Raw genomic sequence first — 57,671 nt, 5'->3', positions numbered from 1 at the left:
GATTCGGGATGTATTGCCAGCAGGCGTACTGAATGTCGTTACAGGATTTGGTACGGAAGCCGGTAAGCCATTGGCGCAATCTTCAAGAGTGGGAAAAGTAGCCTTTACAGGAGAAAGTACTACCGGTAAATTGATCATGCAATATGCTTCCGAGAACCTGAATCCGGTCACCATGGAGCTGGGAGGTAAATCACCCAATATCTTTATGAAGAGCGTGATGGATGAGGATGATGAGTTCTTGGATAGATGTATAGAAGGTGCTGTTCTCTTTGCCTTTAATCAGGGCGAAGTTTGTACTTGTCCATCCAGAATCTTGGTGCATGAGGATATAGCAGACAAGTTCCTGGAGAAAGTTGTAGAAAGAACCAAGCAAATTAAAGTGGGACATCCGCTGGATAAAGAAACGATGGTGGGGGCACAGGCTTCCAAAGAGCAATTCGAGAAGATTTTATCTTATCTCAAGATTGGAAAAGAAGAAGGTGCTCAAGTATTGGCAGGAGGAAGTGCTTGCAAACTGAACACAGGTCTGGAAAATGGCTATTATATTGAACCGACTATTTTTAAAGGTAAAAATAGTATGAGAGTTTTTCAGGAAGAGATCTTCGGGCCAGTAACTTCTGTGACGACTTTCAAAACGATGGAAGAGGCAATTGCCATTGCTAACGATACGGAATACGGACTAGGAGCCGGCTTGTGGACAAGAGATACCCACGAAGCTTATCAGGTAGCCCGTAAAGTAGAAGCAGGAAGAGTATGGGTAAACAACTATCATTCTTATCCTGCACACGCTCCATTTGGAGGATATAAGAAATCTGGTTTTGGACGTGAAAATCACTTGATGATGCTGGATCATTACCGCAGAAACAAAAATATCCTGATCTCTTATGACAAAAAGAAACTAGGATTATTCTAGAGACTATCGCATAAACACACACGTCAGAGCTTAGATAAGCTCATCACTTGCTTTAAATGTGATTAAGGGTACTCCATTGTTGGGGTATCCTTTTTTATTGGTGGGGGGAAGTCAAAGAGCGCTTTGCTCGTGCCTCGCAGAAGCTGAACTCTTTGACTAGGAGTAGGAGGGGAGAGCTAATCATAAATTATCTAACTTCTTCTACCTCCGGAAGCTTATATGAACCATTCAATACGCTTTCTCCGGGACGATACACACGCATAAGGAAGTTCCAACCGTCTGTAATGTCCAAACGATTCTTTACGTCATCCGAGCAGTTTGTCGCAGATCCAAAGTGTACTGTAAACGTACCGTCATCGTTTTTAATAGTGTTGGTTTCATTAAGAATACAGTTCTCATTTTGCATCTTACCGTCTTTTCCATAGACTGTAATGGACCAAAAAGCGTTATTTTCAGGTATTTTATACGTTGCTTTATAACATTTATCTCCTGAAAGATTTCCACCATCGTAATTAATGTAGGTAGCTTCTTTGTTAGGGAAAAGTCCCCAGGCTCCAGCCACAGCTAAACGTCTACTTTTTTCATCAACTTCTTCTTTAGTACCAGACCATTCATCTGGATACTTATCATATTTGGCAAACTCCGAATTATATTCGTCATGTAGCGTTTTGAGCGAAGCTTGATCCCAATTAGGTGCTTTAAAAGGTTCCGAAGAGCTAGCTTTAATCTCAAATTGCTCCTGTAATTTATTGACCATTTCGAGCTCTTCTGAATCATCAGGGTCTAAAATTTGAATGCGAATAACTGCAAAAAGATAGCGGGTATCTTCTGGCAAATTATATGTACCTGCCTTATGGTAAATATCAGGAACATACATGTCATTGTCAGTCAACATTACAGACATGTAGCGATTGTCTGGCATCTTAGGAACGGTAAGTGTCGCCCCTCCTTTGGTATCAATTAAACCACCAGAGTAGACACAGTCTCGGTTCATACGGACAACTCCTTGATTGTCGAGAGGAGTCAATTTCTTGTAATGAAAGAAGGTGTTGATCGGAGCTAGCTTTGCATAATAGGTAAAGGTTTGATCCGTTTCTGCTCTCGCATAATTCTCGGGAGTTACCTCCATAGCTTCTTCCTCGCTACCTCTACTGTTACTTTCAGTATCTTGCTTTTGGGAGGTAGGACCACAAGCAATGATACATAACAATAGAAATGGAAGTGTCCAAAATGTTCTTTTCATAATTTTAAAGGTTAATAAATATTCTCAAATAAAACTTTGAATAGATATGAATGGTTCCTTTTTGATAAAAACAAAAAAGGCAGCAGAACCAAAGTCCCACTGCCTTTCAATATAATCTGATTAAGTAAAGCTCAACTCATCGAAGATGAAACTCAACGAGCGAAGCGCACTCAACTTCTCAACACTATTAAGCCTTCTCGATCTTCACATTAACCTTCAACTTATCAAGATCTACCTCAATACCTCCAGCAACTTCAGGTTGAACTACCAAGTCAGTCATCTGAGTTTCTTCGATGATATAATCACCATAGCTCGCTAAAGCAGAAGTGATCACACCATCACCATCTTCAATGGCTACCTTGATCTTATCCTGAATCTCTAGCCCCATATCCTTACGAAGGTTCTGGATCTTATTCACCAACTCACGAGCAAGACCTTCTTGTGTCAGCTCTTCTGTCAAGTTGATATCCAAGGCTACGGTGATGCCTGAGTCTTTAGCGATAGACCATCCTGGGATATCATCCGATTCGATGATTACATCCTCCAATGTTAGGTTAACCGCTTCTCCATTCACTTCAAAGCTAAGGGCCTGTGCCTGCTCAAAGCCAGCAATACCATCTTGGTCCAGGCTGTTGATATGTGCCGCAATACCTTTCATCAATTTACCGAACTTCTTACCCAATACTGGGAAGTTAGGCTTGATCTTCTTGACGAACATTCCTTTGTTTTCCTCTGTCAGGAACTCAATTTCCTTAATGTTCACCTCAGATTTGATGATGCTTTCTACGTGACGGATTTGCTCCGTTACTTTCGCATTCACATCTGGAATAAGGATACGTTGCAATGGCTGTCTTACTTTCAACATTTCTTTCTTACGGATTGCGTGTGTAAGGGATGAAATGTTTTGAGCCAATGCCATTTGCTCTTCCAGGTCTTTGTTGATCACTGCCTCGTTCGCTTCAGGGAAGTAAGCCGTGTGTACAGATACTGCAGTATCTTTCTTCGTTACCGCATTCAAATCTGTAAACAGACGATCCGCAAAGAATGGAGCGATTGGCGCCATCAGCTTAGAAATAGTTTCTAAACAAGTATATAGCGTCTGGTAAGCGGCCATTTTATCCGTACCATATTCTCCTTTCCAGAAGCGCTTACGGTTCAAACGAACGTACCAGTTAGACAGATCATCCATGGTGAACGACTGAATCGCACGTGCCGCTTTCGTTGGTTCCAGATTGTCGAATGCCTCATCTACTTCCTTGATCAAAGTATTCAACTTAGAAATAATCCAACGATCACTTTCTGTACGCTCTTCCATTGGAATATCCGCTTCCGCATACGTGAAGTTGTCCAGGTTAGCGTAAAGTGTGAAGAAAGAATACGTATTGTAAAGGGTTCCGAAGAACTTACGCTTCGTTTCCTGCAAGCCATCAATCGCAAACTTCAGGTTGTCCCAAGGGTTGGCATTCTCAATCATGTACCAGCGAGTAGCATCAGCACCGTGCTCGTTCATGGTCTCGAATGGGTTTACCACGTTTCCTTTACTCTTGGACATTTTCTCTCCTTTCGAATCCAATACCAGTCCATTGGAGATTACGCTCTTGAAAGCGACATCATCCATAATCATAGCGGCAATGGTATGAAGGGTAAAGAACCACCCTCTCGTTTGGTCTACCCCCTCTGCAATAAAGTTTGCAGGGAATGATTTCTCGAAAATCTCCTTGTTCTCGAATGGATAGTGCCACTGAGCGAAAGGCATCGCACCAGAGTCAAACCATACGTCTACAAGGTCTGTTTCACGGTACATTGGCTTGCCGCTGTCACTCAATAGGATCAAGTCATCCACATAAGGACGGTGCAAATCAATATCGTCTTTCAACTCACCGTTTTCAATATATTTAGGATTGTCAGGCATAACACCTGCCTCAAATGCTTTCTTAACTTCTGCTTTCAGTTCCTCAACAGAGCCAATACATTTTTCCTCTGCCTCGTCTTCTGTACGCCAGATTGGTAGTGGAGTACCCCAGTATCTTGAACGGGAAAGGTTCCAGTCTACCAGATTTTCCAGCCAGTTTCCAAAACGCCCAGTACCCGTACCTGCAGGTTGCCACTTGATGGTTTTGTTCAGTTCCACCAAACGGTCTTTTACTGAAGTCGTTCTGATAAACCATGAATCCAATGGATAGTACAATACCGGTTTGTCAGTTCTCCAGCAGTGAGGATAACTGTGCTCATATTTCTTTACTTCGAAGGCACGGTTCTCTTCTTTCAGCTTGATCGCCAAACGAACATCCATCGGCTTGTAGTCAGCAGCTCCGCTAACGGCATCATCCTCATATTCAGCCTTCACGAATTGTCCACCAAACTCGCCCATTTCTGTGACGTAGCGACCAGTTTTATCAACCAAAGGAACGTCTTTGCCTGTCTCATCTTTTACGGTGATGGCAGGAACACCCGCTTGCTGTGCAACGCGCATATCGTCTGCACCAAAAGTAGGAGCGATATGAACGATACCCGTACCGTCTTCAGTCGTTACATAATCACCAGGGATTACCTTGAAGGCAGCCTCTTTATTTTCTGGCGTTACGTAAGGCAATAGTTGCTCATAGTGGATATCGATCAATTCCTGACCGGTATACTCTCCTACGACCTTGAAAGGAATCACCTTGTCACCGCTTTGATAAGCCTCAAAGTCAGCCGCTTGTTGCTTAGCTGAGAAGTAAGCGTTGACACGGTCTTTAGCCATGATCACAGTGATTGGCTCATGGGTATACTGGTTCCATGTTTTGACCACAGCATACGTGATCTTAGGACCTACCGCCAAGGCAGAGTTGGAAGACAACGTCCATGGCGTAGTCGTCCATGCCAAGAAGAAAACATCTCCTTGAGCATCCTGGAATAGTTTCTCAGAAGCTTCGTTACGAACAACTTTAAGCTGCGCGGTAACAGTAGTATCTTTTACATCTCGGTAACAACCTGGTTGGTTAAGCTCGTGAGAACTCAATCCTGTACCTGCTGCTGGAGAGTAAGGTTGAATGGTATAACCTTTATAAAGTAGCCCCTTGTCATAAAGCTGACGAAGCAACCACCAAAGGGTCTCCATATAGTTTCTGTCAAAAGTGATATAAGGATCATCCAGGTCTACCCAGTAGCCCATTTGCATGGTCAACTCGTCCCATTGCTCCTTAAATTCCATTACCGTTTGTTTACAAGCTTTGTTGTAGTCATCTACGGAGATCTTGGTTCCGATATCTTCCTTGCTGATCCCAAGTTCTTTTTCCACTTTCAGCTCTACCGGAAGGCCATGGGTATCCCAGCCACCTTTACGGTTCACCTGAAAACCTTTTAGGGTTTTGTAGCGGCAGAAAATATCTTTTACCGTACGACCCATCACGTGGTGAATACCAGGAGCACCGTTGGCTGAAGGAGGTCCCTCATAAAAGACAAAAGAAGGCTTGCCTTCTCTGGATTTCACCGACTCTTCAAAGATTTTGTTCGTTTCCCAGTGCTTACGGACTTCTTGATTGACCGCCACCAGATCCAAACCTTTATATTCTTTATAACCCATGTTTAATTGACAAATTTGGAATTTGGACTTTGCTATAGGGTAGACACCCCCAAAAATCGATACGACTGGATGGATTTCCAGACTAAACGCAAAAATAAAAATATTTTTAAATCACTACCTGTAATTGCAGTATTTATTGATTGTTATTGTAAAAATATCAGTTTAATGTAAATGTACTCTCTAAAAATGGGGGGTAATGGAGGGATTTACAGGGATTTTGTGTTCACCATTTACTGGAACAAAACCCAAGGATCGATTGGTGATGCAAATAAAAAAATATGGTGCACTGTGTCTATTCATAGGAATGATTTCTTGTGGTGAATATCAGTATGCAGAGCATAATATTCCTATTGATGAACCCTTTACCCAGCGAGCGGTACGACAAGCAGAAACGCTGGACCGGAGAACCTCCCAATTCCGTGAAGAAAAGAGCTATCCTTTTTATCTCGGAGGAGAGGCTCGTTTTCACGTGCAGGTATATTATCAGAACAGGGATCCTTTAAAAGTGGTAGTCCGTATTGAGGACGGTCAATGGAAACAAGAAGAAGCGACCTATTACCTTACCAATGAAAAGGTTTTTTACATCCATAGTCATGGTGTCTTGCAAGAAGACTCTTTAGAATCGGAAATCTATTTCGAACGCAAGATTTACTATTTGGATGGAGAAGTAGGAAGAGCGGTAGAAAGGAGGGGACAAACTCCAGAATTACTTAAACAAGCAGATTATATTCCCTTCTCAACCGCAGTGATCAAACCGAAGTATACCGATTGGTATCAGTATATGTTGTATGAGAACTATTTACGCTCCGTGAAAGGCAAGGGTAAATTTACCTACAAGCTACAGGGAGTGGAAGAATCTCCAGAAGGGCAACATTTTTTGGTACTAGAGGGAGAGGATGGAGTCAAGGCGCGTTTCAAAATTATGGAGTCGGGCACGGAGTATCGGGCGTTGGAACAGCGTTTGCAGATCTATGAGGGAGAAAAAGTAGAGGTAGATTATATTGAGCAGGAACAACAAGGAACGGTGGAGTATATCTTTAATGAAATCAGCAAACGATAATTCTTTTGTTCATACCGCTACACGGCGTTTGTTAATTGAGCTTCGCTCGTTCATGATGTTTAGTTGAAGTGTAAAAACCCATTATGTGGATTTTATAGAAAAAACAACTAAACATCATGAACGCAATTGCGAAGCAACTGCAATTAAACATCATGAACATATTTTTTTGGACAAAATTGAGATATATTATTGCAGGATGCCCAAGTGATCACTTTCTTGCATTATATCTGTTCTATACTATAAAAAAGGCAGGTGTCCTGCCGTTCATAACAATTAAATAGCATCATGATGAACAATACCAGAAGACCAAGAAGAAACCGTAAATCTGCGGCAATTCGCCATATGGTCTCCGAAACACAGCTGACCGTTAATGACTTCATTTATCCTTTATTTTTGATTGAGGGAGAGAACACCAAAGAAGAGGTGGTCTCTATGCCGGGCATATTTAGGTATACGCTTGATTTGTTGCTGGAAGAAATTCGTGAAGCTATGGATCTAGGGATTATGACTTTTTGTGTATTTCCTAGCTTGCCAGAGAGCAAGAAAGATAAGATGGCCACGGAAAGCACCAATGAGGATGGCTTATACTTGGTAGCTTTAAAGACGATTAAGGAGAAATTTCCAGAAGTGTGCATCATGACCGATGTAGCGATGGATCCTTATAGTTCAGACGGGCATGACGGTATTGTGGAAAATGGAGAGATTCTGAATGATGAAACCCTGGAGGTATTGGCTAAAATGGCCGTGGCTCAAGCAAAGATGGGAGCGGATGTGATTGGTCCTTCGGATATGATGGACGGGAGAGTAGGCTATATTCGTGAAGCCCTTGATCAGGCAGGGTATACCAATGTATCGATCATGTCTTATACGGCTAAGTATGCGAGTGCATTTTATGGTCCTTTCCGCGATGCTTTGGATTCAGCACCTAAGTTTGGAGATAAGAAAACCTATCAGATGGATCCTGCCAATGCGACAGAAGCATTATTGGAAGCAGAACTAGATTATATGGAAGGAGCGGATATGTTGATGGTGAAGCCAGCTTTGGCTTATATGGATATCATCCGTTTGCTAAAAGACAATTTCAATATTCCGATTACAGCCTATAACGTTAGTGGAGAATATGCCATGATCAAGGCAGCTGCCGAAAAAGGATGGCTTGATGGAGAGAAGAGTATGATGGAAATGCTACTGAGTATCAAGAGGGCAGGGGCAGATGCTATTCTGACTTACTTTGCCAAGGATGCAGCAAGAATTCTGAAAAGGTAATTGAAATGGATGCGATACATCGCATCCATTTCGGTTAATTATTTGATTTTATAATTATTCAACTATCTTTAATTAAGTATTTACTGGAAATACTTATCAATCATTAACGTCTTCCTGCAAACACTGCAGTTATCTATCCGTTTAAACTTCAATGAAGAATTAACAATCACCTCACTTTCAATAACTGAAAATTAATCATTGAAAATTGATAATTAAAAAGGCCTTAAAACTAAAACACTTAAATAAAAATGATCTATAAAGACGAATTTCGAAAGTACGCCGTAAAAGGACAGGGAATCACTAGTAGCCTAGTAGATACGTATATGGGAAATGTAGAGAACATGACTCGTACCGTAATTGAAGAAAGAGACCGTAGATTTGCAGAAATCGACGTTTTCTCTCGTTTGATTGCAGACCGTATTATTTTCTTAGGGACTCAGGTAGATGATATGATCTCTAACGTGATTGTAGCTCAGATGCTGTTCTTGGAGTCGTTAGACCCTAAGAAAGATATCTTGATGTATATCAATAGCCCGGGAGGATCTGTTTATGCAGGACTAGGTATTTATGACACTATGCAATATGTGAAGCCCGATGTGAGTACTATTTGTACTGGTTTGGCTGCTTCTATGGGAGCTGTATTATTGTGTGGAGGAGCCGCTGGAAAGCGTTCGGCATTGCCACACTCTCGTGTGATGATCCATCAACCATTGGGAGGAGCGCAAGGACAGGCATCGGATATTGAAATCACAGCTCGTGAAATCCTTAAGTTGAAGGGAGAATTGTACGATATCATTTCTAAGCACTCTGGAGCCCCAGTAGATAAGGTAGAGAAAGATTCAGATAGAGATTACTGGATGAAAGCTTCTGAAGCAAAAGAGTATGGCTTGATTGATGAGGTGTTAACACGATAGTTCAGTAGCTCTCTATCGAATGAAAGAGTACTGTTTTCCAGATCGTTTATTGGATAATACAGTAGTGATACGCCATTGGTGTGTCCGATAATATAGATATAAAAAAGCAGCAAGGGTATACTTTGCTGCTTTCTATCTTAAAATTCGTATATTGAACTTTATCAGGATTATTTTTGTAATTTTGAAGTTATTGTTAATATAAAACGTTTACGGTTACGAATTTAAAAGTATGGAGTGAGCGAGAACTATTGCAATGTTCTCACTGATTGAAAGGACGCTCCTTCATATCTTTTGCTATTAATATAGATGTAGATGAGAAATACATGTTCATTTTGCGGGGCACCTAAGAGTGCCGTGGAGTTGATGGTTTCAGGACAAAATGCCCAAATCTGTAATAATTGTATTGAGCAGGTGCACCAAATCCTGATGGAGGAAAGAAGTGGGAAGGTTGATAAATACAAGAATGTCAACTTGATACCTCCTGCAGAAATGAAAAAACACTTGGACGAATATGTGATTGGGCAGGACAAGGCCAAAAGAGTTTTGTCGGTAGCAGTTTATAATCACTACAAACGTCTGATGCAAAAAGAGTCTGACGATGGGGTTACCATTGAGAAGTCTAATATCCTGATGGCCGGAAATACCGGTACAGGTAAAACGCTTTTAGCCAAAACACTGGCAAAAGCATTAGACGTACCTTTCTGTATTGCCGATGCTACGGTAATTACGGAAGCGGGTTACGTAGGAGAAGACGTTGAGACGATTCTTACACGATTGTTGCAGGCAGCAGATTATGATGTAGAAGCAGCAGAAAGAGGAATCGTATATATTGACGAAATTGATAAAATTGCCCGTAAGTCTGATAACCCATCCATCACTAGAGATGTAAGTGGAGAAGGGGTACAGCAGGCGTTACTGAAATTGTTGGAAGGGTCTATTGTCAACGTACCGCCACAAGGAGGACGTAAGCACCCTGAGCAAAAAATGATTTCAGTAAATACAGAAAACATTCTCTTCATTTGTGGAGGGGCCTTTGATGGTATTGCAGACCTTATTGCCAACCGTTTGAACACTCGTCCAATTGGTTTTGGAGGAGCAGATCACAACAATGCAATTGAAGATAAGGATGAACTACTAGAGTATGTAAATGCACAGGATATTCGCCACTTTGGCTTGATTCCAGAGCTTATTGGACGTCTTCCTGTAATTTCACACCTTCGTCCATTGTCAAGAGAGGCATTAAGAAGCATTCTTACAGAGCCAAAAAATGCTTTGGTAAAACAATACAAGAAATTGTTCGCTATGGAAGAAATAGAACTTTCTTTCACAGAGGATGCGTTAGAATATATCGTAGACAAAGCGGTAGAATATAATTTGGGAGCCAGAGGTCTGAGAAGTATTTGTGAGGCCATTATGCTGGATCCGATGTTTGAACTTCCTTCTATGGAAAGTAACGGGGAGACCAATTTTGTGATTGATGGAGCTTACGCCAAGGAGAAGTTTGAAACGTCTGCCACTGCAAAACGTCTGCATGTCGCTTAATTTGACTATTAACCCTAAACGATAATTAACATATGGATATGATGGAAATGCTTGGCAAACTGAAAGAAGTACAAGCCAAGTTGAAAGAAGCACAGGATAATCTAGTACACATCACGGCAGAAGCAGAGTCTGGTGCCGGTATGGTAAAGGCTGTCGTAAACGGCAAGAAGCAAGTGGTGAAGATTGACGTGGATGAGTCACTTTGCAAACCGGAAGATAAGGAGATGATGCAGGATTTGATTATCGCTGCAATCAATAAAGCAATGGAAGAAGTGGAAGGAAAGGCTCAGGCGGAAATGCAAAAGCATACGCAAGGGATGATGCCTCCAAATATTCCAGGAATGGATTTTGGTTTTTAATCCATAGAGCCAAAGATATAGTATTATATAAGAGAGGCTGTCCCATAACCATGTGACAGCCTCTTTATTTTTGACCTTACTTTTTACATGAGCATGTCTGATATTGCGATAGTTATACTCAACTATAATGGAAGCGTCTTCTTACAACGCTTTCTTCCCAATGTATTAAAGTATTCTCCAGGTGCTGAGGTTATTATTGCTGATAATGCCTCGGATGATGATTCCAAAGTATGGATAGAGGCAAATTACCCTAAGGAGGTACATTGGATTCAATTGAAAGAAAACTATGGGTTTTGTGGAGGATATAACGCTGCCTTGAAGCAGTTAAAGCACAAGTATTTTGTGCTTCTCAACTCTGATGTGGAAGTGTCAGAGGGATGGCTGGAGCCTATGTACAGTCTACTGGAGAAAAATCCACATATAGGAGCTTGTCAGCCCAAGATTAAGATGCAGGCAGATAAACGCTACTTCGAGTATGCTGGAGCTGCAGGAGGGTATATCGATCGATTGGGTTACCCTTTTTGTAGAGGAAGAATTTTTGATGAGGTAGAGCAGGACTTGGGACAGTATGATGATGAAAGGCCGGTGTTTTGGGCTACTGGAGCATGTATGATGATTCGTAGTGCTCTTTATCAGGAGTTAGGAGGCTTGGATGAACGTTTCTTCGCACATATGGAGGAAATAGACCTTTGTTGGCGATTACAGCGGGCAGGGTATGAGGTGTGGTACACCGGAAAAAGTGAAGTATATCACGTGGGTGGAGGGACACTTCCTTATAACAATCCCCGAAAGACCTATTATAACTTTCGGAACAGTTTGATGATGCTTTATAAGAATCAGCCGGCTTCGTCTTTATTGTTGATTATATTCGCTCGTTTGGTGCTCGATGGAGTAGCAGCTCTAAAGTTTGCTTTGGATGGAGAGCCCAAACATATAGGTGCTATTTTAGCGGCCCATTTTTCTTTTTATCGACACATTCCGGGTTTGCAAGCTACTCGAAATGCATTCTCTAAGCATTCCTCAAAGAAGAATAATAAGGTTACCCTTCAGGGCAAATGGAAGGGGCTACTTGTTTTTTCTTTTTTCCTGAAAGCCAAAAAAACATTCCCAGAGTTGATAAAGGAAAGTACAGCTGCTGCTTCTGAAACAAATAGACAGTACAACGAAATTTAAGGGCTTTTGGTACTTAAATCCTTTTTTTTAGTACAAAATCGTTAAAAAAAAATCCGCAATAATGATTTAAGGCATAGAAGTTGTATTAATCCATTACCGAATTGAATCAAAGTTCACTTCGATGCGTTATTTTATAATATTTTAAGAAATAAAATAATGTATTGGTTGAGAATTTGCGTATTCTTGGAATGCATTCAACTTATATTAAATTGGATTATTTGGAAGGGGAATGAATTATCCTGATATTCAGCATGAAAATTCCCTATAAAAGTAAATGAGGATTATGAATAAGTACACTACAGTTGTAACATCGGCTCTGGTTGTAGGTTCAATGGCACTAACGAACTGCGCCGGCCTTAAGGCAGATAAGGTTGCGAAAAACCAAGAGCTAACAATTAAGCCATCACCACTTGAGTTGCACGGAGACTCAGTGATTTTCAACGCTAACGCAAAATTGCCAGCGAAATTGATGAAGGAAGGTTATACATATGACCTTGACGTTCAATTTAACCCTTCAAACGGTGAGCCAATCGAGGCTGGTACAATTTCTTTTGTAGGTAATGACTTCGCAGGTTCTGAAGCTCCGGCAGAAATGAACGAGCGTCTAGCATTTGCTTACAACGAGGAGATTGGTAACGGTCAGTTGGAATTCTTAGGTCGTGTTTCTAAAGAAGGAAGCGAGAAGACTACAGAAACTAACAAAGGAACATTCGCAGCGGTCCCTGGTGATGTAAAAGGAGTAATTACTACTTCTAGATTGGCAGCGCCTACATTCATGGCAGTATATGCTGATCACGGATACAACACTGGCGAAGAGTATGAGCCACAGTACGTAGATTTCTACTTCTTGAAGAACTCTGCTGCTTTGAGATACTCTGAGAAGAACGGTGAAATGGGTAAGAAATTGAAGAACTACGTTTCTGAGAAGAACCCTACAAAAACAGTTACTATTACAGGTTCTCACTCTCCTGAAGGACCAACAGATATCAACACGAAATTGGCGAACCAGCGTCCAGCTGCAGTTGAAAAATACTACGACCAACTTCAGAGCAAATACAGATACTCTAGCGAGGAAAAGCCTCAGTTCGTAACGAAGCCAGTAGTAGAAAACTGGTCTGCGTTCAGAGATCTATTAACTGCTTCAGACAAGTTTACTGATGCTGAGAAGGATGAGATCCTTTCAATCGTAAACGGTGCAGGTGACTTCGTTTCTAAAGAATTGAAACTTCAGTCGCTTTCTTCTTACAAGAAAATGCTTAGATACGTTTACCCTCCTTTGAGAAACGCAAAAGCAGAGATCTTGAAACTTAAGGAGAAAAAAGAGCCAGCAGTAATCTATGACTTGGCTAAGAAAATGGCTAACGGTCAGGAAGGTCTTGAGGCATTGAGCAACGAGGAACTTCTTTTCGCTGCAGCTGAGTTGACTCCTTCTCTAGACGAGAAAAAAGCAATCTACGAAACAGTATTGAGAAAAGGTGAGAACGCAGTAGCGTATAACAACCTTGGTGCTGTAATGTTCGAGATGGCGAAGAAAGAAGAAGGTGACAAGCAAATCGAAATGATCAAAGCAGCAGTTCCTCACTTCGAGTCTGCAGCTAAAATGGGTGCTGATGCAGCAGCTGAAGCTTCTGCAAACCTTGCAGGTGCTCACTTGATGCTAGGTGACTTGAACGCAGCGGAAGCAGCTTTGGCTAACGCTAACTCTTCTAGCGCTTCTGTTACAGCAGCAACTAACGCTGTAAAAGGTTACGCAGCAATCAGAGCTGGTAAATATGACGAAGCAATCAACTACTTGTCTTCTGCAGGTAACGATGCTGACGTTCTTTACAACAAAGCTTTGGCTTACACGTTGAAAGCGAGCAAAGACATGAGCGGTGACTACAGCCAAGCAGCTGCAGCATTGAAAGAAGCAAAAGATGCTAACGATAGCGCTAAAGTAAACTACTTGGCAGCAATCGTAGCAGCTAGACAAGGAGATGCAGCAGCATTGACTACTGCTTTGACTGCAGCAATCGCAAAAGATAGCGCTTATGCTGAGAAAGCAGTTACTGACCTTGAGTTCGTAAACTTCAAGGACGCAGTAATGGCGGCTTCTAAATAATTATACTTCACATCAAATAAATCATTGATGTAAAGTAGAAAGCCTGTCACTTTATGTGACAGGCTTTTTTTCGTTCTTTCTTCTGCCTCCTCTAGTATCCAATGTAACCTTATAACCTATACCTTCTACCTTTTCCCTTTTTTTTTCCTATCTTGGCGGTCGAAAAACGAAATGTCTGTATTAACGATTAAAATGCACTTTTAAAGGAAATACCATGAGAGAAATTCAATTTAGAGAAGCCTTGAGAGAAGCAATGTCCGAGGAAATGAGAAGAGATGATAAAGTCTTTATCATGGGTGAGGAAGTAGCAGAGTACAATGGTGCTTACAAGGTAACTCAGGGAATGTTGGACGAGTTTGGTCCTGATCGTGTGATTGACACTCCTATTGCTGAGTTAGGGTTTGCAGGTATCGGTACGGGTGCCGCAATGAACGGTCTAAGACCAATTATTGAGTTTATGACGTTCAACTTCTCATTGGTAGCAATTGACCAAATTATCAACGGTGCGGCAAAGATTTATTCTATGTCAGGTGGACAGTATACTGCACCAATGGTATTCAGAGGGGCAACAGGTAACGCTGGACAGCTAGCAGCACAGCACTCTCAAAACTTTGAGAACTGGTATGCGAATACCGCTGGTCTTAAAGTAGTCGTTCCTTCCAATCCATATGATGCAAAAGGATTATTGAAGTCAGCCATCCGTGATGACAATCCAGTAATTTTCATGGAGTCAGAGGTGATGTACGGTGACAAGGGAGAAGTACCTGAGAGCGAGTACCTGATTCCAATCGGAGTAGCAAATGTTACGAGAAGAGGAGATGATGTAACTATCGTATCTTTCGGTAAAATGATGAAAGTAGCACACGAAGCTGCAGATCAATTAGCAAAAGAGGGCATTAACGCAGAGGTGATTGACCTTCGTTCTGTGAAGCCAATCGATTATAAAGCGGTTGTTGATTCAGTAAAGAAAACAAACCGTTTGGTGATTGTAGAGGAAGCATGGCCAACTGCATCCCTTTCTACAGATATCTCTCACCACGTACAGCGTAACGCATTTGACTTCCTGGATGCTCCAATCATGAGAGTGAACTCTCTGGACGTACCAGTAGCTTATGCACCAACACTACTACAAGCAGCTCTTCCAAGTGTAGAGCGTACAGTAGAGGCTGTGAAGCAAACGTTGTATAGAAACTAAGACTTTTCCGTAACGGTTAAGTTATAAAGCATAAAAAAGCCCTGAGGTGTGTATACATCTCGGGGCTTTTGTTCATCCGCTACACGGCGTATGTTAATTGAGCTTCGCTCGTTCATGATGTTTAGTTGAAATATATAAAATAAGGTTCGAAATTGATCTATCATACTGCCACACAGCTTTGTTGAATCGTTGAATCGGGCTTCGCTCGTTGATTCGAGTTGAATTGTTGATTGAGGTGTATACTAATACTCATACAACATATCAACTCGAATCAACGAGCGAAACTCAATTCAACTCTCCGAAGGAGAAATTCAACGAATCAACAAATTACTTGCTGATGCTTTTTTTAGTAAACAAAGCTTTGAGCTCTGTAGCGTCATCGGGGCTCATACGTCCACCCAATATCAAACGTAGTTGTCGTCGTCTAAGCGCACTCTCATAGAAGTCTTTTTCTTGGTCTGTCTCAGGTTCTATGCGGGGGACAGAAATAGGGTTTCCCGATTGATCGATAGCAACAAAAGTCATAAATGCCGTATTGCATTCGACTATAGTACCTTTCTGCATATTCTCCGTATTGACCTTGATGTAAATCTCCATAGAAGAGTTAAATGCTCTGGTAACTTTAGCTTCCAATGTGATGACATCTCCCAGGGCAGGAGAGCTCTTAAAAGAGATGTTATCGACAGAGGCTGTAACAACTGCCCGATTACAATGCTTTTGGGCGGCAATAGCGCCAATAACATCCATCATATGCATCAAGCGACCTCCCATTAGGTTGCCATATGTATTGGTGTCATTGGGGAGTACAATCTCCGAAGAAATGACATAGGAGTCTTTGGGATGTTTAAATACCTTGCTCATTGTTTAATGTGTTGAGGCGACTTACGCCGCTTGTTGAGAAGAACTTCATTCTGTTGAGATTCACCTTCGGTGAGTTGAGATAGTTTATTGATCCTCACTTTTGGTGAATTGAAATCGTTTAATTGAATTGATCTATATATAGTAGTTAAGATTGAAGCTATCGTATGATATCAGTTTAGAGACTCCATGTAATGGGTTACCGCTTATCGTTTTCGTTTATAAACAATAAGCGATAACCGATAAACCTGTATATTATCCCGCAAACAGCGACAGGATTAATTTTAAACATTATAGAATAAGTAATTTCACTGCTCACTGCTCACTGCTCACTGCTCACTGCTCACTGCTCACTGCTCACTGCTCACTGCTCACTGCTCACTGCTCACTGCTCACTGCTCACTGCTCACTGCTCACTGCTCACTGCTCACTGCCAAGCATCTTCTCCCTTGAACTTTACAAAGCAAAATCCACCATAATCTTCTTCTTCCAGTGTTTTCTCGTCAATCTTGGTGATCTTGAGCATACGTTGATTTCTTTCATCTCCTACGGGAATAACCAATATACCGCCTACCTTAAGTTGTTGCAACAGGGCTTTAGGAACATGAGGTGCACCTGCAGTCACAATGATTTTATCAAAAGGAGCTGCAGAAGTTAGTCCTTTGGAGCCATCACCAAAAATAAAGTTGGCCTTGTATCCTAGGGAGGTTAAGAGCTTTTGTGCCTTAAGGTGTAGTTTACGTACTGTTTCTATTGTATAAAGCTTAGCGCCTAACTCTAGTAAAACGGCTGCTTGATAGCCAGACCCAGTACCTATTTCGAGAATCTTATCTCCAGGTTGCACTTGTAGTAACTCGGTTTGGAAGGCAACTGTATAGGGTTGTGAAATGGTTTGTCCTTCTCCAATAGGAAAAGGCTTATCCTGATAAGCATGTTCTTCAAAAGCACTGTCCATAAAGAAGTGTCGAGGGATTTTTCGGATTGCCTCCAATACGTTTTCAGCTTGAATGCCTTTCTGAGCAATTCCCCTAACAAGCGTGTTCCTCTTTCCTTTGTGTTTATAACTATCAATCACTGTTGTGTCACTTTGTTGGCTAATGATGAAATATTGCTGTGGATATCTTAGTTTGATTCAATAAAGATACGTAAATTCTTAGAGAGATATGTTTTTGTCTCTAAAGGCTTTTTAAGGGGTGTTAAATTAGTTGTTGATAATCAGAGGATTGTTTTCCTTCTTTAAGAAAAGAATTGTGAAAGGTTGTAATAAGTGAAATCATCTATTACTTTTGCCATTCAAATTTACAGGGTGCCGTGGCCGAGTGGCTAGGCATCGGTCTGCAAAACCGAGTACAGCGGTTCGAATCCGCTCGGCACCTCTACAACAGTTATCAGTGAAAAGTTAAGAGTGATGAGTTTATTATTCTTATTAAACAATTCATAACTCATCATTGAAAACTGTACACTGAATAGGGTGCCATGGCCGAGCGGCTAGGCATCGGTCTGCAAAACCGAGTACAGCGGTTCGAATCCGCTTGGCACCTCTACAACAGTTATCAGTGAAAAGTTAGAAGTGATGAGTTTATTATTCTTATTAAACAATTCATAACTCATCATTGAAAATTGTACACTGAATAGGGTGCCGTGGCCGAGTGGCTAGGCATCGGTCTGCAAAACCGAGTACAGCGGTTCGAATCCGCTCGGCACCTCTACAACAGTTATCAGTGAAAAGTTAAGAGTGATGAGTTTACTATTCTTATTAAAAACTCATCACTCCAAACTCCTCACTAAAAAAGGTGCCATGGCCGAGCGGCTAGGCATCGGTCTGCAAAACCGAGTACAGCGGTTCGAATCCGCTTGGCACCTCTCTTTAATTTTTAATGAAGAATTATCAATTATTCATCTCTTAGGAGAAGTATTATTCTTGAAAATTGAAAATTAATCATTGAAAATTAAAAAAAGATGCTCAGGGATACGTTTTCCAACAGAACGTATTTCTGAGCTTTTTTTATATGCCCTTCATTTTGTGAGGATTATCGTTGCTCCTGTTTCCCCTATCTTGGGAGCTATCAGTAAGGTGTTATTTAAGGGATCTTAATTTTTTCACGTTTTTTCTTGGAATTTTATTACAAGTGTAAAAACATCTCTTATTAACAGTTAGTCTATAATTTAGAGTAGATCTAAATAAGGAATAAAAGTCACTATTTTTTTATAAAAAACTGATAATCAGCTTTTTATAAGTATGATGAAAGTCATTCTTTTGACTTTTTCTAAATAGGGATCACTGTATTGTACAACGTAAATGTTTGAATAATACTAAGTCAGTGTTAGATTTGCGCGATGAATGGTTTAAAGTGTAAACGAAACTAAACTAATAAGTTTTATAAACCCCTTTTAAAGTATGAGTATCGGCAGAAGTGTTACAAGGTTACGTTATGCTCTGATGATCGTGATGGGACTTCTCTTCTCTTCAAGTGCTTTTGCACAGGAAGCGGCGGGAATTCCGGCGGATGAGGCATCCGTTGCAGCGGGTCAGGAGTTATTTGATGGCAACTGTGCGTCTTGTCATAATGTACATCAGGATATGATCGGCCCAGCGCTGAAGAATGTGTACGAGAGAAGAGACGTAAAGTGGTTGCAAAACTTTATCAAGAATCCTTCGAAGGTGAAGGATAGTGGAGATGCTTACGCAGTTGCACTTTTCGAGAAATGGGCGCCTACAGTGATGCCTGCTCAGCAGCTAAGTAACGATGAGATTGTACAAGTGCTAGCTTACGTGAAGCACTCTACAGAAAATCCTCCGGTAGCAAAAACAGCGGAAGCAACAGAAACAGCAGGTTCAGCTCCAGCAGCTGCAGGTGTTGATTCTAACCTTCTATTGGTTGTCATCGGTGTATTGGTAGTATTGTTGGTGATCGTGTTGGTAGTATTGGTAGCTTTGGCTTCTGTACTTTCTAACTACCTTAAGCAACAAAAAGGATTGACAGCAGAGGATGCAGATTACGTAAACCAGCGTTTTGACCTTGGAGCAGTATTGAAGAGCCAGGCCTTTATCGGTTTTGTTTCTTTTGTATTCGTTATCCTTGTAGCAAAAGCATTGTTGGATGGCGTAATGGGTATTGGTGTTCAGCAGGGATATGCTCCTGATCAACCAATCAAGTTCTCTCACAAACTACACGCAGGGTACTACGAGATCGATTGTCAGTACTGTCACACGGGTGTAGAGAAATCTAAAAACGCTAACATCCCTTCAGCAAATATCTGTATGAACTGTCACAGCCAGGTTAGAACAGATTCTGAAGAGATCCAAAAAATCTATGCTGCGATCGAGAATGATCAGCCGATCCAGTGGGTGAGAATCCACAACCTTCCTGACCTTTCTTACTTCAACCACTCACAGCACGTGAAAGTTGGTGGCGTGGAGTGTGAAACTTGTCACGGCGATATCAAGGAGATGGAAGTGGTGCAACAGCACTCAATGTTGACCATGGGATGGTGTATCGACTGTCACAGACAGACTGATGTGAATGCAAAAGGTAATGCTTATTACGATAGAATCGTTGAGCTACACAATTCGAACACAAAAGCACCGATGAAAGTAGAGGATATCGGAGGTTTGGAGTGTGCGAAATGTCACTACTAATCACATCCCGTTTCAAGTGAATAGTTTTTTATAAGATTTCAAGTTAACTGGAAATATAATGAGTAAGAAGACATATTGGAAGGGCTTTGAGCAACTGACAAATGACCCTGACTTTGTGAAGCATGCAGATAAAGAGTTCGCAGAAGATCTTCCTATCAAGGATGCTTACGGCGACAACTCTGATGCGATGGAAGGGGAAGGTACTCGTAGAGACTTCCTTAAAGTGATGGGATTCTCAGTAGCAGCAGTGACACTAGCAGCTTGTGAGGCGCCAGTAAAAAAGGCAATCCCTTACCTAAACAAACCTGAAGAAGTTGATCCAGGAGTAGCGAACTATTACGCTTCTACTTATATCGACGGATCAGATTACGTGCCAGTTGTAGTGAAAACTCGTGAGGGTCGTCCGATCTTCATCGAGGGTAACACCTTCTCTACAATGACTAAAGGAGGTATGTCTGCAAGAGCAGCGGCTTCTGTAATGGCATTGTATGACAATGAAAAAGCGAAAAACGCAACGAAAAGTGGAAAAGAGATCGCTTGGGACAAATTGGATGCTGAAGTAACAGCAGGTCTTAAGGGAGCTTCTAAAGTAGCAGTTGTTTCTAATTCAATTGTTTCTCCATCTACTAAAACTGTCCTTGACGGTTTTACTTCAAAATATAATGCTGAGCTGGTACAGTACGATCAAGTAACGCTTTCTGCGTTGGTTGAGGCGAACAAGCAGCAGTTTGGCGCAGCAGTAGTACCAAGCTACGACTTCTCTAAAGTAGAGTCAGTAGTATCATTTGGTGCTGACTTCTTGGGTACTTGGTTGTCTCCTGAAGAGTTCACAGCGAACTTCATGGAAACAAGAAAAGTAGGCCCTCAAAAGAAAGATATGTCTCAGTTGCACGTGTTTGAATCAATGCTTTCAATCACTGGTGCACAAGCAGACTACAGAACTCCTGTTAAACCATCTGAGGAAGGATTGGCAGTAGCAGCACTTTACAATGAGATTGCAAAAGCAACAGGTGCAGCTACAGTAGCTACTTCTTACAAAAATGAGGCAATTGCTAAAGCAGCTAAATCGCTATTGGCAGCAAAAGGAGCTTCTATCGTTGTTTCAGGAATCAATAACGTAGCAGTTCAGACACTGGTGAATGCAACGAACCAATTGTTGGAGAACTACGGTAAGACAATCGACTTAGAGCGTCCATCATTCCAGAAGCAAGGAGATGACAAGAAGATGAACGAATTCGTTACTGACCTGAAAGCAGGTAAGTACGATGCTGTAATCTTCTATAACGCTAACCCTGTTTACGATCACCCAAGAGGTGCTGAGATTGCAGCGGGTATCAAGAAAGTGAAACTATCTGTTTCAACAGCAGACAGATTGAATGAGACAGCTTCTCTTTGTATCTACAATGCACCAGACAGCCACTTCCTAGAGGCATGGAACGATGCAGAGCCTAAGAAAGGATTCTTCTCATTGGGTCAGCCTACAATCTCTACCATCTTCGCTACACGTCAGGCACAGGAATCATTCCTTGTTTGGGCTGAGGATGAGCGTGAGTATGAGGAAGTATTGAAAGCGAACTGGAATAAGCTTTATGCGATCGCAGGATCAGAGGAGTCTTCTTTCGAGAAGTTCTGGGTAAGAGCATTGCACAATGGTGTGGTAGAAACTACTGCAGACTATGTGTCAGCGCACGAAGCAGCAAGCACTTCTGTAAGCTACAGCGCAACAGCAGACGTAGCAGCGGCAGGAAACGCTATCAAAGCAGCTTACAAGCCTACAAAAGGATTTGAGCTAGCAATTTATACTCCAGTAGTAATGGGAGCTGGTACACAAGCCAACAACCCAATGCTACAGGAAACACCAGATCCAATCACTCGTGTAACTTGGGGTAACTACATCGCGATCAACCCGGCAGATGCTAAGGAGTTGGCAGTAGATGAGGAATTCGAGGTAAACAAAGGTGTGGTGAAGGTAACAGTAGCTGGTCAGGAAGTAAAGATGCCTATCGTACTTCAGCCAGGTTTGCCAAGAGGTGTAGTAGCAATCCCTACAGGTTACGGTAGAGGTGAGGAAGCTGGTAAAGTAGCAGTTCAGGCTGCTGGTTTCAATGCATTCACTTTGGTTCCTGCTACAACTGGTCATTTGAACTTCAACGTAACAGCAGGAGTAACTGTTGAGGCGACAGGAGAGCAAGGTCAATTGGCACAAACACAGACACACGAAACGATCATGGGTCGTGAGTCTATCATCCAGGAGACTACACTTGGAGAATATAAGAAAAACCCAGCAGCGGCTCGTTACCAGGTAATGATTACTTCTTTGGAAGGAAAAGTGAAGCCTGAGAACGTTTCTGCATGGGATATCCAAAACGACGGTTACGCTAAGCAGGATCGCGATAAGAGCGAAAACGCACTTTGGTTCGATCGTCTAGGATACGAGGCGGATACGCACGATTACAACGGACACCACTGGGGTCTTGCAATCGACCTGAACAGCTGTACAGGTTGTGCGGCTTGTGTGGTTTCATGTCATATTGAGAACAACGTTCCTATCGTAGGTAAGGAAGAGGTGATCAAGCGTCGTGAAATGCACTGGATGCGTATCGACCGTTACTATGCGCACGAGGAAGTTGAGGTAGCAATGCCTGACGACTACAAGAAAATGGAGAAAGCAGTGGAGAACCCAGAGGTTGTATTCCAGCCGATGATGTGTCAGCACTGTAATAACGCTCCATGTGAGACGGTATGTCCAGTAGCAGCAACTACTCACTCTTCTGAGGGACTTAACCAGATGACTTACAACAGATGTATCGGTACGAAGTACTGTGCAAACAACTGTCCTTACAAAGTACGTCGTTTCAACTGGTTCAAGTACCACAACAACGATGAGTTCGATTACCACTTGAACAATGATTTGGGTAAGATGGTATTGAACCCTGACGTTACAGTACGTTCTCGTGGTGTGATGGAGAAATGTTCAATGTGTGTTCAGAGAATCCAGGCAGGTAAATTGGAAGCGAAGAAAGAAGGTCGTCCAATGCAGGATGGAGATGCAACAACAGCTTGTGCATCAGCTTGTCCTTCAAATGCGATCACTTTCGGTGACTTCAACGATCCTAACTCAAAAATCAGAAAACTGGTGGAGAGTGAGTTGGAAGAAAGAGCATACAACGTATTGGACGAAATCAACACGAGACCAAACGTTTGGTATACGGCTAAAGTCAGAAACAAAGACAGTCACAATGCATAATTGATACATGGATGATCTGGTCAGGCCCCCTGACCAGACATTCCTGTTAAGGTTAATGGTCTAAGCATAATAATTTTAAATAATAGATATGGAAATCGTATCAAAAGTTCGTGAACCACTGGTAACCGGTGGGAAGACGTACAAAGATATCACAGAGGATGTTTGCCGTCCGGTAGAGGCAGCTCCTAACGTACGCTGGTTAGGTGGTATGGCCATCGCACTAGTACTATTGTTTACCGGAGGATACTTTATGGGCGAGATGCTTTGGTATGGTATCGGTAAGTGGGGTCTTAACAAGTCCGTTCAGTGGGCTTGGGATATCACCAACTTCGTATGGTGGGTAGGTATCGGTCACGCCGGTACGTTGATCTCAGCGGTATTGTTGTTGTTCCGTCAGAAATGGAGAACGTCAATTAACCGTGCAGCGGAGGCAATGACAATCTTTGCCGTTATTTGTGCCTTGCTATGGCCAGTAATTCACATGGGTCGTCCATGGGTAGGTATGTATTGGGCACTTCCTTTGCCTAACGCATTTGGTTCGCTTTGGGTGAACTTCAACTCACCACTACTTTGGGACGTATTCGCGATCTCGACATACTTCTCAGTATCTTTGGTGTTCTGGTTCATTGGTTTGATTCCTGACTTTGCTACCATTCGTGACAGAGCAGTATCACCAGTATCAAGATTGATCTACGGTGCACTTTCTATGGGCTTCAACGGTTCAGCGAAAACTTGGATGCACTACGAATCAGTTTCTTTGATTCTTGCAGGTCTTTCGACACCACTAGTACTTTCAGTACACACCATCGTATCTTTTGACTTTGCTACTTCAGTAATCCCAGGATGGCACACGACTATCTTCCCTCCTTACTTCGTAGCAGGTGCGATCTTCTCTGGTTTCGCAATGGTATTGACACTAATGCTAATCACGAGAAAGCTTTACAAACTAGAAGACTATATCACTATGGAGCATATCGAGATGATGAACATCATTATCACGGTAACAGGTTCTATCGTAGGTATCGCTTATATTACTGAGTTTTTTATCGCATGGTACTCAGGTGTTGAGTACGAGCAGTACGCATTCGTTAACCGTATGACTGGTCAGTACTGGTGGGCATACTGGTCAATGATGGGCTGTAACGTAATCTCTCCACAGTTGTTCTACTTCAAGAAAATCAGAACAAACCTTTACATCACGTTTGCTTTGTCTATCGTGGTAAACATCGGTATGTGGTTCGAGCGTTTCGTAATTATCGTAACGTCTCTACATAGAGACTTCCTTCCGTCAAGCTGGTTGTACTTCCACCCAACGATTCACGACGTGATGACATACGTATTTACGTTCGGTTTATTCTTCACATTGTTCCTACTATTCTCGAAGTTCTTCCCAGTAGTCAACATGGCCGAGGTAAAATCGATTTTGGCTGACTCTGACTCTAAAGTATACAGAGGAAGAAGAACGATTTCTGATGAGGATGTTCCTGCGGAGCACCGCACATCACAAGAAGAAGTAGTAGAAGCAGCTGCCCCTTCAATCTTTTAATCAAGAAGCATAGGAAAGAAACATGGAAAAGAATAGACACTATACACTAGGTATTTTCGGCAACCACAACTTGTTGCTGAAAGCGGTAAAAACTCTTAGAGCAAAAGGTGTGAAAATCCATGAGGTATTTACTCCTTACCCAGTGCACTTCCTGGAAGATGCACTAGGGTACAAGAGATCATGGATGCCAAGAGCCGCATTTGGATTTGGTGCGTTGGGTACTACCTTGGCAATCGCTTTGCAAACTTGGATCATGGGGATCGACTGGCCAATGATCATTGGCGGTAAGTCTTTCATCGCGATTCCTGACTTTGTGCCAATTACATTCGAATTGACGGTACTATTGTCAGCATTCGGTATGGCAGGTACTTTCTTCGTATCACAAGACCTGAAACCTCACAAGGTACCAGTAGTTTTTGATAGAAGACAGTCAGACGATAAGCACGTATTGGCCGTAGACCTTGCGAAAAACAAAATTAGCGAGGAGGAAATCCAAACGTTATTGTCAGAGCTAGGAGCAGAAGAAGTGAAGAGAAAAGATTTGACAGATAAAGAAATCAAAGGAAACTTTGTGGATTATCTGATCGATCTATTCACCAACGGAGTTACGGACTCTGCACGTAAGCTTAGCTAAGTGGAATCGAATCTAGAATTTAAAAATTTTCGCAAAATGCGTATCAATAAAATCATCTTGGGAATCGCAGCCGCAGCAGGTTTGACTGCTTGTGGTGCAGAGGGCAACGATCCGGGGTTGGAGTATGCTCCACAGATGTATCACTCAATCCCTTACGAGCCACTATCGCAAATGACAGAGTCGGAAGTACCGACAGGTCTTTTCGAGAGTCTTTATGATTACTATACCAACACCAACCCATTTGTGGATAGCAGAAAGGGTGGTAAAAAGGTAATCAACATGATGGAGCCAGTAGAAGGTACTGTTGCCCGTCAGAACTATAAAGCTGTTACAGGTTCTTTGAATGCGGCTCCAGATCAGGCGTTGCTATATTACAAAGATATCAAGGCAGAAGACCTTGAGCTTGCTCAGGCAGTAGAGAATCCTTTGGAGGACTCTAAAGCGGTTGTTGCTGAGGGTAAGCGTCTGTATGAGAGCTATTGCCAACACTGTCACGGTACAGATGGTAAAGGGAAAGGTAAAGTATCCGAAGCATTTATGGGTATTGCTAACCTTACTGGTAAGAGCACGAAAGGTAAAACAGACGGACATATCTTCCATATCATTACGCACGGACAAGGGAACATGTGGCCTCACGCTTCACAGGTGAACCCAGAAGAGCGTTGGAAGATCGTGAAATATGTAAGAGTACTTCAAGGAAACTAATAATACAGAAAACAATGGCTCACGTAGATGTTGATATCAATAACGTGCAGGAGAAATTTGAGTTCTCTGCATCGTTAAAGAAAAAAATATTCACAATCGGAGGCATCGGACTAGTGTCTTTTGTTCTTGGGATTGTGTTCATGATGATGGGTGGTGGTCATGACGAGCACCACGCAGCAATGGATGCTGCTTCTAACCTGGCTTCAGTTGCGGCTGACGGTCACGGAGCAGATGCAGGTCACCACGAAACCGCTTCATGGTTGAAAATGTTGAAAACAAGTTTGTGGATGAACGGTGTATTCTACACTGGAGTAGCACTTTTGGGCTTCTTCTTCTTCACAATTCAGTTCGCAGCAAACGCAGGTTGGTCAGTACCAGTTCAGCGTGTGATGTTGACTTTCGGTAACTTCCTGCCTTACGGTGGTGCAGTATTGTTGGTTACTTTCCTAGTAGGAAGCCACGATATCTTCCACTGGACGCACGAATACCTGTTTGACAAAAACAGCCCTGAGTTTGATGCGATCATCAACGGTAAGAAAGCATTCTTGAACACACCATTCTTCCTATTCAGATTGGTAGCGTTCATCGCAGTATGGTACCTATTCTTCTTCATGTTGAAGAAAGTGACTACACACGAGGATGGCGTAAAAGGTTCTACAAAACACTTCAGAAGAGCACAAAGAATCTCAGTAGGTTTCTTGATCTTCTTTGGTGTATCAGAGTCTATCGCTTCTTGGGACTGGTTGATGTCAATTGACACGCACTGGTTCTCTACACTATACGGATGGTACTGTCTATCAAGCTGGTTGGTAACAGCAGTTACAGCAATCACTTTGATCACCATCATCTTGAAAGAGATGGGTTACTTGAGAATTGTAAACGAAAACCACTTGCACGATTTGGGTAAGTTCGTATTCGGTTTCTCAATCTTCTGGTCGTACCTATTCTTGGCACAGTTCCTATTGATCTACTATGCCAACATTCCAGAGGAGACTATCTACTTCGTAGACCGTCTAAGATCAGGTAACTATAAGCCATTGTTCTTCACAATGTTGATCTTCAACTTCTTGCTTCCTTTCTTCATCTTGATGACAAGAGACGCAAAGAGAAAAACAATGATGCTGAAAATCGTTGCTGTATTGATCATCGTAGGTCACTGGATCGATTTCTACCTAATGATCACTCCAGGTGTAATGAAAGAAGATGGCGCATTGAACTTGATGTCTATCGGTTTGGGTATGGTATTCTTCGCAGCATTTGCTTTTGTGATCTTCAAAGGTCTTACTAAAGCAGGTTTGATTCCTCAGAATCACCCAATGTTGGAGGAAGGTATCTACCACCACACCTAAGATATAATGAGGAATTAAGAATGAAGAATGAGGAATAGTTTGTAACTATTTTTCATTCCTAATTATTCATTCTTCATTAAAAAAAAGGCACCAGCTGTAATGGCTGGTGCCTTTTTTAATTTTCAATGATCAATGAATAATTTTCAATTGAAATTTACTGCTTTACTACTTTACTGGTCGTAAGCTCCAGCTTACGGACCCACAAGCGATTTTACCGAGCGTCCACGCTCGGATTTAGTGAATGATTAATAATTCTTCATTGAGAATTACTTCTTCACCTCAATCCACTCATATTTCTCTCCATCCCAGTAAATAATTCCTCCTTTATTAGAAGCGGCTTCATGTACCCAGATGCCGGCACCTATCAAGCGAACTTCCTTGTCGTAATCAGTAACCCATTTACCGGTTTTTTCATCTTTCTTGTAAGGAGCAACCATATTGCCTCTTGGGATGTCCTGGAAAGCTGCTAGCCAAGGCATATCCGTTACTCCAGAAGCTGCATCTCCTGCACCTATAATAGCATGTGTACCGTCGTGGTGCATAATGGCTACGCCTTTCTCTTTGGTATTGGTGTTCGTGATGACGCAAGCGATATCATCTTTCTGGTCTCCGTTGAAGTCTCTAACCATTTGCCACTTTTCTACAATAGCGTATTGCTCTCCAATACGGCTGCTAATTTCTTTTGTATTGAGTGCTTCAGGTGCCGTTACGGGAGTTTCCTGTACCGTATTCTCAGTGTTGATTTTTTCTATGGTTTCTTCTTCTACGGTGGCTGCCTTGCTTGTAAGGGTATCAGTGGTAGGTAGCGTACTGCTTGCAATAGCTTCTTTATTTTCAGTTACAGCAGCTTCCTGTTTTTTGGATGATTTGGGAGTACATCCGATAATGGTAGCGGATGCGATAAGGACTGTTAAAAGTTTGTACATCGTGGAATTAAGTTTAAAATTTGTTTTATAAAAAAAATATTGGTGTAGAGGCGCGATAAATCGCACCCCTACAGCGTTACCTTATACTTTTTACCTTTTACTTTAAATATATGTCTTCTCACCATATTGTTCGTGATGCGCAGGAACCGGCCGTTTTATTATTGGATGCCGAGGTTTGCCAACAAGATACACTACATCAACTATTGGAATGGAGCCCGGTAGTAATGGCGACGGCAGAAACCTTGCCTTTATTATTAACATGGAATATAAAGGTTGAGGTTGTCTTTTGCTCGGCAGAACAACATCCTTCCTTAAAGAAAGAGTTGATTTACCAGGAGCCTGTAACCATAATACCTATAGAAGGAACATTATTCCTTACCATAGCAGCCTATCTAAAGGAAAAAGAACATCGGGCAATCAATATTTTTTTTCCGATAGACCATACTTTATCTTTGTTTGCTGCCTTTTCGGACGTAGATGTGGTGCTTTTTGAACATCATCAAAGGGCATTTCTTTGTAAGAAAAAAGTATTGGAAAAGTGGTATCCCGCAGGACAGCAATTGTGCATACCTGAAAATGTGCAAGTAGAAAACCTTACCCTTGTAGGTGATGGAGTCTATAAGGTACTACAGGATGGCTTTGTTAAGGTGCATGGGGAGGGATCACCATTTCTTATTATGGAGGAGTCATAAACACTTTTTCTCTGTTTAAGTTATATCTTTTGGGTAAAAGGTAAAAGGTAAAAGGTAAAAGGTAAAAGGTAAAAGGTAAAAGGTAAAAGGTAAAAGGTAAAAGGTAAAAGGTAAAAGGTAAAAGGTACCCCGTGTGATTGATTTTTCGTTTGCCTGATGTTATTACCTTAAGAATAGATATAATGTAGGCCCTTGCCTGAGGGGGAGGGTTTGCGAACCAATAGCGGTGTAAGCCGCCTCAACAAATCAACGATTCAACTCACTGAAGGTGAAATTCAACAATTCAACATACATAATGGACTGTATTAAAATACCATTCTCTAAGACTGGAACTTTTTCAAAGACATTTTTGGACTACATTAATGGAGAGCATACTTTAAAGTCTTTTTACCATCGTACTCCAGCTATTGAAAGTTTTGAGGAACAGATAACAGAGAAGCAAGCTTACTTCACGACAGAGAAGCGTCACAAGCTTGCCGATACATTGCTAGAGCAATACGCTCACTTATCGGAGGTTCCTTCAACACAGATTGAACGTTTGAGAGATGAGAAGACCTTTACGGTGACGACAGGCCATCAGTTGAATATTTTCTCAGGGCCTTTATACTTTATTTATAAGGTTGCTTCAACAATTCAATTGGCTGAGCAACTGAAACGCGTCTATCCGGAGTACCATTTTGTTCCGGTATACTGGATGGCGACAGAGGATCACGATTTTGAAGAGATTAGCTTTTTTAATGCTTTTGGTAGGAAATACCAATGGAATAAGGCGAAGGTTAGTGGAGCTGTTGGACGCTTAAGTCCTACAGGATTGCAGGATATTCTGGATCAGATACAGGATATGCCTTCCTTTTTTAAAGAGGCTTATACAACACAAGAGAATCTTACAGATGCAACACGTTATTTTGTGCATCAACTTTTTGGAGAATATGGGCTGCTATGTGTGGATGGTGATAGCAGAGCGTTGAAACAGGAAATTGTTCCTTTGATTGAAAAAGATGTGTTGGAGCATATTCCATATGCTCATATTCAGCAAACAGATCAGCAATTGGAGGAAGCGGGATATGGTACACAGATCTATAGCCGTTCGATTAACTTCTTTTACTTGGATGGAAGTGTTCGGGAAAGAATAGAAGAAGTAGAAGGACAGTTTCAGGTATTGAATACAGATCTTTCTTTTTCTAAAGAAGAGATGCAGTTCTTAATTGAGCAGCATCCAGAGCGCTTTAGTCCTAATGTGGCTTTACGTCCGGTGTATCAGGAAGCTATTTTACCCAATTTATCTTATGCTGGAGGGCCTGCAGAAGTAGTGTACTGGTTGCAACTGAAAGCGTCTTTTGCAGCTTTGGAAGTTCCTTTTCCAATTCTATTACCGAGAGGCTTTGCCTTATTACTGGAAGAAAAGCATTTTGATAAGCTAAAGTATTATGGTTTTGAGGTGGAAGACCTATTCCGTTCGGAAGTAGCATTGAAGAAGCTCTTTACGGAGAAGCATGCTGCCCATGATTATACGTTGGAAGAGGAGTTTGAGGTGCTGGAAAAGCTTTATGAACAGGTATTGCAGAAAACCCTCCCTATCGATCAAGGTTTGGAGAAACATGTAAAAGCGGAGTTGAAAAGAGCACAAGACCGTTTGAAACACACGGCTTATAAACTAGAGAAGTCAGAGCGTAGAAACCTAAGTGAAGGTTTGGAGCGTGTATTAGCCATTAAAGAAGAGGCTTTTCCAGGTGGAGTTCCGCAGGAAAGAAAGACGAATATGATGCACTATTTTGTCAAATATCCTAATATGATTTATAACTTATTGGAACTGTTTAAGGAACCATTAGAGTTTGTATTCTATATAGGTAAGCTTTAACAGATAAGGGTGTGAAGCTTGTAGTAGTATACTCTAGTGCTAGAGCCTAGTTATAGGCTTCACATTCTTATTTATTGTCCATATAACCCACAACTAACTATGACTCACACTAACGATTACATTCCTCCCAAAAACAAGGGACGAAAACAGCTATTTGAAAGCGGTTTTCTGGAAATGCTAACTAAAACTCATATTGCCATGCCGTTGACATTTTTCCCTGTTACCGGTCTGTCTGTGATGGCTTATGGGTTGTACCAAGGGTACCTCTCTTTGGGACTTGCCATAGGGTTGTTCCTTGTAGGGGTACTTTCATTTTCTTTGGTAGAGTATCTGGTACATCGCTTCGTATTCCACATGGAACCTGATACGAAGCTTAAACAAACTATTACGTATAAGTTTCATGGAGTACATCACGAATATCCTAAGGATAAGATGCGTCTGGCCATGCCTATGGTAGTCAGTATCTTTCTGACAGTTGTGATGTTTACGGTATTTTGGTTTTTGATGGGAAGGTATGCCTTTGGCTTTATGCCGGGGTTTGTGGTAGGGTATGCAGCCTACTTAGGAGTACATTATATTGTCCATGCCTATCGACCTCCTAAGAATATGTTCAAAACGTTATGGGTACATCATGGTATTCACCACTATAAGCACAATGATCGTGCATTTGGAGTGTCTTCTCCATTGTGGGATTATATTTTCCGTACCATGCCGTAAAAGTTGAATCGTTGAATTTCATCACTTTGTGATGAGTTGAATTGAGCTTCGCTCGTTGATTCGAGTTGATAGGTTGTTTGAGTGTTTATATATATTTCAATCAACAGTTCAACTCGAATCAACGAGCAAAGCTCTATTCAACTCTCCGAAGGAGAAATTCAACGATTCAACACTATGATAGTGATTTATTCAGCCCTTAGCTATTTTTTAGCTTTCTCTACTCTTATTCCAACATTGTAGATACCCGGCAGCGTATCCGGCTGCATATACTGGTTGAATCGGAAGGTATACGTACCTGCTGACTCAAATTTATAAGTATTCAAAAGTGGAAATTGGTGAGTGTATAAAAGGCCTATCCCTTCACCAGCAGGGCTGGCAGTTTCACCGAAAGGTTCCCCTGTCTTGGCGTGCATTAAGGTGAACTCCTGTAGATTACTTCTCAATAGGCGGCCACTACTGTCAGACAACTCATATTGAATGTATAAGTTATAAAAGGGGTACGCGATAGAATTCCGAACATTAAAGTAAATGTTGTAGTCTTGTGTAGTATCTCGGATATCTACTTCAAAATTAGCTACAGAGTCATAGTACCAGTTGCCTTCGGTGTAGTCTACATATTCTTCGACCACTCTGGAAGAGTCACAAGCGGCTAGCAGTGACAGTCCTAGTATTCCAAAAAGTAGGAAATTCTTAATATACATTTCTTAAAAAGCTAAATGTAATAGGTAAGGTTATTCCAACCTTACCTATTATTTTTTTTTCTATTTCTTCTTCTTTTTACATTACCACTATTCTCTTTCCCTTTATTTTCATCCCCTTTATTTTGGGACGATTTATTTTGGGGTGGCTTATTTTGATTGGATGGTTTATTCCCTCTGGTACTTCTCTTTTTTGGTCGAGGTTTTCCAGGGTTTTCCTTTTCTCTACGCTGACGTTTCCTTTCTAGCTTCTCAATGGCCGAACCTAATTTGCTGTCTTTAGCTTCGATCGTAGTTGTTTCGTCTTCCTGTAGTGCAGGAGGGAAAACTTGCTTGGCATTCATCTCCTGTATTTCTTTGACTCTTTCGGCAGAAATACTGTGCCAAGTGGTTTCACCATTGTAGTTGAACCACAATACTTTTTTGAAGATATCTACTTTCTGTAAGGCAGCCTTTCCTTTCTCAGTGATCAATGGACTATCCACAATAGGAATATCAACTAAGGCGTCAATATATGTTTCCAGTTCATAGTTCAGACAACATTTAAGTCGTCCACATTGTCCGGATAACTTACTAGGGTTTAGCGAAAGGTTTTGATAACGGGCAGCGGCTGTACTAACACTTTTGAAGTCAGTTAGCCAGGTAGAACAACACAGTTCTCTACCACAAGAGCCGATTCCTCCGATACGTCCAGCTTCTTGGCGAAGACTGATCTGTCTCATTTCTACTCTGATCTTGAATTCGCTAGCCAATATCTTGATAAGCTCTCGGAAGTCTACGCGATCATCGGCAGAGTAAAAGAAGGTTGCCTTGGAGTTGTCTGCCTGAAATTCGACGTCAGACAGCTTCATCTTAAGGTTAAGCTCCTTGATGATTTCTCTGGTACGATACATGGTCGGCAGCTCTCTGTTCTTGACATTGACGAGCTTCTCCAGATCTTTATCAGTAGCAGGACGTAGAATATTAAGTACCTCTTCGCTGTCCTCCTTGACGTCTTTTTTATTCATTTGTAGGCGAACAAGTTCTCCTTGTAAGGATACATGTCCAATATGGTGACCACTTTGCGCTTCCACAACGACAGGGTCCCCAGTAAACAACTCCAGGTATTTGCTGTTGCGGTAGTAGCCCTTTCGTCCGCCTTTAAATTTTATTTCTATGATATTGTATTTGGTGGAACCGGGAAGGTTCATATCTCCCAGCCAGTCATAGGCATTGAGTTTCATACAACCTCCAGTGGCACAACTCCCATTGCTGCCACATCCTCCACTAGTCGTTCCGCAGGCTCCTGTTGAGCATGACCCACATCCCATAATTTATATTCAGTTAATTTATTTAATAATTAAGTAGTTGACAGCATTATGATGTTTCTACCTTAAGGTAGTTGCTGTATAATAAGTGTTTTCTCCCTTATAGATCTAGGAGAGTACTACATGGCTATATACGAATATACGACCGAAATCTCTCTTTTCTTTTTGGAGAAGAATAATTTCCGGTAGCAATATTCATTGATTATACTTTTTCCAAGTTATCAACATGCTATAGCCTATAGTTGTTGATAAAGGGAACAGTTTTTTATTGAGAAGTGCTTATTTATCCAATGGAAATGGAACGAACTCTGAGACATCTTGCCCATAATGATACAGTTCTCGAATAATAGTAGAACTAATATGTGAAAACTGTGGAGAGGTATAAATAAAAATAGTATCCAAAGAAGGTACCAAATGTCGGTTGGCCTGTGCGATACTGTTTTCGTACTCAAAATCTGTTGTATTTCTCAACCCTCTTAGCAGAAACTGTGCACCAAGTTCTTTCGCTACTTTAGCGGTAAGGTCACTGTACATAATAGCTCTGATATTAGGTTTGTCCTCGAAATGCTGGTTAATCTGCTCAAGCATTTTCTCGGCAGGGAAGTAACGGTTTTTTTTACTGTTATGCCCAAGCCCAATAATTAGTTCGTCAAATAATTCAGCTCCTCTCAATACAATATCTTCGTGTCCTTTGGTAAATGGATCGAAGGTGCCCGGAAAAAGTGCAATTTTCTTCATGATCTTTAATATTCAAAAAATGAATCTTCTTTCCTAATTATTTGCAATGCATGAGTGCCATTAAGTCAAAGGCATAATGCTCAGGGATATCTGTAGAAATGTAGTTGTAGTTGATTTTCTTTGGTCGTCTTCCAAAGATAAGATGTGCAGCATATCGTTTGAGGTGTTGTATCTCAGGGGTGTCCTCTGCAAGGTCGCCCCATATACGTACCGCTGTATGCTTGGTAGAAAGTTTTAATTCTTCTAAGATAAAGAGGGTATAGTAAATAAAATCATTAGGACTCTTAAAAGTAAAACTATTGACTAGTACCGGTTGACTATTCACTTTATAAAAAAAGGTCAGCTGGTCTCCAGCCACCAATAGGTTAAGTGTTTTGGTATATTCCTTTGCCTGATCAATCTCCAATAGGTAATGAAGAATAGAAAAAGAGGAGTGGTAAAATTTTACCTCATTATTGCGATAAAATTTTGTAAACCAACGATACAGTACGTTGGCAATAGGAAAGCCAATAGTTACTTTACTGTGTGGGAGCTCATTTTGAACCAAGGTATGTTGGGAAGGTTCGAAGGAGCAGTTGAGTTGTAGAAAAGCTTGTAGCTCGGTATCTTCTTCTAGGAGCTCGGAAGGGATAAGACTGTACTGGGAGTGAGAAATGACCACCTTGATTTCTTTCCAGAATACGGCATTTAAAAATGCATGTCGGGAAAAAAGGTCCTCCATAAATGCCGTAAGCTTTTCGGGGGTACCGTTGGTTTTGGTCTCATAAGCCTCTATCCCAAGGCAGGTATGTGATTTTTCGTGGTATATACATAGAGACAAACAGCTCTGATGTACCTTAATACAGAGCGTGTAATCCGCAATATTGTGTACATCAAAGCTGTTTGCATATGCTTTATAAAGCAGTGTATCTAAAAGTAAGTCTTCCAAGATTATTCCCAGTTACCAGATGTTGTTGCATCGTATTTAGAACCAAATCTTAGACGCCATCTTACTCTTCTTTCATCGTTGTCATTTCTTGTAGGGTCTCTAGGATCGCTGTCGACAACCTCGATTGCATTTACAAGTACTTGACCTTTACGAAGGGTATCAGCCCAGATCTCGAATGTTGCAGTATCTCTTCCTGGCAAGTATGGCAGTCTTTCAGGATTAAAGTTAGGATATTCCGCAATTGGAAACAATTTTTTGATCGCAAGTTCTCTACCGATAGTATCTTCTTCGATACGAACACTATCCGTTCTTGTATAGTACAAAGGATCATTTTTTGTTCTAGGAGTAATGATCTCAGTTCTTTCTACTGTATAGATCGTATCTTCTTTAATGAAAGTCACTAGAGAATCCCAGTCAGCTGTATACGTTTTGTACTTGTTAAAGTATGCTACTTCAGCTTTTCTGATTTGTTTCAGTTTTTCAACAACTTTCTTCTCTGCTTTCTTGATAGCCTCAGCCTCATTGATTACTGAGAAGATGCTATCGTAAACCAACCAACCCATAAGGAGTACGACTGGCACCATCAACCAAGTAAATAACTTTGTCTTTGTCATCTTTATTTGTAATTAATAATGTAGAAAAATTCTTACGTTCATCAGTGATAACATGACCATTTTGCCAATGCTCAAAAAGTACTATTTAATATTGGCAAAGTATATTGATCGACCGCAAATTTACCAACAATTCTTGTAAATGGTAATAATTATGACTATAAAAACTTTGTAGTGAGGGAAAAAAGTTACTTGTCCCTTCTTTTTTCAGGGTAAGTGTAGTCATAACGTTTGCGGATATCTTTCTTTTTAAGTCGAACAACCGTTACGTTCATGCGGATAGGTTTGAGAGGGTTTCCTCTTCGGTCCACCTCCTGCTGGGCAATAAGGTCCACCACTTCCATTCCTTTGATAACTTCTCCGAAAACGGTATACTCTCCGTCGAGATGATGTGCTCCTTCTTGTCCCTGGACAATGTAAAATTGACTTCCACTGGATTTGCGTTCTGGGTTGATGTTGTCAGGCATACGGGCAGCACCGATAGCCCCTCTTTCGTGAAGGAATAGTGTGGTATCAATTTCTGCTGTCAACTCGTAACCAGGTCCACCAGAGCCTAGGCGTTGCTCATTGCCTTGATAGCTGTTGGGGTCTCCTCCCTGTACGACAAAGCCTTCAAGTACTCGATGAAATGTTAAGCTATCGTAAAAGTTTTTGGAGGCAAGTGTTAAGAAGTTCTCCTTATGAATAGGGGTTTGATCAAAAAGTATAAGATCTATACTCCCTAAATCAGTAGTGATTTGTACTATGTAGTCTTTTTTTCGGCTTTTCTTGTATTTAAAATCTTGAGCTTGAATTCCATAGATGCCGTAACCTAAAAAAAATAGGAGTAGGAAAAGTTTTTTCATATTGTTTGATCGTTTGAGTTCAAGTGGTATACTGTTGGAATTTTTATATCTTTCTGACGTCTAACCACTGTATTATTACTGTATCTTGATCAGAAAGAAGTCCCACTTGTTCGAGGTGGATCACCAAGAAGTTATTTACATTTTTTGTTTGATGTATTTCGGGAAGTACTGATCATTAGCAATCAGTAAGGTGTACAAATATGCTATAATCCATTATAAATTGATACTGTGACTTTGAAAATGAATAAAATTTTGTGGAAACCCCTGTGGCCAGCCGTTTTTTTATCCTTGTTGACGTTCTATGCCTTTTTCTTTAAGGTACCCAATCCAAAATCGGAATGGTCGATCCCTCACATGGATAAGGTAGTTCATCTAGGAATCTTTGGGGCATTGACCTTTTTCTATACTTTCGGGATTTTCCAGCAGCACTGGTCGCATAAATCACGCCGAAATACGATGTTGTTAATGGTTTTTGCTTGTGTTGTTTATGGAGCCATCACGGAATTGATTCAACACTTCATTCCTTATCGAAGTGGAGATGTTTATGATTTTGTAGTAGATACAATAGGCGCTGTAGGAGGATATGTCTTGGGGCGACTCGTGATTCACTTTATTGTTGTTCCTCGTTTGGAACGAAACAAAAAAAAGAGCAGCACGTAAAATGCTGCTCTTTTTGGTTATTTCTACGTCCTAATTAAGTTGGAGTAAGAAGGTTGAACATGAATCATCCCATATTAACAAATGGCTTAGCTTTCTGAGAATTTCATCCCTTTACAACTATCTCACAAGCCCTTTATGAGCTTCTTCATTTTTTCCTTGATGAAAAAACGAAGCAAAAAAATCAAGGCTTTGAAGAATTTGCCTAATTTTTAATCGTAAAAGCTAAAAATTCCAAACTCGCTGCGCTCAAACAATGGAATTTTCTTAACGCTTTTACGATTAAAAATTTTAACGGCAATTCTTCAAGGCCATTTTTAGATATATAAAGGTACTTTTTAAAGAAAAAAATATGAGCCACCCCTTAAATGTTAATATGGGATGACTCATCTTCTTCCTTTATCCATTAGGAAGTCGTTCTTCTATTCTTTATTCGATTACAACACACAGTGGTCACCGTCACAGAACTTCTCTGCTTCGCTATCCACACCTGTAGTCATATTGTTGAAGTCCAATACATTCAGGTCTTTTACAAGCTCCTCGTAACGGTCTTTAGAGATTTCCTCATAAGGCATCTGAGGGTATACTGTGTTCCCCATTTCTAGCTTAGGCAAGAAACTTACAGATTTCAACTGGTATTGGTAGTAGTTCAAGATAGGCTTGATTTGTGATGCCTCGTCTTTCTTGAAGGTTACGGTTACAGATACCTGGTTGTCCGCCCAGTGCTTTTGCAAGAAGGCTGCCAGTGCTACTTGTTCCCAAATGCTTACCTCGTTAACCGTTCTTACATTTGGAATAGAAACCGGAATAGAAACCACCATCGTGTTGGCTTCTGATACACTTGGTTCTACATGGTAATTCGCCGCTTTACATTGCTCCAATAGTGGAGAATCTTCTGCGATACGGATACGACGAATGTAGTGGTTACTTTCAGGGTAGTGCATACCTGGAGTTACACCTGGAAGAAGGGATACAGTACCTGAAGGCTTGATAGAAGTTGTTTTTACCGAACGAGGTACACATAACCACTCACTGTAGATTTTATCCCAGTCTTGAATAGTATGGTATCCTTCGTCACACCATTCTCTCAAGTTATCCAATCCTTTATTCTCAATAAATTGAGCAACACCAGACATTGATGTACCAATACGGCGGTTACGCAACAATACACGGTTGGTTTCTGCCCAGTGCGTGTTTGTTAATGTTACCGTTTTAGCATATAGGTAAGCAAATTTCAATGTACGTAGGTAATCTTCCTTGCTTTCGGCTCTAGTAGGGAAAGTCTCTACCAAACAACAAAGCTCATAAGATTCCAATGATTGCTCTGCACAAGGGTTGGTACCCATAGCACGGATATCTTTGTTGTCAGGAGCATCTGCCAAACGACCAAATTTACGGATGTTGTCTAGCCAGATATACCCTGGTTCTCCATTGACTGCAGTTTGTTCTGCGACCTTATTGTAGTCCATACCTACCGTTGCAAAGACAGAGTTGTTGGATGACCAACCGAAGTCTGCACGGTGTGCAGCAGATCCCTCCATTTGCTGTTTCTCGTTGTTCCAACGGTAATCTTTCAATTTTAGGTACTCGTCATCGTTTGGATCACCAAAGACGATTTCGGCACTTCTACGAACGTTACCAGCGACTACACAACAGCCAATCATGTTCATAATATCTACGATATCTGTACCAGTGACTTTGCTTCCTGCTGATCGTCCATCGAACTTTTCAACGATTTGGTTGTGCAGTTTTTGTAGTGGAGCAGGGCCTGAACTTACACCACCAAATCCCTTGATAGGCTCACCAGCCTTACGGATTTGGCTGTAGTCAAAGCTTATCGCAGCACGGTTAGGTGCCAAATAAGTTTGTAGCAACATTCCTACACTACTTACCCATCCTTCTCTTGAGTCAGGAATAGAGTGTGTTGTTATATCTTCTTTGCTAGGCTGGTAAACAGTGACTTGATCTGCACCTTTGATGTCAAATCCTACTCCAACTCCTAGCATAGACATGTCCATCAAGAACTCGAAAGGTTTTACAGGATCTTCCGAAAGGTTCTCAGTACTTACAAAAGAACAGTTGTTTAGTGCTGCAAACAAGTTTCTTTTTGTCGTCAGCTCAGATCCCATCGCCCATAGTCCACGTCCTGGAGGAAGGAACTTCATGTTGAACATGCGATCGAACATCTCTTGGGCAGAACCTTGGGCTTTCTCATCATCCCATCCTAGTTGATACTTCAGGATATGGTTTTTTTGGATCGTGTATGTTCCCTCTACAACACGCTTCACCGTTTGCCACCATACCTCATTGGTCCCGTCTTCATTCAAGCGGGAATAGGTACGCATATAAACTAGCTCTCCAAGACCATTGAACCCGAATGGAGGTTTAATGTCTTTGTATTTGTTCAGGAAACCTTCGTCAAGTTTGAAGTTATATGTCATTGTTTGTTCACCTTTAAAAATATCTCTACATATATGAAATAGCCTGAAGGCTAAAAAACCTTACAGGAATTGGGTTGTCCTTTGCATGCAATCTTGCATCTATTGGGAATGATCATTTCCTCAATTATTCCAATGAAAGGAATTTCATATCCCTATAACAATAATCCATGATGATCTATTGATATACAATCAAAAATCATTACTCCCTACGTTGTCTACGTTTTAATTAAAGTGGACAGGAATCAAACAGGATTACAAGAGTTATTGTTTCATCATTCGTCAATATTTGACTTTTCAACAGAGTGCAAAGTAACTCCTAGATTTGGACATTTGCAATCTTGAATTTTAAAAGAAAAAGTTTATGCTTTTAGGTATTAACGAACGATAACAATTCCCTGACATGCAAAGGTAGTCGAGACTTCGGAGTATTATGGTGATAAATGTCCGCTTTTTATTGATTGTCAATGTGTTTTCTTTGCATTAAATAAAGTATTGTGGCCTAAAAGAGCGATGAGATATAACAACTTAATGAGTTGGTAATTGTGACAATAAAATAATCCTATTATTTTTGGACATTGAAAACGAAAAATTTGACGAATTAGACTAAAATATCACTTATGGCTGAAGTAATTCGAATGCCTAAGATGTCAGATACCATGAAAGAAGGGGTGATCGCATCTTGGCTAGTTAAAGAAGGTGACCAAATTAGTTCTGGAGATGTTATCGCAGAGGTAGAAACTGATAAGGCAACCATGGAACTAGAGTCTTATGAAGATGGCACCATTTTGCATATTGCTGCAAAGGAGAAAGAGGCAATTGCGATTGACGCTATTATTGCTATTATCGGAGAACCAGGAGAAGAATACCAGCATTTGCTAGATGGAGGAAGTGCTCCAGCAGCAGAAGAAGCTACTGCACCTGCAGCAGAGGAAACAGCAGCACCGGCAGCAGAAGAGGCAACTTCTGAGCAAGTTGATACTTCAGGTATTAATGCAGAAGTGGTAAGAATGCCTAAGATGTCAGATACCATGAAAGAAGGGGTGATCGCAAACTGGTTGGTAAGTGTAGGAGATAAGGTAAGCTCTGGTGATATCCTGGCAGAGGTAGAGACTGATAAAGCAACGATGGAACTGGAATCTTATGAGGACGGTACGATCTTGTATATTACTGAAAATAAAAATGTACCCATTGATGGCGTAATTGCTATTATTGGTGAGGAGGGAGCTGATTGGGAAACCTTGTTGAAAGCTTCTTCTCAAACAGCTTCAGCTCCTAAGAAGGAGGAGGTTCCAAAACAAGAGGCAGCTCCAAAAGCAGAGGCTCCAAAGCCAGCTGCACCTAAGGCAGCAGCGCCAGCACCTGCAGCAGCTTCTGCTCCAGTTTCTAGAGAAGCGGCTCCTGCGCCGGCTTCAGATGGAGCACGTGTATTTGCATCTCCTTTGGCTAAAAAGATGGCTAAGGAGAGAGGGTACAACTTGGCAATGATCCCTGGTTCAGGAGAACATGGTCGCGTAGTAAAAAGAGACGTAGAGGCTTATGTACCTCAACCAACTACTGCACCAGCGGCAGCGGCTCCTGTAGCAGCAGCTCCAGCAGGAGTGGAGAACTTCCGTGACGAGCCAGTTTCTCAAATGAGAAAGGTTATCGCCTCTCGCTTGGCAGAAGCGAAGTTCACGGCACCTCACTTCTACTTGACGATGGATATCGACATGGATAAGGCAATTGCAGCTCGTAAGAGCCTGAATGAGGTAGCTGATGTGAAGATCTCTTTCAACGATATGGTAGTGAAAGCAGTAGCGGCAGCCTTGAAAAAGCACCCTTATGTAAATGCCTCATGGATGGGAGATAGCATTCGCTTCAATGACCATGTGCACGTAGGAGTAGCAGTAGCAGTTCCTGATGGATTATTGGTACCTGTAGTAAGGTTTACAGATACAAAATCGCTTTCTGATATCTCTAAGAACGTAAAAGAGTTGGCGAAAAAAGCAGCAGACAAGAAGCTTCAGCCAGAAGAGTGGGAAGGTTCAACGTTCACGATCTCTAACTTGGGAATGTTCGGTATCGAGGAGTTTACGGCAATTATCAACCCTCCAAACTCTTGTATCCTTGCAGTAGGAGGTATCAAGCAGATTCCGGTAGTGAAAAATGGCGAAATCGTACCAGGTAACGTGATGAAGGTAACCCTTTCATGTGACCACCGCGTAGTGGATGGTGCTGTAGGTTCTGCATTCCTATTGGACTTGAAAGCTTATTTGGAAGATCCAATCAGATTGTTGGCATAACAACGATCTTCAATGATATCAAAAAGGGTAGCCAGAACGGCTACCCTTTTTTATTAAGCATAACTCGCAAGCTCCTTCCTTAATTACAGTATTGCTTTGATTTTATAGGATTTATCCTTAAATAATTAGGATCTTTTAATAACCTTATTTTTAATCATTAACAACACCATATGCTAACAACTCTACGCAACTTTCTAACTTTTGGAGAAGCTAAACTATTAACAGAGAAAGAGTTTGTTTCTGTCCCTGAGCTAGGGCCTATGCCTTATGAGGATATTGAAGTGAAGATATACATTCATAAGGATCAGTATATACGGGGGCTTGAAAAAGAGATCCTTACGACGAAAGGAATGCTGCCTCCTAAGGTACAATTGTATCTTAGAGAGAAGGGAGGGCACTATTGGAAGAGTATTCCTATAAAAGATGCAGATTGGAGAAACCTACAATATTTGCTGAGTAGGGTATCGGAAGAGCAGGTAGAGTACTTTTCTGCATGCCTGAATAATTAAGAATGAAGAATGAAGAATATTATTTCTCATTCTTCATTCTTCATTATATAAGTTTTGCCAGTGTTTCGGCCGTAAACTCTTCCAGACTTTTTAGCTTTAAGTCAGCGATAACAAAGCGAGGGTCCTCTTGATCTTCAGGGACAGCCACAGTGATCATTTTGGCAGCTTTAGCGGCCAACACACCATTAAAAGAGTCTTCAAAGACAATACATTCATTGAATTTAAGTCCCAACTGCTCTGCGGTATGAATGAAGATATCCGGATGAGGCTTGGATAGTTTTTCATATTGTCCCGATCGGATGACTTGTAAATCATCACGAATCCCGATTTTATCTACAATAGCCTCAATCATAAACGCAGGAGAAGAGGAGGCTAATGCTAAGGCGAGCTTTTGTTCTTTAATCAGGTTGATTAAATCATGAACTCCCGGTAGGATAGGGGCTTGCTCCAGGATAAGTTCTAATGCTTTTTCCATAATATGGGTAGCAACTACCTCCGTGCTTCTACCTTGCCAAGGAGTATGATTGTACCAATACTCTACGACTTCTTCTGTACGTAGTCCCATGGTTTTTTTAGCTTTTTCAGGGGTCATTTCTACGCCTACGGAAGCCATTACTTCAATCAGGGCAGTACGCCAATAGGGTTCTGAGTCGATCAGTAGCCCGTCCATATCTAATATAACTCCTTTAATCATAGGTTGATGGTTTATAAGTAAAACGCTAGCGGTATGAACACCATTAGCTGAGGGTGCTATAAAATTATAAAAGGCGAAGGAAATAACATGATTTCCTTCGCCTTTTTAAAATGTATACTTATTTCGTAGCTGTTGGTTAGTTGTCATAACTCACCGGAGGTGAAGTTAAGTAACTCAACTAAACATCATGAACGAGCGAAGCTCAATTAAACAGCTTGAACAAAACGCTCTTAAGTGGATTTACAGCTTCTCAATAATCATTGCAGAAGCACCGCCACCGCCATTACAGATTGCAGCCATACCAAGGGTACCTTTTTGTTGTTTTAACACTCCGTTTAGAGTAACAAGGATACGTGCTCCGGAAGCACCTAATGGGTGTCCAATAGATACCGCACCTCCGTGAACATTTACTTTGTCCAGGTTTAGGCCAAATTCTTTAGCGAACGCAAGGGTAACGACGGAGAACGCTTCATTTACTTCGAAGAAGTCGATGTCTTCGATTTTTAAGCCTGCTTTGTCCAATGCTTTTTGAGCAGCAATAGGAGGGGCAATAGTAAACCATTCTGGCTCTCTTGAAGCGTCTGCAAAAGATATAATCTTAGCGATAGGTTGTAACCCTAGTTCTTCTACAGCTTCTTTGCTTGCAAGCACTACGGCTGCAGCTCCATCATTGATCGTAGAGGCATTGGCTGCAGTAACACTTCCTTCTTTGGAGAATACAGGACGAAGAGAAGGGATTTTCTCAAATTTCACCTTTCTAAATTCCTCATCCTCTTCCATAAGGATAGGATCTCCTTTACGTTGAGGAATTTCTACAGGAACGATTTCATTCTTAAAGTACCCTGCTTCAGTGGCAGCGGCAGTTCTTTTATATGAATTGATGGCAAATGTATCCTGCTCTTCTCTGCTGATCTCCAGGCGCTCAGCAGTTTTATCTCCACAAAGCCCCATTGCTTGTCCGTTGTAGACATCTGTTAATCCATCTTTTACTAGGCCGTCCAATAGCTCTCCGTGTCCGTAGCCATGTCCATAACGTGCTTTTGGAATATAATATGGAATATTGGACATGCTTTCCATACCTCCGGCTACGACGATATTATTATCGCCCAGCATAATGGATTGAGCGCCAATCATGATGGACTTCAACCCAGAGGAACATACTTTGTTAATAGTAGTACAAGGAACACTCTGAGGAATACCGGCAAAAATAGCGGCTTGTTTGGCAGGGGCCTGTCCCAGATTAGCAGAAATAACATTCCCTACAAAGACTTCATCGATTTTATCAGGGCTTACTAAGCCTTTTTCCAAGGCTCCTTTAATTGCTGTGCTTCCTAGTTTAGTTGCTGGAATACCTGCTAATTTTCCTCCAAAACTTCCTAGAGGAGTACGTACGGCAGAAACGATATATACTTCTTTCATGGTGTTTATTGGTGTTTTTGATCTGATTGTTTTGTTAATGACATATTCCCAATCAGAGGGGTTAAAAAGTACGTTTGTAATACCAATTTGGATAGGTGTTGTTCTATCTTAGCTAGTACTTCAAAATACTCTAGTGTCTGTCTCCTACAAGTACGTGTAAAAACCCGTGGAAGGCAAGTGTAATGTGGTGAACCGACGAAAAGATTGTACCAAAGAAAGATTTTTTTTAGGTAGAAGAATATCCAAACTCCAAGAAGGAGTGACGAAGTGGAGAGTTGGATTGTCCAATAAATCCAATATTAATCTTCGAATGATACAGGAAATTGTTATTTTCGAAATATTATGTAATAGCTAAGCTTGAGCCCACTACAATATTAGCTGTTGTTCATATTGTTTAGATGAGCTTCGCTCGTTCATAATGTTTAGTTGAAATAATAAATCGTTTCACGGTTGAATGTTCAAAAGAGATGATGTAATCATTAAACACCTAAACATTATGAACAAGCGAAGCTTCATTAAACAACATGAACAAGCAAGTTTGAAGGAATGACTTACTACTTCAATAAACTGAAAAAATAAGAGTTTGGTGAAGTATAGGCATGCTTGTTGGTTAAAGACTACATGAAATCAATATGATGGAATTAATAAGCTTGAGAAGAATGAGAAAACTGCTTATCCTTTTTTGCTGTCTGGGATATTTACCTTTGATGGCACAATCAACTTTACCTCAAGGGGCTAGTCTTGTCACATTTAGTGACGGAATGGAACTGTTCCACAATAAAAAATATTCTGCCGCAAGACAAGTTTTTGAGGGATATACGAATTCCCATGCTTCAGGGGAAGACCGTACCATTCAAGCTAGGTACTATGCGGCGATTTGCGCCTTGAGATTGGATAGCCCTGAGTTCGAAACACTGATGAGTAGCTTGATCGAGGATCACCCTACACATATGCTGGCCTTGAGAGGGTTTGCTGATGTAGGCTCGTATTACTATAAACAAGGAGACTATAGAAAGGCAGTACATTATTTTGAGAAGGCAGGGCAGTTATTGGATACAGATTCTCCAGAAGGGTTGGAGCGTTCCTACGAGCAAGCCTATGCTTACTTCCAGATTGGAAATGAGCAAAAAGCCAGAAGGTATTTTGAGAAAATAAAAAAAGGGGAACATGCCTATGCCTTTAAGGCAAGTTATTATGCAGGGTATCTGGCTTATCAAGCCAATGATTTGAGCACAGCCCTTAAAGATCTGCAGAAAGCTTCTAGGGATGAGGAAATTCGTCCAGATACCTACTTGATGATTGCAAATATCTTTTATAAGCAAGGAAAGTATGATGAAGTAGTGGCTTTTACGGAAGGGCTGGAGCATGATGGTGTATTGTTGAGTATGGATCTTAAGTTGGTGGCAGGTGAAGCCTATTTCCAGTTGAGAAACTACCGTAATACGTTGACGTATATGGCACCTTATGTTGATGAAATAGGGACGTCTGATCGTAGTATTCTGTATCGTTTGGGGTATGCTAATTTTTACCAATACAATAAACTGAAACAAGATAAGTACTTGGACAGAGCAAGTGATTATCTGGAGCGAGCAGCTAATGGTGAAGACGGATTGGCACAAGTAGCGGCTTACCACTTAGGAGTGTGTTACCTTTCCAATGCAACAAATGAGAGTAATCGACAGGAAGTAGTTTCAAAACTCAATCAGGCAACAATCGCTTTTGATCAGTGCCGTAGATTAAGTGCAGATCCAATACTGCAGGAAAAAGGTGCTTATTACTTTGCTAAGGTAGCTTATGATGCAAAGGATTACTTGACAGCCATTGAAGGGAGTCAGGTTTATCTGGACTCTGGATATAGAGAACATCAGAAACAGATTAATAATATACTTGTACAGTCTTATCGTAATACAGGTGATTACGATAAAACGATCTCTTATTTCGAGAAGTCGATTAGTAGGGAGAAGGATATCATGATGGCTTATCAGGAAGCTACTTACAATAAGGCTTCTTTATTATTGAATGATGAGAAGTATGAGGAAGCATTGCAGTGGTTGAAAAGGTCTGTGGAATATGGAACACATAATAAAGCATTAAGCAGTAAGGCGAACTTTTGGATTGGGGAGATCTATGCCCAACAAAAGGACTCTGTACAAGCAGTGCGAGCCTATGAAAAGGTTTCTACAGCGAGTGATGATTATGCTAGAGCGATGTTTGGTTTAGCTTATATACACTTCAACGGACAGAATTATACCTTGGCTTCTCAAGGCTTTGCAAGCTATATCAATATGAATAGGGATAAGTTAGATGGAGCAGAAACCAGAAAAGCGGAGGCCTATGTTCGTATTGCGGATTGTCATTATGTCAATAAGTCATTTGAGAATGCAAAGACTTATTATGAGTCAGGGCTAAAACTCTCCAAAAGTAGTTTTCTGGGGGATTATGCAAAGTTCCAGATGGCTGATATGTATGAGCGCGAGAATGACAACGAGCGGGCGATCAAGTATTATTCAGAGCTGTCGGAGCGTCAGTCAGAGTTAGCAGCTCCTGCTTTGTTGAGGCTTTCAGAAGTGTACCTTAAGAGACAAGATTACTGGCATGTAGTACAAAACACAAGTAAGTTATTGGCCGAGCACCCTCAATTGAATCAGGAGGTGCAGTTGCAGGCGATTGACTTGAGGATTCAGGCCAATAAGAAGTTGGGAGATGCGGCAGGCTTGATTGAGGACTATAAACGTATCCTGAGAGAAGCTGCGGATTCTAAATATGCGGTCTTGGCAGATACGGGGTTGGAAAACCTTTCATCTAATATGAAGCCTGATACCTTAGCGTACTACCGTAAGCTGTTTGCTCAAGCAAACCCCGATGATAAGTCTCGTTACGAACGTAAAATTAAAAGAGCACAGTCGTTGATGTGGGGAGGAAGTGCACCTTCAGCTGCCCGTTATGCTGAGGCAGCAACAATGTTGAAAGAGGTGATTGCAGCGTTGAATAGTAGTGATCAGAAAGATTGGGCTTACTATGTATTGGGCGAGATTTATGAGAAGCAAGGACAGTTTGATCAAAGTATTGCTACTTATGATAAGATTGAAAGGAGTAACTGGAAGCTTAAGGCTCTTCGCAAGAAGGGTGACATCCTTTACTTTGAAAAGAAAGATTACGAGGCGGCATCCCATACATATCTGAAATTGAGAAAATCTCTTCCGGAAGGAAACCCGAACTTGAAGTATGCTTTTATGGGATTGATGCGCTCCTATTATATGCTTAAAGATATGAGGGCTACGCTGACTTATGCAGAAGCGTTGATTGGTAAAAATGGGTCGGAAGGAGTGATTGATAAAGTAGGGTTTCAAAGGGACTTTTATGAATCAGAACTATATAGAGGGAAAGCGTACCTTTACTTGAAGCAGTATGAATCTGCTAGAGCGAGCTTTTATAAGGTAACGCAGGAAGTTAATGGAAGTCAGGCGGCAGAAGCAGGATTCCTGATCGGTAGGTTACTATACTTGAAAGGAGATAAGGATAAGAGCTTGAAAGAACTGGAATTGTTTATCAAGGAGTATAGGGCAGAGCTGAAATGGGTGTTTGAAGCCTTTTTATTGAGAGCAGAGATTTTCGATGATCAGGGGAAGGAAATGTTGGCAAAACGTTCCGTGCAAGCTATCGCTAAGTTTGACAATGATAAAAAGCGAATCTCTGATGCCGAGGCGGCTTATTACCGAAGAAAAGCACAAGCGTTTATTGATCGAATCGATCAGAGGGAAGAAGCGCGTAAGCAAGCGGAAAAGCAGAGTGTGTTGACTTCTGATACTACTAAAACAGCCCCTAAAAATGCTGTAGACACACAGTGATCAGAGCGGATTTTTCCGAACATAGCTAAATGGATTCATCGACGTGTATAAGATTCAACTCATGAGAAAGCAATCGCTAATTTATATATTAACAGGACTATTTATTATACCCACATTGGAAGGGTATACACAAGATTTCAATACGACCTTTTACTCTAAAAAGTCTATTACACTAACAGTTCCTCAAGTGGATCGTCCATTAGTAGGAATGCAAAAGGTGGAGAAGGAACAAAGTCCTTACCCAGATCAAATCGCTTATGATGAGGTAAGGTTATATGATTATCCTTTGCCTGCACTGACTAGTGCAGTAACTCCTCTGCAAATGAGTTATGAGGGATTTCAGACAGTTCGTAGCAATTACATAAAGGCTGGTATGGGGAATTATATTACTCCTTATGCAGAAGGTTTTTTCAATAGTCGTTATGGTGAAAGTGTAGATTATGGAGTGAGGGTAAAACACCTTTCTTCACAGACTGGAGCGATAGGAACAACGCATTCAGCGAATAGTTATAACCATATTTCTCTTTTTGGAAATATGTACTTGAATGACTCCAGAACTGCTTCAGGACAAGTTTCAGAGGCAAAAGCGGATAAACTGGGTGGTCGAATGAGTTACGACCGTTGGGGACAACACTATTATGGGTTTGACCTTCCGATTGAGGAAGTGGACCCGGATAGTACTAGGCAGGTGTATCATTTGCTCGCTATGGAAGGGTCTTACCTATTAGACCGAAAGCAATGGTTTATTAAGCCCAAAGTGAATGCTTATTACTGGGCTGATAAATATGAGGCCTCAGAGTTAGGGCTTTCTGTAGGAGCTGATGGGCGCTACAGATTAGGAGAAGCACAATATATTAATGGATTATTGGACGCCGTCTTAAATAAGACCACACAGCAAGAGGTTGCTCGAAATAGGAATAGAGTACATTTGGAAGGAAATTACAACATCTCTATTGACCAGTTAAGAGTGAAGGTAGGTGGAAAGTTTGCCTATAGTGCGGATAGTAGCCAGTTGGATCAAAATATCTATTTGTATCCGGATGTATATGTGCATTATACATTACCCAATAACATGTGGGGGGTGTTCTTGAAAGTAGACGGTGGACTGGAAACAGTGAATATGAAGAGGTTGACTGCGGAGAACCACTTTATTGGACAAGGACAGGAGCTGCTACACCAGAGTAAATTAGTTGATGCGGCTTTGGGGCTTACAGCAACCGTAAGGCAAAACCTTTCGTTGAATGCTGCAGTAGGTTATGGAATATATAATAACATGCACTTTTTCGTCAATGATTCCGTAGACGTTTCTCGTTTTAATGTATTGTATGCGTCAGAGGAGGCTACTGGTGTTTTTCATACGAATATAGAGTTGTCAGGTAGAGTAGGGAATATTAGAGGGGGAGTGAGCTCAGAGGTGAATGTATATAATCTGGGAGAACAGTTTGAAGAGGCTTGGCACAAACCTCTATTGACAAATAAGGTTAATCTAGGATATTCTTATCTCGATAAATTTGATTTTGAGGTGACTTTACTGAATTACGCTGGGATTAAGGCCAGAACGATAGGAGAGGACGGGTTTACACAGGTAGAGACTTTACCTATGATTTTTGATATGGGAATCACCTCAGATTATAATGTCAATGAGAAGTTGGGTATTTTCTTGAAGCTGCAAAATCTCTTTGGAAGTAACTATCAACGTTACTGGAGATATGAAGAGAGAGGAATTCAGTTTTTATTGGGGGCTTCTTACTCTTTTTAGAATAAGGCTTTGGTATATTTTCAATGTTTTGTAGTTAATTGTGTAAATAATTGTATTATACTGTTTAGTATTAACCAAAATTCACAACCCTATAGAAGTAGATAACTGGCCGTTCCCTCTGGGAGAGGCCGTTAGCATTAAACATAAAGAGCTATGATTGCAAAATATATCAAAGAAGCATTGATCAAGAACGGGACCGTTGTTGTGACGGGCTTGGGAACTTTTCGATCAGAAAATACAGCTGCGGATGTTAGTGATTCGGGCAATATGATTACGCCTCCACATACGGAAGTAACTTTTACGGAGGAGCAGGATATCTTGTCTCCCCATAATGTAGCGGAGTACATTGTTGACAACACCGGCATGGCTTTGGCTGAGGTACGTATGGAGATCGACCTGTTTGTGAATAACCTGATGCAAGAAGTGAAAATGGGTGGTGCAGGTAAAGTAACAGGACTTGGGTATTTCAAGGCAGGTATCGGAGGGAAATTATTATTCCATCAATATAATGAAGAAAATGTAAGTCCAGATAGCTTTGGACTACCAAAAATACAGGCAACACCAATGATAGAACCAGAAATGAATACACCACAAGACGAGAAACCATCCTCATTAGTTTACGCCGATGATGATAGGGATGCTTTTGGAGAAGAAGAGAATCAGCAATGGATGTACTGGGTAGGTGTGCCACTTGTACTGATTGCCGTGTTGACAGGATATGTATTCTATGTAGGGACAGATGCTGTCGTAGCGATGTTTGAAGGAAGCCCTCAGCAAGAGCAAGTGGTACAGGAGGAACTAGTATCTTCAGGAGAAGAGTATACGTATGAAGATGCGACTTCAGAAGTGGATGAGAATACTTCTTATACAGAAACAATAGTAGAGGAGTCTGCTGAAAATACAGAAATGAATACAGAGGAGCCTTCTGTGGATGAATATGAAAGCTCGGTAAGTAGTGATCAAATCGCAGGTAATCTGGTGACGGGTCCTAGTAACCGTTACTACATTATTGTATCAAGCTTTTCGACTCTGAATAATGCCGAGGTAGCTCAGAAAAAATTGGTAAGAGATGGGTATACTGATGCTAAAGTGATCTCTTATCGAGGAAAGTACAGAGTATCTGCAGGAGATTTCTCTGACCGTAATGCAGCCAGCTCCAGAAATAAGCAGTTGTCCTTCAAGGGTGCTTGGGTGTGGCAGTACTAAAGGGGAGCCCCTTGTGGGCTCCCGAACGAAAAGAAGTACTAGACAGTAGTCGTGGAGTTCTTTGATGTTCATAATGTTTAATTGCAGTCGCTCAGCAACTGCGTTCATGGTGTTCTGTTGTTTTATTTTAAAATCTATGAAATGGATTTGAAGTGTTTCAACTAAACATGATGAACGAGCGAAGCTTAATTAAACATTGTGAACAAAGCTTCTAGAGATAAAGTAATTGAGTATAAAAAACTGAATAAAAAATGATGATTTTAGCTTTTTTAGATTTGTTTGGAATGGATATCCCAGGTGGAGAAGAATCGCTTTTGGGTATCTTGGCTAAGGGAGGCGTCACTATGATCGTCCTGGCTGTTTTGTTTGTAGTGAATATCTATATCTTTTTTAATAGGGTGGTGGTGATTTCCAAAGCCAAGAAAGAACCAAGAGCCTTATTGGATAATGTATTGAATGCGGTGAAGAGTGGTGACCTGGAAACGGCAAAGTCTTATTGTCGCAAAGATCCAACACCTATGGCTAAAATGCTTAAGGCTGGACTAGATAGAATCACTTCTCCCCTGAAAAATATTGAAGTAGCGATTGAGAATGTGGGTAAAATTGAGCTGTATTATTTGGAGAAGAATGTTAGTATTTTAGGAATGATCTCTGGTGCAGCACCTATGATTGGTTTCTTTGGAACAGTTATCGGTATGATCAACGCCTTTATGTCTATGGATAAAGGAAATGTAGATACATCTGATTTGGCAGGAGGTATTTATGAGGCGATGGTGACTACAGCAGGAGGACTGTTTGTGGGTATTATTGCTTATATATCTTATAACTATATTGTGAGACAAATCGAAGAGGTGGTACACAATATGGAAGTAGCCTCTATTGAGTTTGTAGACATGTTACAGGCGCCAACCTTGCAAAACTAAGGGTAATCCTCTGGGAGCAAAAATAGCATGCCCAGGTGCTTTTTATTATTCAGTAATAAGTAGATACATAGTATGGGACTAAAACCAGATAATAAGATTGACCCTACCTTTAATATGTCTTCTATGACTGACATGATTTTTCTCTTGTTGGTCTTCTTTATGTTGACATCAGGAGATGTGATCACTCCTGCAGGATTAAAGGTAAATACTCCCGGTAAGGCAAAATCAACACCTTCCCCTTCTTCAAAGAAACCCTATGAGGTAACGATTAAAGTATTAAAAGGAGGAAGGTTTAGGATGGGAAATGATACTTTTTCAGAACAGGCACTAGAGTCAAAAATCTATAGTCGGTTCAAGGACAAGGAAAACCCTTTACTAGTGATTGATGTAGCCAATGGAGTAACAACACAGTATATGGTGGACGTTATTAGTATAGCCAACCAAATAGGGGTTCCGGTATCGCTATTGGCACAATGAGAAAAAAGGTAATAGGTAATAGGTAAGAGGTAATAGGTATAAGGTAAAGAGTAGATTAAGTGAGTTACTAAACTTATGACCTATCATCCTTCATCTGTACCTCTTACCCCATACCCCATACCTTTTACCTCTTACTTCTTACCTTTTACTTTTAATATATAATGGGATTTAAGCCAGACAATAAAGTGGATCCGACATTTAATATGTCATCCATGACAGATATGATTTTTTTGTTATTGGTCTTTTTTATGTTGACCTCTAACTCTACGCCTCCGGCAGGAGAGGCTGTGAACTTACCTGATACGATGGTGAAGCCATTGAAGTCCGTCCCTAAGGTGCATATTACGATGACGAAAGACGGGTTGTACTATATTGATGGACAAAAGGTAAATAAACAAACCCTTTTGGGTGACCTGAAGTATATTGCCCGTTTGCCGGATGCCGGACAGGCAGGAGCCGTAATTATCAATGCCGATAAGGAAACGGATGCAAGAAAAGTAGTAGAGGTAGCAACACTGGCAGCCAGCCTTAATATGGAGGTGAGTGTGGCGGCCAATACCAAGGACGAAGAGTAAAGCTGATGACAGGACTTTCATCTTAGGCTTTTAGTCGAAGAGAAGTTCTTTATAAATTATAAATGCTTCTATCATTATGAATAAGGATATTAAGGATAGAGAACGACGTGCTAGGTGGATTAGCTCGGTACTGACTTTTTTTATTTCCTCAGGGATGTTGCTGTTAGCGGTATTTCTAACGATTGCTCCTTTGGCTGGAAGTAAAGCTGGGGGAGGAGATGCCCAGGCTTTTGAGGTAGGAATAAAAGTAGGGAAGAAAGACGGGACAACAAATCGCCCTAAGAAAGCGATTAAACAGCCGAAAACTAAGCCAAAAGAAACACCTAAGGAAATCATTAAAAAGCCACAACCTAAACCAAAGACAGAGCCTCAGAAGAAAACAGAGGTGGTAAAGCCTAATACCAATGAGAGTATTCATGTGGTTGAGGAAAATACGAAAAAGGAGAATGCTTCAGAGCCCACAGAAGTAGTCGAAGAACCAGTGACACCTTCAGAACCAGAAGAAGAGGACGTCTTTACCTTTGATGATCTATTGGGAGACAGTGACGGAGAAGCTGCCCCTCCAAAAGGAGAAGAAGGCAGTAATGCAGGAAGTGGTGTAGGGAAAGGACCTGTCGATAAAAATGGAAATGGTACGCTTGATATTGAAGGATGGACCTGGATTGATGATCCCAATATTAAGGATGATACCAGTGAAACAGGAACGATTGAAATTCAGATCCATGTGGATGAAGATGGTATCATTCGAGATGCTACCGTGATCAATCGATTAGGTATAAGTTACAAGGTAGCTAAGTTTTACGAAAGAGAATTAATTGGTATACAGTTAAGAAGTACCACTGCTAGGATGAATCAGGATATGACTTCTGGTGTAGTGACTTTTAGAATTACTGCAGAATAAGCGCGATGAACTACGAGCAAGCATTAGAATATATGTATAGCCAGCTTCCGATGTACCAAAGGGTAGGAGGCACGGCCTTTAAGAAAGATCTTACCAATACATTAGCCCTATGTGAGGCCATGGGGAATCCCCAAAAGAAGTTTAAAAGTATCCACATAGGAGGAACGAATGGGAAAGGGAGCTCTTCTAGTTTTACTGCGGCTATTCTGCAACGTGCAGGGTATAAGGTAGGGTTGTACACCTCTCCCCATCTTCAAAGTTTTACGGAGCGCATTCGTGTAAATGGACAAAACCTTCCAGAAAAAGAAGTTGTTCAATTTGTGGAGCAGTATCAAGAACTGATAGAAGAGGTAAAACCTTCTTTTTTTGAAATGACTGTAGCGATGGCCTTTGAGCATTTCGCCAAAGAACAAGTAGACTATGCCGTGATTGAGGTGGGACTTGGTGGTAGACTAGATTCTACGAATGTGATTGAACCAGAAGCTTGCCTGATTACTAACATTGGAATGGATCATATGGACATGCTAGGAGATACTCCTCAGGCAATTGCTGCAGAGAAGGCGGGGATTATCAAAAGTAAAACTCCTGTAGTGATCAGTCAAACTCAAAAAGAGGTGAGTACTGTGTTTATGGATAAAGCCAAAGAGGTGAATGCACCTATTACTTTTGGAGATCGCAAATATACCGTTAGGGATGGTGTAGAAGGGACAATAGATGTCTACAAGGATGGAATGTTATGGGGTACAGAAGTGAACGTCGGCTTAAAAGGAAAATATCAGTATTATAACTTGCCGGGAGTTCTGAAATTAATTGATGTACTAAACCCTTTACTACCTAAGAAAATAAAGAAAGATGACATTATAGGTGGACTGGAAAATGTAGTGAAGCTGACTGCTGTTAAGGGACGTTGGCAACAGCTAGGCACCTCTCCACAGATATTTTGTGATGTAGGGCATAATGAAGAGGGTATAAAGGAAATTATTAAGCAAATAGGGTCATTGAGCTTTCAAAAGTTGCATATGGTCTTGGGAGTTGTGAAAGAAAAAGATTTATCCAAGATTTTAACTCTTTTGCCTGAGGATGCTACCTATTACTTCTGTACTCCTAAAGTCCCGAGAGGATTATCCGCTACCGAGTTACAGAAAGCTGCAGACCAGGCAGGGCTCAAAGGGATTGTGATTGAGGATGTAAAAGAAGCCGTAGCAACAGCCAAGCAAGAGGCCAGTGTAGAAGACTTGATCTTTATTGGAGGAAGTACTTTTGTAGTTGCAGAGCTTGACTTATAGTAAAGGAGGTTATCGTTTATGGCTTATTGCTTAATATTAAGCGATAAGCCATAAACGTCTCAACTCACCAAAGGTGAACCTCAACAGCACGAAGTGCTACTCAACCAGCGGTGTAAGCCGCCTCAACATTTCAACAGCAGTATGTCATTTTTAAAAGAAGTCGCCCAGACCGTCTACCAAAAACATAAAACTAACTTCAAGAATATTTACGTGGTATTACCCTCTCGAAGGGCTTGTATGTATTTCAAGCAATATTTGGGAGCGTGTCTAGAGGAAGAGGTCGCTTTTTCACCTGTCATCCTTTCTATGGAAGGGTTTGCTCGTAAAATTAGCCGATTGCAAAAGGCAGATAATGTCACATTAATTTTTGAGTTGTTCAAAGTATATCGTCAATTCGATAAGGAGATTACCTTAGATAAGTTTACCCCTTTGGGTACATCTTTATTGAGGGACTTTAACATGATTGATAATAATCTCTCTGCAAAACAGACGCAGGAGATGTTTGAGTACTTGCAAGATACCAAAGCCATTGAGCGATGGGCTGAGGAGTTGAGAGAGGACCCCGAGGAGTTGATGAAGCGAAAGTCACAGGCATTGACCAACTTCTTTTCTTTCTGGGAAAACCTGGCAGACACCTATTATGCCTTTCGTAGTCGTTTGATAGAAAAGCATATAGCCTATGGTGGATTGTCGTTTCGAGAGGCATTCAACCATTTGATGGAAGCAGTGAAGGAGCTAGGAGTAGAGCAAGTGGTATTTGCAGGGTTTAGTCAGGTTTCTACCGTAGAGCATGACCTGATGCAGGTATTGACAGAGCACGGTATGGCTGAGCATTACTTTGATAGTGATCAGTATTATGTGAATCATACAGAGCATGAGGCAGGGTATTTTTTCCGTAAGTTTAGACAGACCTTTGCCAAGGGACATCAGGACCTTTCGAGAAACTACTATCAGCAAGAAGAGCCTTGTGAAATCGAAGTGATTAAGGTACACAGCGATGTGGCACAGGCGAAGGTGGTAGGACAGTTATTGAGCGAACAGTTACAGGATACATCAGCTTGGGAGCACTTTACCAAGACGGTTAACCATACCGCAGTTTTGCTACCAGACGAGAGTATGTTGACACCGTTATTATACTCTTTGCCAGTATTGGAGGGAGATCGACGTTTGTCTACGTATACTAACGTGACGATGGGAGTAGCTTTTCAAAATACCCCATTTTTTGACCTGATAGTGTCCGTATTCAAGTTACAGGAGGGGTTAAGAAAGAATGACGATGGAGTCCCTTGTGTATACTTCAAGGAAGTACTCAATATTGTAAGGCATCCTTATTTCCAGCATTCGGTAGTCTCTAAGGAGTATAGAGAGATTGCGGAGGGTATTCAGAAAGAAATTATATCAGAGGGACTGATTCTTATTCCTCTGGACCGCATATTGAGTTGGGGAGATCGTATGCCGATCTACAGGGCTATTTTTAAAGCGTGGCGATCCAATTATAAAACTGCTCTGCAGCAACTTTTTGCTTTGACGGAGGCATTGGTACACCTGTTTGACCGGGAAGATGACCCTTTGCAAATTATGCAAGATTCCATCGATCACCAACGTATAGAATATGAGTTACTCCTAAAGTTTTATACGGTACTAAATCGACTACAGGACATCTTAGGTTTACAGAAAGAAAATATTCCTATCCGTACCTTTAGGCAGTTGTTGATGGAGCTTCTTAAAGGAATACAAATTCCTTTTACAGGACAGCCTATTGCTCCTTTACAAGTGATGGGTATGTTGGAGAGTCGTGCGTTGGACTTTGAGCATGTCATGATTCTTTCCTGTAATGAAGGCTTTTTGCCGGTAAAAAAAGTGGCAGAATCTATCATTCCTTATGACTTGAGGATACAGTTTGGAATGCCGACCTATAAACATAATGATATAGCCTTTGCCTATACCTTTTATCGTTTGTTGCATAGAGCCAAAAAAATCACCCTGTTATACGTAGATGCCGCAGCCTCAAAGGATGGGGGAGAAATGAGTCGTTTCTTGGTACAGTTAAAGGAAGAACTGCTC

The 57,671-nt window shown here is 41.2% G+C and carries 44 protein-coding genes and 4 tRNA genes (2 of these 48 cut by a window edge); 34 read left to right on the top strand and 14 right to left on the bottom strand.

Features of this window, described 5'->3' with window-relative positions:
• On the top strand, positions 1-913 hold the 3' portion of the coding sequence (locus ABD985_RS09945; protein ID WP_345371351.1) for an aldehyde dehydrogenase family protein. It extends 608 nt beyond the left edge of the window; 913 of the gene's 1,521 nt are visible here — the last part of the coding sequence; the start codon falls outside the window, past its left edge; it ends in the stop codon at positions 911-913.
• 187 nt (positions 914-1,100) lie between these two features.
• Here ABD985_RS09945 and ABD985_RS09940 read toward each other — a convergent pair whose 3' ends face one another.
• Together ABD985_RS09940 and ileS are read right to left on the bottom strand one after the other, a co-directional pair.
• Positions 1,101-2,156, bottom strand: coding sequence for a DUF1214 domain-containing protein (locus ABD985_RS09940; protein ID WP_345371349.1), 1,056 nt, complete (start codon positions 2,154-2,156; stop codon positions 1,101-1,103).
• A 187-nt stretch (positions 2,157-2,343) separates the two neighbouring features.
• Positions 2,344-5,721 (bottom strand): isoleucine--tRNA ligase, encoded by a 3,378-nt coding sequence (gene ileS / locus ABD985_RS09935; protein ID WP_345371348.1) that lies wholly within the window; start codon positions 5,719-5,721, stop codon positions 2,344-2,346.
• Positions 5,722-5,917: 196 nt separating this feature from the next.
• Here ileS and ABD985_RS09930 point away from each other — a divergent pair, with 196 nt between their 5' ends.
• From ABD985_RS09930 to ABD985_RS09895, 8 genes are all read left to right on the top strand, one after another.
• The gene (locus tag ABD985_RS09930) at positions 5,918-6,781 is read left to right on the top strand and encodes a hypothetical protein (protein WP_345371346.1); all 864 of its coding nucleotides are present in this window, start codon (positions 5,918-5,920) and stop codon (positions 6,779-6,781) included.
• 288 nt (positions 6,782-7,069) lie between these two features.
• Entirely contained in the window at positions 7,070-8,047 is a 978-nt protein-coding gene (gene hemB / locus ABD985_RS09925) for a porphobilinogen synthase (protein ID WP_345371393.1), read from the top strand.
• A 248-nt stretch (positions 8,048-8,295) separates the two neighbouring features.
• Positions 8,296-8,961 (top strand): ATP-dependent Clp protease proteolytic subunit, encoded by a 666-nt coding sequence (locus ABD985_RS09920; RefSeq protein WP_345371344.1) that lies wholly within the window; start codon positions 8,296-8,298, stop codon positions 8,959-8,961.
• A 312-nt stretch (positions 8,962-9,273) separates the two neighbouring features.
• Positions 9,274-10,503, top strand: a complete 1,230-nt coding sequence (gene clpX, locus ABD985_RS09915) for an ATP-dependent Clp protease ATP-binding subunit ClpX (protein ID WP_345371343.1) — start codon at positions 9,274-9,276, stop codon at positions 10,501-10,503.
• Between the two features lie 32 nt (positions 10,504-10,535).
• On the top strand, positions 10,536-10,862 hold the full coding sequence (locus tag ABD985_RS09910; RefSeq protein WP_345371341.1) for a YbaB/EbfC family nucleoid-associated protein: 327 nt from the start codon (positions 10,536-10,538) through the stop codon (positions 10,860-10,862).
• An 87-nt stretch (positions 10,863-10,949) separates the two neighbouring features.
• Positions 10,950-12,035 (top strand): glycosyltransferase family 2 protein, encoded by a 1,086-nt coding sequence (locus ABD985_RS09905; RefSeq protein ID WP_345371340.1) that lies wholly within the window; start codon positions 10,950-10,952, stop codon positions 12,033-12,035.
• A gap of 283 nt (positions 12,036-12,318) precedes the next feature.
• Entirely contained in the window at positions 12,319-14,136 is a 1,818-nt protein-coding gene (locus tag ABD985_RS09900) for a tetratricopeptide repeat protein (protein WP_345371339.1), read from the top strand.
• A gap of 214 nt (positions 14,137-14,350) precedes the next feature.
• On the top strand, positions 14,351-15,331 hold the full coding sequence (locus ABD985_RS09895) for a pyruvate dehydrogenase complex E1 component subunit beta (RefSeq protein WP_345371338.1): 981 nt from the start codon (positions 14,351-14,353) through the stop codon (positions 15,329-15,331).
• Between the two features lie 327 nt (positions 15,332-15,658).
• Here ABD985_RS09895 and ABD985_RS09890 read toward each other — a convergent pair whose 3' ends face one another.
• Together ABD985_RS09890 and ABD985_RS09885 are read right to left on the bottom strand one after the other, a co-directional pair.
• The gene (locus ABD985_RS09890; RefSeq protein WP_345371336.1) at positions 15,659-16,192 is read right to left on the bottom strand and encodes an acyl-CoA thioesterase; all 534 of its coding nucleotides are present in this window, start codon (positions 16,190-16,192) and stop codon (positions 15,659-15,661) included.
• A gap of 424 nt (positions 16,193-16,616) precedes the next feature.
• A complete protein-coding gene (locus tag ABD985_RS09885) occupies positions 16,617-17,264 on the bottom strand; it encodes a protein-L-isoaspartate(D-aspartate) O-methyltransferase (RefSeq protein ID WP_345371334.1) in 648 nt (215 codons plus the stop codon).
• Positions 17,265-17,494: 230 nt separating this feature from the next.
• Here ABD985_RS09885 and ABD985_RS09880 point away from each other — a divergent pair.
• From ABD985_RS09880 to ABD985_RS09835, 10 genes are all read left to right on the top strand, one after another.
• Positions 17,495-17,565, top strand: a tRNA-Cys gene (locus ABD985_RS09880).
• Positions 17,566-17,659: 94 nt separating this feature from the next.
• Positions 17,660-17,730 (top strand) — tRNA-Cys (locus ABD985_RS09875).
• 94 nt (positions 17,731-17,824) lie between these two features.
• Positions 17,825-17,895, top strand: a tRNA-Cys gene (locus tag ABD985_RS09870).
• A gap of 86 nt (positions 17,896-17,981) precedes the next feature.
• Positions 17,982-18,052 (top strand) — tRNA-Cys (locus ABD985_RS09865).
• A gap of 535 nt (positions 18,053-18,587) precedes the next feature.
• Positions 18,588-19,829: a c-type cytochrome gene (locus tag ABD985_RS09860; RefSeq protein WP_345371332.1), complete on the top strand. Its 1,242-nt coding sequence runs from the start codon at positions 18,588-18,590 to the stop codon at positions 19,827-19,829.
• A gap of 58 nt (positions 19,830-19,887) precedes the next feature.
• Complete coding sequence (locus ABD985_RS09855) at positions 19,888-23,076, top strand: TAT-variant-translocated molybdopterin oxidoreductase (protein ID WP_345371331.1); 3,189 nt, start codon at positions 19,888-19,890, stop codon at positions 23,074-23,076.
• A gap of 88 nt (positions 23,077-23,164) precedes the next feature.
• Complete coding sequence (gene nrfD / locus ABD985_RS09850; protein ID WP_345371330.1) at positions 23,165-24,622, top strand: NrfD/PsrC family molybdoenzyme membrane anchor subunit; 1,458 nt, start codon at positions 23,165-23,167, stop codon at positions 24,620-24,622.
• A 22-nt stretch (positions 24,623-24,644) separates the two neighbouring features.
• The gene (locus ABD985_RS09845; protein ID WP_345371329.1) at positions 24,645-25,256 is read left to right on the top strand and encodes a DUF3341 domain-containing protein; all 612 of its coding nucleotides are present in this window, start codon (positions 24,645-24,647) and stop codon (positions 25,254-25,256) included.
• Positions 25,257-25,292: 36 nt separating this feature from the next.
• Complete coding sequence (locus tag ABD985_RS09840) at positions 25,293-25,961, top strand: c-type cytochrome (protein ID WP_345371327.1); 669 nt, start codon at positions 25,293-25,295, stop codon at positions 25,959-25,961.
• Positions 25,962-25,975: 14 nt separating this feature from the next.
• Complete coding sequence (locus tag ABD985_RS09835; protein ID WP_345371325.1) at positions 25,976-27,310, top strand: quinol:cytochrome C oxidoreductase; 1,335 nt, start codon at positions 25,976-25,978, stop codon at positions 27,308-27,310.
• 266 nt (positions 27,311-27,576) lie between these two features.
• Here the strand turns inward: ABD985_RS09835 and ABD985_RS09830 are convergent, their stop codons facing one another.
• Positions 27,577-28,236, bottom strand: coding sequence for a hypothetical protein (locus ABD985_RS09830; protein WP_345371323.1), 660 nt, complete (start codon positions 28,234-28,236; stop codon positions 27,577-27,579).
• 110 nt (positions 28,237-28,346) lie between these two features.
• Between ABD985_RS09830 and ABD985_RS09825 the strand changes: the two genes are divergently transcribed.
• The 3 genes from ABD985_RS09825 (at position 28,347) to ABD985_RS09815 (ending at position 31,503) form a co-directional block, all read left to right on the top strand.
• Positions 28,347-28,928 (top strand): hypothetical protein, encoded by a 582-nt coding sequence (locus ABD985_RS09825; RefSeq protein ID WP_345371321.1) that lies wholly within the window; start codon positions 28,347-28,349, stop codon positions 28,926-28,928.
• A gap of 295 nt (positions 28,929-29,223) precedes the next feature.
• The gene (gene bshC / locus ABD985_RS09820) at positions 29,224-30,786 is read left to right on the top strand and encodes a bacillithiol biosynthesis cysteine-adding enzyme BshC (protein ID WP_345371319.1); all 1,563 of its coding nucleotides are present in this window, start codon (positions 29,224-29,226) and stop codon (positions 30,784-30,786) included.
• 99 nt (positions 30,787-30,885) lie between these two features.
• Positions 30,886-31,503, top strand: coding sequence for a sterol desaturase family protein (locus tag ABD985_RS09815; RefSeq protein WP_345371318.1), 618 nt, complete (start codon positions 30,886-30,888; stop codon positions 31,501-31,503).
• Positions 31,504-31,703: 200 nt separating this feature from the next.
• Here ABD985_RS09815 and ABD985_RS09810 read toward each other — a convergent pair whose 3' ends face one another.
• From ABD985_RS09810 to ABD985_RS09785, 6 genes are all read right to left on the bottom strand, one after another.
• Positions 31,704-32,204 (bottom strand): gliding motility lipoprotein GldH, encoded by a 501-nt coding sequence (locus ABD985_RS09810; protein WP_345371316.1) that lies wholly within the window; start codon positions 32,202-32,204, stop codon positions 31,704-31,706.
• Between the two features lie 41 nt (positions 32,205-32,245).
• On the bottom strand, positions 32,246-33,511 hold the full coding sequence (locus tag ABD985_RS09805) for a PSP1 domain-containing protein (RefSeq protein ID WP_345371314.1): 1,266 nt from the start codon (positions 33,509-33,511) through the stop codon (positions 32,246-32,248).
• 276 nt (positions 33,512-33,787) lie between these two features.
• A complete protein-coding gene (coaD, locus tag ABD985_RS09800) occupies positions 33,788-34,246 on the bottom strand; it encodes a pantetheine-phosphate adenylyltransferase (protein ID WP_345371312.1) in 459 nt (152 codons plus the stop codon).
• Positions 34,247-34,283: 37 nt separating this feature from the next.
• On the bottom strand, positions 34,284-35,174 hold the full coding sequence (locus ABD985_RS09795; RefSeq protein ID WP_345371310.1) for a DUF3822 family protein: 891 nt from the start codon (positions 35,172-35,174) through the stop codon (positions 34,284-34,286).
• A 2-nt stretch (positions 35,175-35,176) separates the two neighbouring features.
• On the bottom strand, positions 35,177-35,788 hold the full coding sequence (locus ABD985_RS09790) for a hypothetical protein (protein WP_345371308.1): 612 nt from the start codon (positions 35,786-35,788) through the stop codon (positions 35,177-35,179).
• Between the two features lie 185 nt (positions 35,789-35,973).
• Positions 35,974-36,630, bottom strand: a complete 657-nt coding sequence (locus ABD985_RS09785; RefSeq protein ID WP_345371306.1) for a peptidylprolyl isomerase — start codon at positions 36,628-36,630, stop codon at positions 35,974-35,976.
• A gap of 240 nt (positions 36,631-36,870) precedes the next feature.
• Here ABD985_RS09785 and ABD985_RS09780 point away from each other — a divergent pair, with 240 nt between their 5' ends.
• Positions 36,871-37,290: a VanZ family protein gene (locus ABD985_RS09780; protein WP_345371305.1), complete on the top strand. Its 420-nt coding sequence runs from the start codon at positions 36,871-36,873 to the stop codon at positions 37,288-37,290.
• Positions 37,291-37,724: 434 nt separating this feature from the next.
• Here ABD985_RS09780 and ABD985_RS09775 read toward each other — a convergent pair whose 3' ends face one another.
• Positions 37,725-39,728 carry a glycyl radical enzyme family protein gene (locus tag ABD985_RS09775; protein ID WP_345371304.1) on the bottom strand — a complete coding sequence of 668 codons (2,004 nt, stop codon included), beginning with the start codon at positions 39,726-39,728 and terminating at the stop codon, positions 37,725-37,727.
• A 617-nt stretch (positions 39,729-40,345) separates the two neighbouring features.
• Here ABD985_RS09775 and ABD985_RS09770 point away from each other — a divergent pair.
• Together ABD985_RS09770 and ABD985_RS09765 are read left to right on the top strand one after the other, a co-directional pair.
• Entirely contained in the window at positions 40,346-42,010 is a 1,665-nt protein-coding gene (locus ABD985_RS09770) for a pyruvate dehydrogenase complex dihydrolipoamide acetyltransferase (protein WP_345371302.1), read from the top strand.
• 170 nt (positions 42,011-42,180) lie between these two features.
• Positions 42,181-42,519, top strand: a complete 339-nt coding sequence (locus ABD985_RS09765; protein ID WP_345371300.1) for a hypothetical protein — start codon at positions 42,181-42,183, stop codon at positions 42,517-42,519.
• A 43-nt stretch (positions 42,520-42,562) separates the two neighbouring features.
• Here the strand turns inward: ABD985_RS09765 and hxpB are convergent, their stop codons facing one another.
• Both hxpB and ABD985_RS09755 read right to left on the bottom strand, forming a co-directional pair.
• The gene (hxpB, locus tag ABD985_RS09760) at positions 42,563-43,213 is read right to left on the bottom strand and encodes a hexitol phosphatase HxpB (protein ID WP_345371298.1); all 651 of its coding nucleotides are present in this window, start codon (positions 43,211-43,213) and stop codon (positions 42,563-42,565) included.
• 240 nt (positions 43,214-43,453) lie between these two features.
• Positions 43,454-44,632: an acetyl-CoA C-acyltransferase gene (locus ABD985_RS09755; protein WP_345371296.1), complete on the bottom strand. Its 1,179-nt coding sequence runs from the start codon at positions 44,630-44,632 to the stop codon at positions 43,454-43,456.
• 659 nt (positions 44,633-45,291) lie between these two features.
• Between ABD985_RS09755 and ABD985_RS09750 the strand changes: the two genes are divergently transcribed.
• From ABD985_RS09750 to ABD985_RS09710, 9 genes are all read left to right on the top strand, one after another.
• A complete protein-coding gene (locus ABD985_RS09750) occupies positions 45,292-48,480 on the top strand; it encodes a tetratricopeptide repeat protein (RefSeq protein ID WP_345371295.1) in 3,189 nt (1,062 codons plus the stop codon).
• A gap of 61 nt (positions 48,481-48,541) precedes the next feature.
• A complete protein-coding gene (locus tag ABD985_RS09745; RefSeq protein ID WP_345371294.1) occupies positions 48,542-50,239 on the top strand; it encodes a porin family protein in 1,698 nt (565 codons plus the stop codon).
• A gap of 153 nt (positions 50,240-50,392) precedes the next feature.
• On the top strand, positions 50,393-51,445 hold the full coding sequence (locus tag ABD985_RS09740; protein WP_345371292.1) for an SPOR domain-containing protein: 1,053 nt from the start codon (positions 50,393-50,395) through the stop codon (positions 51,443-51,445).
• Between the two features lie 251 nt (positions 51,446-51,696).
• Entirely contained in the window at positions 51,697-52,368 is a 672-nt protein-coding gene (locus ABD985_RS09735) for a MotA/TolQ/ExbB proton channel family protein (RefSeq protein WP_345371290.1), read from the top strand.
• Between the two features lie 72 nt (positions 52,369-52,440).
• Positions 52,441-52,845, top strand: coding sequence for an ExbD/TolR family protein (locus ABD985_RS09730; RefSeq protein ID WP_345371288.1), 405 nt, complete (start codon positions 52,441-52,443; stop codon positions 52,843-52,845).
• Positions 52,846-53,006: 161 nt separating this feature from the next.
• Positions 53,007-53,420, top strand: coding sequence for an ExbD/TolR family protein (locus ABD985_RS09725; RefSeq protein ID WP_345371286.1), 414 nt, complete (start codon positions 53,007-53,009; stop codon positions 53,418-53,420).
• Between the two features lie 76 nt (positions 53,421-53,496).
• On the top strand, positions 53,497-54,321 hold the full coding sequence (locus ABD985_RS09720; protein WP_345371284.1) for a hypothetical protein: 825 nt from the start codon (positions 53,497-53,499) through the stop codon (positions 54,319-54,321).
• Between the two features lie 5 nt (positions 54,322-54,326).
• Positions 54,327-55,607: a bifunctional folylpolyglutamate synthase/dihydrofolate synthase gene (locus ABD985_RS09715; RefSeq protein WP_345371282.1), complete on the top strand. Its 1,281-nt coding sequence runs from the start codon at positions 54,327-54,329 to the stop codon at positions 55,605-55,607.
• Positions 55,608-55,748: 141 nt separating this feature from the next.
• Positions 55,749-57,671: the 5' portion of a PD-(D/E)XK nuclease family protein gene (locus ABD985_RS09710; RefSeq protein WP_345371280.1), read on the top strand. The gene runs 1,008 nt beyond the window's last position; 1,923 of the gene's 2,931 nt are visible here — the first part of the coding sequence; it begins with the start codon at positions 55,749-55,751; its stop codon lies beyond the right edge, outside the window.

Origin of the sequence: Algivirga pacifica (genome assembly GCF_039543525.1) — a bacterium.
GTDB lineage: Bacteria > Bacteroidota > Bacteroidia > Cytophagales > Flammeovirgaceae > Algivirga > Algivirga pacifica.
This window is presented reverse-complemented; position numbering and strand designations above follow the sequence as displayed.

Bases quoted from the DNA above. Each gene is read 5' to 3' on its own strand.
- nrfD (WP_345371330.1), top strand. From the start codon at position 23,165: ATGGAAATCGTATCAAAAGTTCGTGAACCACTGGTAACCGGTGGGAAG.
- ABD985_RS09790 (WP_345371308.1), bottom strand. From the start codon at position 35,788: ATGACAAAGACAAAGTTATTTACTTGGTTGATGGTGCCAGTCGTACTC.
- ABD985_RS09735 (WP_345371290.1), top strand. From the start codon at position 51,697: ATGATGATTTTAGCTTTTTTAGATTTGTTTGGAATGGATATCCCAGGT.
- bshC (WP_345371319.1), top strand. From the start codon at position 29,224: ATGGACTGTATTAAAATACCATTCTCTAAGACTGGAACTTTTTCAAAG.
- ABD985_RS09765 (WP_345371300.1), top strand. From the start codon at position 42,181: ATGCTAACAACTCTACGCAACTTTCTAACTTTTGGAGAAGCTAAACTA.
- ABD985_RS09775 (WP_345371304.1), bottom strand. From the start codon at position 39,728: ATGACATATAACTTCAAACTTGACGAAGGTTTCCTGAACAAATACAAA.
- hxpB (WP_345371298.1), bottom strand. From the start codon at position 43,213: ATGATTAAAGGAGTTATATTAGATATGGACGGGCTACTGATCGACTCA.
- ABD985_RS09715 (WP_345371282.1), top strand. From the start codon at position 54,327: ATGAACTACGAGCAAGCATTAGAATATATGTATAGCCAGCTTCCGATG.
- ileS (WP_345371348.1), bottom strand. From the start codon at position 5,721: ATGGGTTATAAAGAATATAAAGGTTTGGATCTGGTGGCGGTCAATCAA.
- ABD985_RS09770 (WP_345371302.1), top strand. From the start codon at position 40,346: ATGGCTGAAGTAATTCGAATGCCTAAGATGTCAGATACCATGAAAGAA.
- ABD985_RS09745 (WP_345371294.1), top strand. From the start codon at position 48,542: ATGAGAAAGCAATCGCTAATTTATATATTAACAGGACTATTTATTATA.
- ABD985_RS09785 (WP_345371306.1), bottom strand. From the start codon at position 36,630: ATGAAAAAACTTTTCCTACTCCTATTTTTTTTAGGTTACGGCATCTAT.
- ABD985_RS09720 (WP_345371284.1), top strand. From the start codon at position 53,497: ATGAATAAGGATATTAAGGATAGAGAACGACGTGCTAGGTGGATTAGC.
- ABD985_RS09725 (WP_345371286.1), top strand. From the start codon at position 53,007: ATGGGATTTAAGCCAGACAATAAAGTGGATCCGACATTTAATATGTCA.
- ABD985_RS09835 (WP_345371325.1), top strand. From the start codon at position 25,976: ATGGCTCACGTAGATGTTGATATCAATAACGTGCAGGAGAAATTTGAG.
- ABD985_RS09825 (WP_345371321.1), top strand. From the start codon at position 28,347: ATGTCTTCTCACCATATTGTTCGTGATGCGCAGGAACCGGCCGTTTTA.
- ABD985_RS09895 (WP_345371338.1), top strand. From the start codon at position 14,351: ATGAGAGAAATTCAATTTAGAGAAGCCTTGAGAGAAGCAATGTCCGAG.
- ABD985_RS09905 (WP_345371340.1), top strand. From the start codon at position 10,950: ATGAGCATGTCTGATATTGCGATAGTTATACTCAACTATAATGGAAGC.
- ABD985_RS09810 (WP_345371316.1), bottom strand. From the start codon at position 32,204: ATGTATATTAAGAATTTCCTACTTTTTGGAATACTAGGACTGTCACTG.
- ABD985_RS09860 (WP_345371332.1), top strand. From the start codon at position 18,588: ATGAGTATCGGCAGAAGTGTTACAAGGTTACGTTATGCTCTGATGATC.
- ABD985_RS09755 (WP_345371296.1), bottom strand. From the start codon at position 44,632: ATGAAAGAAGTATATATCGTTTCTGCCGTACGTACTCCTCTAGGAAGT.
- ABD985_RS09840 (WP_345371327.1), top strand. From the start codon at position 25,293: ATGCGTATCAATAAAATCATCTTGGGAATCGCAGCCGCAGCAGGTTTG.
- clpX (WP_345371343.1), top strand. From the start codon at position 9,274: ATGAGAAATACATGTTCATTTTGCGGGGCACCTAAGAGTGCCGTGGAG.
- ABD985_RS09780 (WP_345371305.1), top strand. From the start codon at position 36,871: ATGAATAAAATTTTGTGGAAACCCCTGTGGCCAGCCGTTTTTTTATCC.
- ABD985_RS09930 (WP_345371346.1), top strand. From the start codon at position 5,918: ATGGAGGGATTTACAGGGATTTTGTGTTCACCATTTACTGGAACAAAA.
- ABD985_RS09750 (WP_345371295.1), top strand. From the start codon at position 45,292: ATGAGAAAACTGCTTATCCTTTTTTGCTGTCTGGGATATTTACCTTTG.
- ABD985_RS09730 (WP_345371288.1), top strand. From the start codon at position 52,441: ATGGGACTAAAACCAGATAATAAGATTGACCCTACCTTTAATATGTCT.
- ABD985_RS09845 (WP_345371329.1), top strand. From the start codon at position 24,645: ATGGAAAAGAATAGACACTATACACTAGGTATTTTCGGCAACCACAAC.
- ABD985_RS09940 (WP_345371349.1), bottom strand. From the start codon at position 2,156: ATGAAAAGAACATTTTGGACACTTCCATTTCTATTGTTATGTATCATT.
- ABD985_RS09815 (WP_345371318.1), top strand. From the start codon at position 30,886: ATGACTCACACTAACGATTACATTCCTCCCAAAAACAAGGGACGAAAA.
- coaD (WP_345371312.1), bottom strand. From the start codon at position 34,246: ATGAAGAAAATTGCACTTTTTCCGGGCACCTTCGATCCATTTACCAAA.
- ABD985_RS09740 (WP_345371292.1), top strand. From the start codon at position 50,393: ATGATTGCAAAATATATCAAAGAAGCATTGATCAAGAACGGGACCGTT.
- ABD985_RS09900 (WP_345371339.1), top strand. From the start codon at position 12,319: ATGAATAAGTACACTACAGTTGTAACATCGGCTCTGGTTGTAGGTTCA.
- ABD985_RS09890 (WP_345371336.1), bottom strand. From the start codon at position 16,192: ATGAGCAAGGTATTTAAACATCCCAAAGACTCCTATGTCATTTCTTCG.
- ABD985_RS09920 (WP_345371344.1), top strand. From the start codon at position 8,296: ATGATCTATAAAGACGAATTTCGAAAGTACGCCGTAAAAGGACAGGGA.
- ABD985_RS09830 (WP_345371323.1), bottom strand. From the start codon at position 28,236: ATGTACAAACTTTTAACAGTCCTTATCGCATCCGCTACCATTATCGGA.
- ABD985_RS09910 (WP_345371341.1), top strand. From the start codon at position 10,536: ATGGATATGATGGAAATGCTTGGCAAACTGAAAGAAGTACAAGCCAAG.
- ABD985_RS09805 (WP_345371314.1), bottom strand. From the start codon at position 33,511: ATGGGATGTGGGTCATGCTCAACAGGAGCCTGCGGAACGACTAGTGGA.
- ABD985_RS09855 (WP_345371331.1), top strand. From the start codon at position 19,888: ATGAGTAAGAAGACATATTGGAAGGGCTTTGAGCAACTGACAAATGAC.
- hemB (WP_345371393.1), top strand. From the start codon at position 7,070: ATGAACAATACCAGAAGACCAAGAAGAAACCGTAAATCTGCGGCAATT.